Here is a 50,423-nt window from a genome sequence, read left to right on the forward strand (position 1 = left end):
AACAATTGGGCAATACCTTCCAGACTGGCGGCCTACAAAAAATTATAAAAATAGCGTTTCAGCAAGCAAAGTATTAGGAGGCGGTGCCCTTCTCGAGTTGAGTCATGAGATTGATTATTCGCGTTTTCTGTTTGGCGAACTCACAATAAAACATGCAATAATTAGAAATTCAGGGATATTAGATATAGATGTTGAAGATATTGCCGATATTGTTGCGATCTCTTCAGATGAGGCTGTAATCCATATACATCTAGATTTTATTCAACGTCAGGCTTTTCGAGAATGTGAAGTGGTAGGCTCTGAAGGGAGACTTAGTTGGGACCTAATAAATAATAAGATAGTACTGCATAACAGTGAAGGTAGTGAAATTCTTTATAATGATCCTAAGTATGATAAAAATGAAATGTATATGAGTATGCTAAAGGATTTTATTCGATTTACCGAGGGCAAACCGAACACTTGTATAAAACTGGAGGATGGCATAAAAACCCTTCAGTTAGTTGAAAATATCAGAAGGCTTGCTGATTAATATGAAAAATATTGCATTTATTTTTGCCCGTGGGGGTTCAAAGGGACTTCCAGGAAAAAACATCAAACATCTGGACGGAAAGCCTTTATTACAATACTCAATCGAGACAGCAAAAGCTTCTCCTTCAGTGAGTGATGTTTTTGTTTCTACTGACGATGATCAGATCAAAGCATGCGCAATTGCAGCTGGAGCTACGGTTATCGACCGCCCCGTTGAGCTCGCTGGCGATAAAAGTCCGGAATGGTTAGCCTGGCGACATGCTATTGAATGGGTCAAAGAACATTACGGGATATTTGATAATTTCATCAGCTTACCGGCAACTAGCCCACTTCGTTCTGTAGAAGATGTTGAGGCTGCAATAGCGATGCGTAGTGATGTTGAAGCAGATATTTGTATATCAGTGACTCCTGCATCCAGAAGTCCATATTTCAACATGGTTAAACTCTCTACTCAGAACATAACTGAATTGGTTATCAAGCCTGAGGGAGATGTTTTTCGTCGTCAAGATTCACCTGAAGTTTATGATATTACGACGGTTGTTTATGTCGCAGATCCTAATTTTATTCTTAATAAATATGGCATATTTAGTGGTAAGGTCACATCAATAGTTGTGCCAAAAGAACGAGCTGTAGATATTGATGATATTTATGATTTTTATATGGCAGAATCTTTAATTAAATTTAAGAATGAGTCCAAAAATGATTAATAATAAAAAAATTCTTATACTTGGGGCCGGTGGCTTGCTCGGTTCTTGTCTGGTCACTGAATGTTTAAAGCGAGGTGGAAGTGTTATAGCCGTTGACTCAGACATCGAGCGCATGAATCAGCGATTGGCAACTCTTGGCGTGGATCTCAGTAGTGATAAACTTGAAATTGCAGCGCTTAACGTAACAAATGATAGTGATGTGAAAGCGTTCTTTTCTAAGCTTTGCGCCATAGATGGCGTAGTCAATGCCACTTATCCTAGAAACAAAAGTTATGGTGCACATTTTTTTGATGTAACACTTGATGGGTTTAATGACAATTTATCATTGCATCTTGGGAGTACATTTTTGTTGATGCAGCAATGTGCTTTGTATTTTAAACAAAAAGAAAAACCTTTGTCAGTGGTGAACATTTCTTCTGTGTACGGTGTAATTGCCCCTCGTTTTGAAATTTATGAGAACACTAAAATGACTATGCCTGTGGAATACGCAGCGATAAAGTCAGCTTTGTTGCATCTAAATAAGTATGTTGTTGCTTATGTAAAAGATACACGATTCCGCATAAACGCCGTTAGTCCTGGAGGAATTTTTGATAATCAACCGGAAGAGTTTCTGGAGGCTTATAAGGCATATACTAACGGTAAGGGCATGCTGGAGGTAAGTGGGGTTATTGGTGCAGTGTTATATTTCTTATCGGATGAATCGAAATATGTTACCGCACAAAATCTTATAGTCGATGATGGCTTCCATCTATAAATTGTCGGAGATAAGGTTGACATGCTTAATAAAATAATAAATGTATTAAAGTACTTAAAAAAATACAAACCTTCTGCAATTGAAGAAGAGTTTGTATTGTTAAATAAAAAATTTTGGTCAAGAAACAATAAAAAATATTATGATGATGTTTGTTTAGTTGAAGGACATGTGGAATGTCCTGCGAGCGTAATTGATAAAGCCAGAATGGCAAAAGCAGTGGAAGAAGCATGCAATGCCAGGCCCGTTGTATTTGTTAGAGGATTTAATATTAAGGGCAATAATGTAGCTCATATTTACAAATCCTTTGGCATTGAGGATTTTTATCTTTGGTGGAGAGCTTTTTTTAATCCGCTCATTTTAATTCCTTCTATTATTAGTACAGTGAAGATATTTACATCTGTGAAAACAGGGGATGAACTTCTTAAGTTACATTACAAAGACGTTTACATAGGTGATTTATTATATGATACGCTAATTCGCTTTAAGCCAAACAGTTATACAGTTCATAAAATAAACTTTTCCTACATTAGACTTATTCTGAGGGCTTTTATAACCTTCAATATAAACGAACAACTAATAAAGAAATACAAGCCTAAATATTTAATCACAAGTCATAATGTGTACGCTGAATTTGGAATGTTTCCTCGTCAGATTCGAAAGAGAATGAATGGTGTTGTTTTTCTCAAAGACATATACGCCTACAAATGTTATTCTCAAAAAACAAACATACAAGAGCATTTTTTAAAAATGCCAATGGATGCTTTTATAAGCAAGCTAGCCGATAATAATTATTATGAAGAGTCTGTTGAATATTTCAATCAACGAATGTCTGGTAACGTTGACCAGATTGATGTAAAGAACGCATATCAAAATAAATTAGCGTATAGCATTACTGATTTACAACAGCTTTATCCTGGGATTGATTGCAGTAAAAAAAATGTGGTAGTGATGTCGCATGCATTCTCTGATTCTCCACATGTCGGAGAGGGACTGTTATTCAAAGACTATTATGACTTCCTTGAGAAAACGCTAATAAAGCTAAATGAAAATTCATCAATAAACTGTTTTGTCAAAGCTCATCCAAGCTCATATATGTGGGATGAAAAAGGCGGTGTTGAAGGATTAGTCGAAAAAAACAATCTCAGTAATGTTTATATCATGCCCAATGATCTAAATACAAATTCAATTAGTAGTTTGGCTGATTATATTGTTACCGCTAAAGGTACTGCTGGATTAGAATTTAGTTGTTTAGGAATACCTGCAATAACAGCTGGGAAAGGCTTCTATTATAATTTTGGAATAGCTGCAGAACCAGATAGTATAAAAGATTATTATGAGTTATTAGATAATATATCTGATTTAAAACCATTATCAGAGGACATAAAAAAACGCGCTTTGGTTTTACTCTATATGGTTTCGCAAAATAGACATCATTCTCATATATTGCCAAATAAACATATAATGCCTAATGAAGACTATGAGAGTCTGTATCAGGAGAAATATAAAGAAGTTATTGGTAATATAAAAAAAGGGGAAGTCATGAAAGATTATTATTATGAAATGGTTAAGAAAGATGCGGTAAAAACCAAATGATTAAACGTGGTGTGTTATATATAATTTTAAATTATCTAATACAATGCCTGAACATGATTTTAAGCTTGCTTTTAATGCGCTATTTAAGCTCTGGTTTACTTGGCGATCTTTCTTTGGCACGTACCTGGCAACAATTTGTTGATTATTCTCATTTAGGTGCAAGATTTGCACTGGATCGTTATGTTCCTACATCTGAGGAAGATGAAAGACAGAGATTATTATCAACGGTACTTGCTGCAACAATAATCGGTGGTTTATTTGTTATTGTTGCAGCATTATTATTCAATGAATACAATTATATTGTCATTATTTTAACGGTGTCTGGTATTTTTATTGCAATAGGAAATGTATTTAAAACCTATTTGCGAGCGACAAATAATCTAAATGATATGCTTGCGATAGTTTTTTTGAGTCAGTTACTGCCAATTTTAATTCCATTAGGTATTTATTGCTATACGAAAGATTTCTTTTATTTTTTGTTTGCCACACTGATATGTTATGTTTTATCAGTCACATACATCTTAATAAATAAAAGGCAGTTGTTAGATTATAGAAGCTTGAAATCTCTCCTTAGAGTTTATAAAAAAATTTCTTTACCATCTTTTTATCTTTTTATTAACTCACTTTTTATTTTTTTGTATTTAGTCATGGACCGTTTTTTTATCGATTATTCTTCAGGGCGAGCTGCGCTAGGTGACTACAGCGTAATTACATTTGCATTCAGTGCATTAATGATTATTCCTGCAACCGTCGCTGAGCTTTTATATGTGAAGATAATAAAGCAGAGTTCAACAGTAGGACGGGTTCTGTTCATTAAAGAGGCTTTACTAATAGTTGCTATAACAATTATTGGTGTTGTGGTCGCTAATCCTGTAATGAGTTTCTTCATTGTTAAATTCACAAAGTATGGTGATTTGCTAAGAGATATGCATTATGCGACATTAGCTGTTATACCCTTCGCGTTAACTGCGATTTATTATCATGTGTCAAATGGCCTTGATCTCAGAAAACAAATGATAATGGTGAACGCAGCAGTGTGTATTATTCTTTGTGTGTTATATGTCATTCCTATATTCCACAATCTGAAATATTCCCTGCATTATTATGTATTGATCAAGGCTGCTACCGGGTGGTTAGTTTTTATTGGGTATTCTTTTTTTATATGGAAGCATACAAGAAAACTTTCAATAAAAAATTAAATACTATCAATCATTAAGAATGATGAATATGATATCAATCATTTATTTTATTTTGGCACTAATTCTATATGGCTTTGCATATCTAAAAAGTAAAGACTTACTAAATCCTTTAGGTATTGGTATTCTATTATGGTATCTGGCATGTTCCCTGGCTAATTTTGATTTGTTGTTCGACTACAAACTGCAGGAAGAGCTCTCGCTTCAAACTAATGTTTGCATGTTATTATCAGGTCTGTGCTTTGTACTACCGATTTGCTTTTCCTACAGAAAAAACGCGTTATCGCTAATCGGTTATCAAAAAATCCATTACGGTAAGGCGTATAACTTTTTTTTCAATTTGATCGTTATTGCATCTATTATCGCATTCCTGTATCGATTTCAACATCTTATTTTCGCACCTGCACTTTTTTCTGGTGCATCAAATGATCTGAAAAGTACGGTGCCTGATGCATTGCCTGGTGTAAATTATATCGATTTGTTTACACCCTATGCAGCTATTCTTGCACTAATAGAAATTAAATATTCATTAAATCTTTCCAAAAAAAGGTTCGTAATATTATTCTGCTATATATTATTTTCAATAATATCATCTCTTGTATATAAAGTTTCACGAGGTGAGTTTTTGATTTTTGGGTTGGCTTATCTATATATATATTTGGCTACAAAAAGAAATAAAATTAATTTTAAAAAAATGCTATTTATACTTGTATTTGTGCTGCTTTTTTTTGCTGTTGGTGCAATGCGGTTGTCAGATGAGAGTAGAGTCTCAACTCAATTCGGTAGTGGTGTGCTTAACTCAATATTAAGCCAAATATATACATATATAGCAATTAATTTTCAAAATCTAAATGCTCTTATTAATTCTAATTCTGAGTTGACATATGTTTGGGGAGGTTTGAAATTTTTATTAAAACCATTCTTTACATATGAATATGATACAAACCAAGTGGGCCTTTCCGATTACTCAGTCGGATTTTTTAATGCTAAAACATTCATCTATTATTTTTACAATGATTTGTCTTACGTCGGTATAATTATTTATCCATTGATAATAGGTATTGTTGTTCAGCTAATATATAACAGCATGTGCCGGGATGTAAAATATTTGACCTTGACTGCATCTCTCATGAAAGCAGTTGTATTTATGTTTTTTGGGAATTATTTTTTTGGCGAGCTTGTTCTCATATTTCCGTATTTATTGATCTTTTTCTTCCTCACCATGATGAAGACCATAAATATTAGAGTAGATAAATAGCTATAATTTGTCTTTTTGTTCTGGTTTTATCTCGCAGTGTTTTTCAATTTTGGATATTGATAAGTGTATCTTGGAAGGTTTAAATAATGTCTAATAGCACCAAAAAAATTTTATTTATCGCGCCAGTACCTCCTCCTTTGACTGGTCAGGCAATTGCCTGCAAAGCACTCTACGATAGTTTCATTAGACAGGGACATGCCGTTGAGTTAGTTAACTTATCAAAAAAGTCATTCGTATCTGGAGTTGATTCTTATTCTAGAGTCCTCGAGATATTCAAGATACTCAAGCTAGTTTTTAAAAAGAAAAAAGATGTTGATTATGTGTACTTCACACCGGCTGAATCTGTAGCTGGTAATTTGAAGGACTTACTTATTTATTTAATCCTGTTCAACAAACTACCTGTGACATTTATACATTTACACGGTGGGGCAGGAATGAAGGTGATTTTATCTTCTAAACATCCTATTCTTAAAAATATTAATGGTTTTTTTATTAAGAGAATGAAATGTGTCATTGTCTTAGGTGATAGATTAAGTCATATATACAAAGGGCTTATTTCTGAAAGTAAAATAAAAATCGCTAAAAATTTCAGCTTGCCGGACTTTTTTATATCACCTATAGAATTAAAAAACAAGTATCAAAAAATTGATACTATAAAAATTCTATTCCTAAGTAATTTGCTGCCAGGTAAAGGATATAAAGAACTACTCTGTGCGCTTAAGGCACTGCCAGTAGAATCACTAAAGAACCTGCAAGTGGATTTTGCCGGTGGTTTTGAAGATGAGCAGGCTAAAGAAGAATTTATTAAAGATATTTCTTCTTATCCACAATTTCATTATCATGGTGTAGTTGCGGGCGAGCAAAAAAAGAGATTGCTTGAGGATGCTCATTTATTTTGTTTACCTACATACTATCCATATGAAGGGCAGCCTATTAGTATTTTAGAAGCTTATGCATCCGGGTGTGCAGTCATGACGACCGATCATAGTGGTATCTTCGATATTTTCACCCCAGATAGAAATGGAATTCAGGTAAAGCCAGCTGATATTGATTCCATCACCGCCGCACTCAAATCAATTGTCGTAGATAAAGATTTACTGAGAAAATATGCGGTATTGAATGCTTATGAGGCAAGACGTTTCTTTAAGGTTGAAAAGCATTTAGCCGTAATGAATGATATTATAAATATTTCAAAATAATTTTTATGAGAGTTTAAAGTGAAAATCAATTATCAAATATGCACCACCTGCATCATGGATACTACAGATCCGCATATTGTGTTTAATGAAAATGGCGAGTGTGAATATTGCCAAAATTTTAAAGCGACTATCAAACCCAACTGGCATACCGATCAGATTGGTGAAGCTAAACTCATGGATATGGCAAAGACAATCAAGGCCGACAGTAAAGGGCAAGATTTTGACTGTATCATTGGCTTATCCGGTGGACTTGACAGCTCCTATGCTGCTTATATTGCAAAGGAAAAAATGGGCTTGCGACCTTTGCTTTTTCATGTTGATGCAGGATGGAACACAGATCAGGCCGTTGGTAATATTGAGAAGCTTATTGAAGGGTTAGAGTTAGACCTTTACACCGAAGTCGTTAACTGGGAGGAAATGAAAGACCTCCAACTCTCTTTCCTTAAATCAGGTATTCCTGATCAAGATTTAGTGCAGGATGCATCTTTTTTCTCAGGTCTGTATAAATTTGCGCGCCAGCATAAAATCAAACATGTGATTACAGGTTCCAATTTTTCAACAGAATGCTGTCGTGAACCTGAAGCTTGGGGGGGGTATTTGGGGATAGATACTACACTCTTCAATGATATCCATAAACAGTTTGGCACCAGAGATTTAAAGTCATTTCCTTTAACGGATATATTAGTTTATAAGCTGTATTATCAGAAAATTCTGGGGATGAAAATTCATCACCCATTAAATTTGGTTCCTTTTATTAAGGAAAAAGCCGAGCAAGAGTTGAACGAAAAATTTGGTTGGCAACGTTTCCAGCATAAACACCATGAGTCTCGTTTTACACGTTTCTATGAGGACTATTGGTTGCCGCGTCGGTTCGGTTTTGAAAAACGCAGGGCGCATTTTTCGAGCTTGATAATGACAGGACAAATGACCCGTGAGCAGGCTTTAGAGAGAATTGCAAAACCTGAGATGGATGAGCATTTTCTTGAGCAAGAGTTCGAATATGTCGCTCATAAACTTGGTATTACAGTGGCACAGCTACAAGAATTGTTTGATATGCCTAAAAAAACCTATCGCGACTATAAAAATAAACGCTGGCTTATCGGTTTGGGGGCAAATGTACTCCGAGTGCTGGGATTAGAGAAAAGGTACTTTAGATGATTAAAATCATTGATTATGGCATTGGTAATATACAGGCTTTTCTGAATGTGTATAAAAGATTGGGAATCAGTGCCGATGTCGCCCGGTCTAAAGAAGATATCAAGGATTCCACACATTTGATTTTACCCGGCGTTGGTGCTTTTGATAGAGCAATGACTTTATTTAACGAGTCGGGCATGCGTGAAAGTGTAGAATGCAGGGTGCTAGAAGATAATATTCCTGTTATTGGTATCTGTGTTGGCATGCAGATGCTTGCTAATTCCAGTGATGAAGGAACTATGGCTGGATTAGGTTGGATCCCTGGACGAGTCAGGTCTTTCTCTAGCCATAATTCTTCAGCAAATCTTCCTATGCCCCATATGGGTTGGAATGACGTTATTGAGAATAAAAAATCTCCATTATTGGAGGGTTTTGTCAGTAACCCACGTTTTTATTTTCTCCATTCATATTATTATGAATGTGAGGATGATAATGATGTAGTTGCATCAGCCAGTTATGGACACAATTTCAACTGTGTCATTGGCCGAAATAATATCTACGGGATTCAATGCCATCCTGAAAAAAGTCATTCTTCAGGTTACCAACTACTGAAGAATTTTTCTGAGATTTGATACTATGCTTAGGCCAAGAATTATTCCTTGTTTACTTATTCACGATTCTGGTTTGGTTAAAACCGTCAATTTTAAAGACCCTAAATATGTCGGTGACCCAATTAATGCAGTGAAAATTTTTAATGAAAAAGAAGCTGATGAGCTGATGGTTATCGATATTGATGCCACGGTAAAAGGGCATGAGCCAGATTATCAATTAATTAAAAAAATTGCAGCCGAATGCCGAATGCCACTATGTTATGGTGGAGGAATAACAACGGCAGAACAGGCAGCAAAAATTATTTCTCTTGGGGTTGAAAAAATTTCCATAGGGGCCGCTGCAGTTGAAAATCCGGCCTTGGTAACTGAGCTGGCTGAAGCAATCGGTAAGCAAAGTGTTGTTGTTGTATTGGACGTTATCAAGAAAAAAGGATTTTTCGCCAAAGGATATGAATTATCTACAAGAAATAACACTCATAATCATAAGATAGATCCTTTGGTATTTGCTAAAAAGATGGCAGCATTAGGAGCCGGAGAAATTGTTATCAACTTTATTGATAACGATGGGGTTATGAAAGGGTATGATCTTGAATATTCTTCCATTATTCGTGCTAATGTTAACGTCCCTATTACTTTCTTAGGTGGCGCAGGGTCTTATGAGCATTTGTCTGAACTAATTAATACCTGCGGTATTGTCGGAGCTGCAGCGGGCAGCCTTTTCGTATTTAAAGGAAAGTACCGTGCAGTGCTGATTAGTTATCCAACTCCTGAGCAAAAAGAGTTAATCTATTCTAATCTTCAGAATAGTAATCAATAAGGATTTCTGATGTTTAAAGATAAAACACTTCTGATCACTGGTGGTACAGGATCTTTTGGTAATGCTGTATTAAATCGTTTTCTGAAAACCGATATTAAAGAGATTCGTATTTTTAGCCGTGACGAAAAAAAACAAGATGATATGCGGAAAAAATACAACAGTGAAAAGCTTAAGTTTTATATTGGTGATGTAAGAGACTATCAATCAATTCTGAATGCTTCTCGTGGTGTCGACTTTATTTACCATGCTGCGGCATTGAAGCAAGTTCCTTCATGTGAATTTCACCCGATGGAAGCGGTTAAAACTAATGTTCTTGGAACAGAGAACGTGCTCGAAGCCGCAATTGCCAATAGTGTTAAACGTGTGGTTTGCCTAAGTACGGATAAAGCTGTTTATCCGATCAATGCAATGGGTATTTCTAAAGCAATGATGGAAAAAGTCATTGTTGCCAAATCTCGTAATGTTGATCCAAATAATACCGTTATTTGCGCTACTCGCTATGGCAATGTCATGGCTTCCCGTGGTTCCGTTATCCCTTTATTTGTTGATTTGATTCGTGAGGGCAAATCCTTGACGATCACTGATCCAAATATGACACGATTTATGATGACCCTTGAAGATGCGGTTGATCTGGTCCTGTATGCCTTTACGCATGGAAATAATGGCGATATTTTTGTTCAGAAAGCTCCTGCTGCTACCATCGAAACACTTGCAATTGCGCTGAAAGATTTGCTTAACGTTCCGGAACATCAGGTTAATGTCATTGGCACTCGTCATGGCGAAAAACTGTATGAGGCCTTGCTGAGCCGCGAGGAAATGGTGGCTGCTGTCGATATGGGTGATTATTATCGTGTTCCACCAGATCTTCGCGACCTGAACTACGGAAAATATGTTGAGCAGGGCGATAAGCGTATCTCTGAAGTGGAAGACTATAACTCCCATAATACTGAGCGTCTCGATGTTGAGGGCATGAAAATGCTGCTGCTGAAGCTTCCATTCATCAACGCACTGCGCGCCGGAAAAGCATACGAATTGGATGCATAATATGAAGATTTTGGTGACAGGGGCTGGAGGCTTCATTGGTCAAAACTTATGCCTGAAGTTGTCTGAGGCCGGGTACGATAACATTCTAAAAATTGACCGTGCTGCCAGCACAGATGAATTAAAAAATGCTGTAATTACGGCAGATTTTATTTACCATCTTGCTGGTGTAAACAGACCTGTAGATGATAAGGAATTCAGTGCGGGTAATCATGGGTTAACTCAGCAGATTGTTGATATTCTGATCGAGAATAAACTTAACACTCCGGTGATGATTAGCTCTTCTACACAGGCTACACGGGATAATTTGTACGGTGCCAGTAAAGCAGCGGCCGAAGATACGATTCTGAAATATGCTGAGCTAACTAAAGCTGCATATTATATTTATCGTTTTCCAAATGTTTTTGGTAAATGGTGTCGGCCTAATTACAACTCCTTTGTTGCAACCTTTTGCCACAACATTGCTTCCGGTCAGGATATTCAAGTCAATGATCCTAAGGCAGCAGTTACGCTGGTCTATATTGATGATGTCTGCTCTGAACTGATCGCGTTGCTTGATAACCGCGTAAGCGGTTACTGCGAGGTTAAAACGCAGTACCAGACCACCGTTGGTGACGTTGCTGAAACCCTCCATTCCTTTAAAAATAGTCGCCAAAATCTCATTTCTGAAGCCGTTGGCACAGGCCTGACGCGTGCTCTTTATTCAACCTATCTGAGCTATTTAAAGCCTGAGCAGTTTAGCTATTCCGTGCCGTCTTATGGCGATCAGCGCGGCGTTTTTTGTGAAATGCTGAAAACTAAGGACGCAGGGCAGTTTTCCTTCTTCACTGCCCATCCCGGTATTACGCGTGGTGGGCATTACCATCACACTAAAAATGAAAAGTTCCTGGTTATTCAAGGTGATGCCACATTCAAATTTGAGCATGTTATCACCGGTGAAAAATATGAACTTCATGTAAGTTCTGGTGAATATAAAATCGTCGAGACCGTTCCCGGTTGGACTCATGACATCACTAATACCGGAAGCAATGAATTAATCGTAATGCTTTGGGCTAATGAAATTTTTGATAAAAATGCACCGGATACCATAGCGAGACCTTTAGCATGAAAAAATTGAAAGTTATGTCTGTGGTGGGAACTCGCCCGGAAATTATTCGTCTGTCACGCGTTTTGGCCAAACTTGATCAATATTGCGACCATATTATTGTTCACACTGGACAGAACTACGATTTTGAATTGAATGAAGTTTTCTTCAACGACCTTGGCGTGCGTAAGCCAGACTATTTTCTGAGTGCTGCAGGTAAAAATGCAGCCACCACCATTGGCCAGATCATTATTAAGGTGGATGAAGTTCTTGAAGAAGTAAAACCTGATGCCATGTTGGTCCTTGGCGATACCAACTCCTGTATCTCTGCGTTACCGGCGAAACGCCGGAAGATCCCAATTTTTCATATGGAAGCAGGAAATCGCTGCTTTGATCAACGTGTCCCAGAGGAAACTAACCGCCGCATCGTCGATCACACAGCAGATATCAATCTGACTTACAGCACCATCGCACGTGATTACTTACTGAGCGAAGGTCTCCCGCCAGACCGCGTTATTAAAACCGGCAGCCCGATGTTTGAAGTGCTTTCACATTATATGGAACAGATTGATAGTTCTGATGTGTTGAAGCGTCTGGGTCTTCAGAAAAATAAATTTTTTGTCGTCAGTGCTCATCGGGAAGAAAACGTCGATTCGCCGAAACAATTAGAAAAACTGGCCCAGGTACTTAATACCGTAGCGGAAAAATATGATTTTCCGGTTATCATTTCTACGCATCCAAGAACGCGTAACAGAATTGAAGCTGCGGGTATAACGTTCCACAAAAATATTCAGCTTCTGAAGCCACTTGGTTTTCACGATTATAACCATCTGCAGAAAAACGCGATGGCCGTATTGTCCGATAGTGGCACAATTACTGAAGAATCATCCATCATGAACTTCCCCGCAGTAAATATTCGCGAAGCGCATGAAAGACCGGAAGGATTTGAAGAAGCCTCGGTAATGATGGTTGGACTTGAGGTTGAGCGTGTTTTACAGGCGTTAGCTATTCTTGAGACGCAGCCTCGTGATCAAGATCGCTTATTACGGCAGGTTGCTGATTACAGCATGCCAAACGTTTCAGATAAAGTGGTCAGAATCATCCATTCCTATACGGATTACGTTAAGAGAGTGGTCTGGAAAGAGTACTAATGAAACTTGCTCTGATAATCGATGATTACTTGCCTGACAGCACGCGAGTGGGTGCCAAAATGTTCCATGAACTCGCAGTGGAGCTACTTCGGCATGGGCATCAGGTCACTGTTATTACACCTGAAATAAACGGCTGTCAGCGTCTTAGTTACGATAATCTTGACGGCGTAAATATCTGGCGCTTTAAAAGCGGTCCGATCAAAGATGTGCCAAAAGTCCAGCGCGCAATCAACGAAACTTTACTTTCATGTCGGGCCTGGCTTGCGGTACGGTCAAATATTAAGAAAGATACTTTTGATGGTGTTATTTACTACTCTCCCTCAATCTTCTGGGGTAGGTTGGTTCGTAACATTAAAAAAAGATGTGGTTGCCCGGCTTACTTAGTTTTGCGGGATATGTTCCCGCAATGGGTCATTGACGCGGGTATGCTTCGCAGTGGTTCACTGCTCGAAAAGTATTTCCGTTTTTTTGAAAAATATTCCTACGAACAAGCCAATAGTATTGGGTTGATGTCGGACCGAAATTTGGAAATTTTCAGGTTGCATAATCGTCATTTACCCTGTGAGGTTTTGAAAAACTGGGCAAATGTTAGCGCTTATGCTTCTCGGGAAAACGAAAACGGATCTTTTCGGGATAAGCTTGGACTGCATAAGAAGACGATTTTCTTTTATGGCGGTAACATTGGTCATGCGCAGGATATGACCAACCTCATGAGGTTGGCAAAAAACATGCAAAAGCATGAGAACGCGCATTTTTTGTTTGTGGGTCAGGGGGATGAAGTCGAACTGATTAAGCAGCTTGCCAGTGAATGGAATTTGTCAAATTTTTCGTATCTTCCATCGATTAACCAAGTGGAATTCAAGCGGTTATTGAGTGAGATCGATATCGGATTGTTTTCACTAGCAGCTAATCATATTTCGCATAATTTTCCCGGTAAACTTTTAGGTTACATGGTTCAGTCAATACCCATTCTCGGTAGTGTCAATGCGGGTAATGATTTGATGGACATTGTTAATGCAAATTCCGCTGGGTTTATCCATGAAAATGGCCAGGACGAGCAGTTACTTGCTTCAGCCGAGCGGTTATTGCTCGATGAAAATCTACGCTTATCGATTGGCAAAAGTGCTTATAAATTGTTAATCGATCAATTTTCCGTTCAGTCCGCGGCCCAGACCATTGAAAATAGACTGGAGGCGAGCGGTGCGTTTAATTGATAAAGCAACATTAGAAACCCTTTTTGAAGAAGCAAAGCATTCCGTTCGCAAAAGGTCTCACTTGCTTTTGCATTCTGGACACCATGAGAAAGTACAACGGTTAATCATTGCGTTAGTCGAAGGAAGCTATGTTGAACCTCACTACCATGAGTTATCCCATCAGTGGGAAATGTTTATTGTCACTGAAGGAAGCATAAGGATTTCTCTTTTCACTGCCACTGGTGAAGTGCATTCTTCATTTTTGGCCGGACCTCTGGAGAACAGTTCGATCGTTGAGTTTGCTCCTGGGGATATTCACAGTGTGGAATGCGTATCAGAGAGAGCATTAATGGTAGAAGTCAAAGAAGGCCCATTTGACCCTCATTACGCAAAAGCCACGCCTATCTGGTACCACGGCTAGCGAGTTTGGGTTTAAGGCCATCAAATGCTACCCAGACTGCGCTCTCATAAGTTAACATCATAGCCACATTTGAAGCCGCGTGTAGGGCGCGGTGAGCACACCTGACAGGAGTATGTAATGTCCAAGCAGCAGATCGGCGTTGTTGGTATGGCCGTGATGGGGCGCAACCTTGCGCTGAACATCGAAAGCCGTGGTTATACTGTTTCCGTATTCAACCGCTCCCGTGAGAAGACTGAAGAAGTCGTCGCGGAGAACCCGGGTAAGAAACTGGTTCCTTACTACACCGTAAAAGAGTTCGTTGAGTCCCTTGAAACGCCACGTCGCATCCTGCTAATGGTGCAGGCAGGCGCTGGCACCGATGCGGCCATCGACTCCCTGAAGCCTTATCTCGATAAAGGCGATATCATCATCGATGGCGGTAACACCTTCTTCCAGGACACCATTCGCCGTAACCGCGACCTATCGGCTGAAGGCTTCAACTTCATCGGGACCGGTGTTTCCGGCGGTGAAGAGGGCGCCCTGAAAGGCCCATCCATCATGCCTGGCGGCCAGAAAGATGCTTACGAGCTGGTTGCCCCAATCCTGACCAAAATTGCTGCGGTTGCTGAAGACGGCGAACCATGCGTAACGTACATCGGGCCTGACGGTGCCGGTCACTACGTTAAAATGGTTCACAACGGCATCGAATACGGTGACATGCAGCTGATCGCAGAAGCTTATTCCTTGCTGAAGCACGGTCTGGATCTGTCTAACGAAGAGCTGGCAGAAACCTTTACCGAATGGAACAAAGGTGAGCTGAGCAGCTACCTGATCGACATCACCAAAGACATCTTCACCAAGAAAGATGAAGAAGGGAAATACCTGGTTGATGTCATTCTGGATGAAGCCGCCAACAAAGGCACCGGTAAATGGACCAGCCAAAGCTCTCTGGATCTCGGCGAACCGCTGTCCCTGATCACGGAATCCGTATTCGCTCGCTATATCTCTTCTCTGAAAGAGCAGCGTGTTGCGGCGTCTAAGGTTCTGAGTGGCCCGCAGGCTAAGCCATTCTCCGGTGACAAAGCGGAGTTCAGCGAGAAAGTTCGCCGCGCGCTGTACCTGGGTAAAATCGTTTCTTATGCTCAAGGCTTCTCCCAGCTGCGTGCCGCATCTGAAGAGAACAACTGGGACCTGAACTACGGTGAGATCGCGAAGATTTTCCGTGCAGGCTGCATCATTCGTGCGCAGTTCCTGCAGAAAATCACCGATGCTTATGCTGAAACCCCAGCGATCGCGAACCTGCTGTTGGCACCTTACTTCAAGAAGATTGCCGATGATTACCAGCAGGCTCTGCGCGATGTAATTGCTTACGCGGTGCAGAACGGTATCCCAACCCCAACCTTCTCCGCTGCCATTGCCTATTACGATAGCTACCGTGCAGCCGTGCTGCCAGCTAACCTGATTCAGGCTCAGCGTGATTACTTCGGCGCACATACCTATAAACGTACAGACAAAGAAGGCGTGTTCCATACAGAGTGGATGGAAAAGTAATATTCTTTAGTCAGTTATGAGGTTCACACAAACCAGTGAAGAGGATCTTCACTGGTTTTCTTCTTATTTTCAGGACGAAAATTTCTGGTTCGCTTGGTATGCGAGCGAAAAGATATGAGTAGAAATTAGCGTTTGGAGTGCTATGAAAATTATCGTCACAGGTGGTGCTGGATTTATCGGCTCTGCACTAGTCCGTCACATTATCAATGACACCAGCGATGAAGTGATGGTCATTGATAAACTGACCTACGCCGGGAATACTGATTCGTTGTTACCTGTCGCACATAGCAACCGCTATTCATTCCGACAGATTGATATCTGCGACAGGGCTGCAATTGATGTGGCAATACAGGTATTTCAGCCAGATGCGATAATGCATCTGGCTGCTGAAAGCCATGTTGATCGTTCAATAGATGGATCGGCTACTTTTATCGAAACCAATATCATTGGAACCTATACGTTGCTGGAGTCAGCCCGATGCTACTGGAATCAGCTAGAACAAGAGAAAAAGGATGTATTCCGCTTTCACCATATTTCAACGGACGAAGTGTATGGAGACTTGCATGATGCTGACTCGCTATTTACCGAAAAAACGCCTTATGCACCAAGTAGCCCATATTCTGCCTCTAAAGCTTCTAGCGATCATTTGGTGCGCGCATGGATGAGAACATATGGTTTGCCTACGCTTGTAACAAATTGTTCCAATAACTATGGCCCGTACCATTTTCCTGAAAAATTGATTCCTTTAGTCATTCTCAATGCGCTTGAAGGCAATCCTTTACCTGTATATGGTGATGGTTGCCAGATTCGCGATTGGCTTTATGTTGATGATCATGCACGTGCTCTTTATAAAGTTATCACCGCAGGAAAAATTGGTGAAACTTATAATATTGGTGGCCATAACGAACGTAAAAATATTGAAGTTGTACAATCAATATGTCAGCTTTTAGATGAAATGGTAGTTGATAAACCTGACACTATTAATAGGTTTGAGGAATTAATTACTTTTGTCGCCGATCGACCGGGGCACGATCTTCGTTACGCTATTGATGCATCAAAAATTGAACGAGAACTCGGCTGGACACCTGCTGAAACATTTGAAAGCGGTATCAGGAAAACAGTGACATGGTATTTAGAAAATGAATCCTGGTGGAAGCGAGTAAAAAATGGTGCTTATGCCAGAGAACGCTTGGGATTAAATTTTTAATCACGTAAGGATTTTATTATGAAGGGAATTGTTCTTGCCGGTGGCTCAGGAACTCGCTTGTATCCTATAACACGAGGTGTATCAAAGCAGTTACTGCCCATTTATGATAAGCCGATGGTCTATTATCCTATTTCGGTGCTCATGCTTTCGGGGATTCGCGATATTTTATTGATCACGACTCTTGAAGATTTACCCGCCTTCCAGCGACTTCTAGGGGATGGTCATCATTTAGGAATTAATCTCAGTTACGAAATTCAGGCCAGGCCTGAAGGACTGGCTCAGGCATTTATCATTGGTGAAGAATTCATTGGTGGTAATAACTGTGCTTTAGTGTTAGGAGATAATATCTTTTTTGGCCAGGGATTCGGCAGCAAGCTGGAAACCGTTGCCCAACGTCAGTCTGGCGCCTCGGTATTTGGCTATCAAGTAATATCTCCAGAGCGTTTTGGCGTTGTGGAATTTGATGCCCAATATCGAGCTATTTCCATTGAGGAGAAGCCAGAAAAACCTAAGTCAAATTGGGCGGTGACTGGACTCTACTTCTACGACAACAATGTTGTAGATTTTGCAAAGCAGATTAAACCTTCTCCTCGCAATGAGCTTGAGATTACCAGTATTAATCAAATATATCTGGAGAGGGGGGAGTTGAATGTTGAGCTTCTGGGGCGTGGATTTGCCTGGCTTGATACAGGCACTCATGACAGTTTGATCGAGGCTTCGCAATTTGTTCATACAATTGAAAAAAGACAAGGATTAAAAGTAGCCTGCCTGGAAGAAATCGCGTATCGCCGAGGGTGGTTGTCTGCCGAACAGGTTCTTGATAATGCCAGAATGATGGGGAAGACTTCTTATGGTCAATACCTCCAACAGCTGGTATAAACCCTTTGGGCTTTCACTCTGGGTTCCAAAAGATTCCCATTCCATTTTGGGATGGGAATTTATCATTCCAGTTACAATTTTTCTATCTGTACAGATAGTTAATTAAAGCATTTAATTTCTCTTTTCAGTCTAATCCTATCTTTTTTCGATGTTCTTTCTTATATTTTAAACTATCATTACAACCATAATAGTATGATTTGATTTTTTAGGGTGAAAATGAACCATAGCAATGAAGTGGTAAACCACGGCCGCCAGGAAACTTGTGAATCAATTGATGTTGTTAAATTATTTTTACAGTTATGGCGAGGGAAAGTGGTAATTATCAGTATTACCTTAGTCAGTATTTTAATCGCTGTTGCTTATCTCACTGTTGCCAAAGAAAAATGGACTTCTGAAGCGATAGTCACACTGCCTGACCCGGGGCAGGTAGCAAACTACACCAACGCGTTTGCAGTGCTTTACAGTCAGACACCGGCTAACACTCCCTCCAATCAGGCTGTTCAACAGGCTTTCTTTGACCGTTTTAACTCTGCGATGAACGCACTTGCTGGCCAGCTTGAGAATCAGGACAAACCTGAAAAATTGATGATTGAAGCCGCAAACAAAGAGACTCCGTTGCCGCTTAAAATTAGTTATGTTGCTAGTTCTGCTCAACAGGCGCAGCAGACTCTGAATACTTATATTCAACAGAGCAATAAGCGCATCGTTACCGAACTGGATAGTGACCTCAGAATTTCTATTGACGCCAAAATAGGCGATCTTAAAGAAGAGCTGGCAGCAAAAGAAAAAGTAGCTAAAGAGAAGCAACAAAAACGTCTGGATGAGCTCAACCAGGCGCTGGTTGTTGCTGAACAGTCCAATATTACTAAACCAGTGGTTTCTCAGGCCGAAACGCTGTCTCAAGACACCCTGTTTGTGCTGGGCAGCGAGGCGCTTTCTTCGATGATAAAAAATGAGGCTTCTCGTCCGTTACCGTTGGATAACTCGTACTTTAATGTCCGCCAGGCGTTGCTTGCGGTCAGTGACTTGAAATCGACCCCCGAAACAACGTATGCGTTCCGTTATGTCATGAAGCCGGCTTTACCCGTGCATAAAGACGGCCCGAAAAAAGGTCTGACGCTCGTATTGGCTGCCTTGCTGGGGATTATTATTGGTTCAGGTTATGTTCTGGGACGTAACGCGCTGCGGCAGTATAAACCAGCCGCGTAAACCAACTTAATAAACGAAAGGCCGCATTAGCGGCCTTTTTTACATCACTTCCCGGGCTTATTTGTGCCGGGCCCGTAAATTCTCAATCACCGTACTCAAGTCCAGATCCTGATCCTGCAGCAGCACCAGCAGGTGATACATCAAATCAGAGGCTTCGTTGGTCAGCTCGTGACGATCGTTCACGGTTGCCGCCAGCGCGGTTTCCACGCCTTCTTCCCCGACTTTCTGCGCAATACGCTTGGTACCGCTGGCATACAGTTTCGCGGTGTAAGAACTTGCCGGATCGGCCGTTTTGCGCGAGGCCAGCAGTTGCTCCAGCTCAAACAGGAAATGCCAGTCGTGGTGCGCTTCACCGAAGCAGCTTGAGGTACCGAGGTGGCAGGTTGGGCCGATAGGGTTCACCAGCACCAGCAGCGTGTCGTTATCGCAGTCTGGCGCAATACGCACCACGTTCAGGAAATGGCCAGACGTTTCACCTTTAGTCCACAGGCGCTGTTTGGTGCGCGAGAAGAAGGTGACTTTGCCGCTCTCAAGGGTTTTTGCCAGCGCATCCTGGTTCATATAGCCGAGCATCAGGACTTCGCCGGACACCGCGTGCTGAACGATAACCGGCATCAGGCCATCGGTTTTTTCCCAGTCCAGCTGGGCTAACTGTTGTTCTGTTAACACACTCGAATCTCCACGCCTTGCTGAACCAGAAACGCCTTCAGTTCACCAATATTGATAATTTGCTTATGGAACACGGAAGCCGCCAGAGCGCCATCAACGTCCGCATCGCGGAAAGCCTCATGGAAGTGCTCCATGGTGCCCGCTCCGCCGGAAGCGATAAGCGGTACATGGCAGACTTCACGCACTTTCTTCAGCTGCGTCAGGTCGTAGCCGTTGCGCACGCCATCCTGGTTCATCATATTCAGGACGATTTCCCCGGCGCCGCGCTTCTGCACTTCCTGCACCCAATCCAGTGTTTCCCACTTTGTTACGCGGGTACGGCTTTCGTCGCCGGTGTACTGATTCACGTGGTATTTGCCGGTTTCAGCGTCAAACCAGGTGTCAATACCGACCACGATGCACTGCACGCCAAAGCGTTCCGCCAGGCGAGTGATAAGCTCGGGATCGGCCAGAGCAGGGGAGTTAATGGAAATCTTATCCGCCCCGAACGACAGGATCTGTGCGGCATCCTCAACGGATTTAATCCCGCCCGCCACGCAGAAAGGAATATCGATCACTTCCGCCACGCGGGTCACCCAGCTTTTGTCTACCACGCGGCCGTCGCTCGAGGCGGTGATATCGTAAAAGACCAGTTCGTCTGCGCCTTCCTGGGCATAGCGCTGCGCCAGCGGCACGATGTCACCAATGATTTCGTGATTGCGGAACTGCACGCCTTTCACTACCTGGCCGTCACGCACGTCCAGGCAAGGGATTATCCGTTTTGCCAGCATGAAATCGCCTCCTTCACGTTAAATTTACCTTCCAGAAGCGCGCGCCCAACAATCACGCCTTTCACGCCGCTGCCGCGCAGGGCGGCAATATCATCCAGCCCGCCAATACCGCCGGAGGCCTGAAAGGCGACCTGCGGGAAGCGCGCACAAACTTCCTGATAAAGCTCAACGTTTGAGCCTGCCAGCGTGCCGTCGCGCGAGATATCGGTGCAAAGTACATGCTTGAGGCCAAACGGCAGAAACTGCTCAACGAGCTGCTCCAGCGTGGTGCCGGAGGTTTCCTGCCAGCCGCTCACCGCGACCTGTTTGTTACCTTCGGCATCAATACGCACGTCCAGCGCCAGCACCAAAGCATCGGCGCCAAAGCGTTTAAACCAGCCCTGTACCAGCTCAGGGGATTTCACCGCGGTGGAGCCGACGACTACGCGAGCTGCACCCGCTTCCAGCAGGGCTTCAACATCCTGCTCTGTACGCACGCCGCCGCCAACCTGAACCGGCACGTTCACGCCAGCCAGCAGCTTTTGCAGCAGAGGAATTTGTCGGGCTGCCGGATCTTTAGCCCCGGTCAGGTCAACCAGGTGCAGCACTTCTGCGCCCTGGGTCTGGTAATCCTGTAAACGTGGCAGCGGATCGCTGCCGTAGTCACGCTGCTGGCCGTAATCTCCCTGATGGAGACGCACCACTTTGCCGTCAATTAAATCAAGAGCCGGAATGATCATCGCCTACATCTCCAGAAAGTTTTTCAGCAGCTGAGCGCCAGCCGCACCGGAACGTTCGGGGTGGAACTGAACGCCCCAGAAATTATCTTTTTGCACCGCCGCAGTGAAGGCTTCACCGTAGTTTGCCTGGGCGATAGTGTTTTCGCAGACCGGCATCGCGTAGCTGTGAACGAAGTAGAAATACGCCCCGTCTTCAATGCCGCGGAACAGGCGATCGCCTGCCTTCGGGTAAACCCTGTTCCAGCCCATGTGCGGCAGCGGCAGGCCAAAGTCTTTCATCTGCAACACCGGCTGCTCGATAATGCCCAGCATCTCAACGCCGTGGCTTTCGTCGCTGCGGCTGCCGAGGAGCTGCATCCCGAGGCAAATGCCCAGCACGGGCTGAGTACAGGCTTTGATAAGATCCACCAGATCGCGCTCGATGATTTGATTCATGGCCGCCTGAGCGGTGCCTACGCCCGGCAGAAAAAGCTTATCGGCGCGCAGTACCACGTCCGGGTCACGGCTGACCAGCGGCTCATAGCCGTGGCGCTGAATGGCCGACTTCACCGAATGCAGGTTGGCACAGCCCGTATCGAGGATCACCACGTTCATCACAGCACTCCTTTCGAGGAGGGAAGCGTATCGCCCTCGACGCGAATCGCCTGGCGCAGCGTGCGGCCAAAGACTTTGAACAGGCTCTCTACGCGGTGGTGATCGTTCTTGCCTTTGGTCTTCAGGTGCAGCGTCACGCCCATGGTGTAAGAAAGCGAGCGGAAGAAGTGCTCTACCATCTCGGTGCTAAGATCGCCCACGCGCTGGTAGTTGAACTCCGCTTTGTATTCGAGGTGCGGGCGGCCAGAAATATCCAGCGCGCAGCGGGCCAGGCATTCGTCCATTGGCAGCACAAAGCCAAAACGAGTGATGCCGCGTTTATCGCCCAGTGCCAGCTTAAGTGCTTCGCCCAGCGCCAGGCCGGTATCTTCCACGGTGTGGTGATCGTCGATGTACAGATCGCCCTTAACCGCAATCTCCATGCGGAAGCCGCCGTGGGTGCAGATCTGGTCCAGCATGTGGTCAAAGAAACCGACGCCGGTGGCAATTTTGCTGCCGCCTTCGCGATCCAGCCAGACTTTGACGTCAATCTGCGTTTCTTTGGTGTTGCGTTCTACGTGCGCGTAGCGATCGCGCTTTGTGAGTTTCTCGGCGATTTGCTTCCAGTCCAGGCCGTCGCTGTTATAGCGCAGCCCCTGAATGCCCATATTTTCGGCCAGCTCGATGTCCGTGGCGCGGTCGCCAATCACGTAGCTGTTGGCTTTATCCAGTGCGCCTTCCTGCAGGTAGCCGGTGACCAGCGCCAGCTTAGGTTTGCGGCAGTCGCAGTTGTCTGCAGGCAGGTGCGGGCAAATCAGCACCTCATCAAAAATGATGTCCTGCGAGGTCAGCACCTGCATCATCAGGTTGTGCGGACCATCGAAATCGGCCTGCGGGAAGCTGGCGGTACCCAGGCCATCCTGGTTGGTGATCATCACCAGGCGGTAGCCCGCCTTTTGCAACTGCAGCAGAGCCGGGATCACCGCAGGCTCAAAGGCGAGTTTCTCCATGCGGTCGACCTGGTAATCACTCGGCGGTTCGGAAATCAGGGTCCCGTCGCGGTCAATAAAAAGTACTTTCTGGCTCATTTGCTCTCCGTGGCCTGCAGGCCGGGTTGCTGACGCAGCGCATCGATGGCGCGCTGGCACTCTTCGCGCGTGCCGATGCTGATGCGCAGGCAGCCGCTTAACGTCGGTTGTTTATTCTGGTCACGTAAGATAATGCCCTGATCCCACAGCGATTTAAAGACTGCGCTGGAGGCGGTAATTCTGGCGATGATGTAGTTAGTTTCGCTGTCGAAAACCTGCTCAACGCAAGGGACACTTTTTAGCTCATTGATCAGGTACTGGCGATTAAGCAGCACTTCGGCAACGCGCTCGCGCATGGCGTTAATGCCCTGCGGGCTAAGCGCCTGGGCGGCGATGTCGGCCACTGGTGTAGAAAGCGGGTAAGGGGCGATCACTTTTAGCAGCAAATTAATGACTTCTTCATTTGCCAGCGTAAAGCCGCAGCGCAGGCCGGCCAGCGCAAACGCTTTAGAGAGCGTACGCAGCACGACCAGATTTGGGTATTCTTTCAGCCAGCCCGCCAGCGTCGCCTGGGGGCAAAATTCGATATACGCTTCGTCGGCAACCACCAGCGCTTTGCCGCGGGTCATTTCCAGCAGCACGCGCAGATCCTGCGGATTAATCAGCTGGCCGGTCGGGTTATTCGGGCTGCAAACATAAACGACTTTTACGCCGTCGAGGTTTTCTGCAATCGCCGGCAGGTCAAGCTGCCAGTTATCAAGCGTGGCAACGGTGCGGCACTCCACGCCAAAAGTTTCGGCGCTGACGGTGTACATGCCGTACGTCGGAGGGCAATAGAGAATGGCGTCTTTGCCCGGTTCGCAAAACGCGCGAATCAGCAGCTCGATACCTTCATCCGCGCCGCGGCTCACCAAAACCTGCTCAGGCTTCACGCCCGCGTAGCTGGCATAGTTGGCGATCACCTGCTTTGGCTGGCACTCCGGGTAGCGGTTCAGCGTCTGCGCGGTTAACTGGAACTCTACCGGCGTCGGATATTCGTTGGCGTTCAGCCACACGTCGCCGTTCCCACCCAGGCGGCGGGCGGACTGATAAGGGGTCAGGGCGCGGACGTTGGCGCGGGCTAACTCTTCGAGGCTCATGCTTGCTCCTTCAGGGCGGCGACGCGTAGGGTAACGGCGTTTTTGTGGGCGGTCAGCTGCTCGGCGGCAGCCAGAATTTCAATGGTTTTCGCCAGCGAGGCAAAACCTTGCGCAGACAGCTCCTGCACGGTCATGCGCTTCTGGAAGTCCGCTAGCCCGAGGCTTGAGCAGGTGGAGGTGTAACCGTAGGTCGGCAGCACGTGATTTGTCCCGGAGGCATAATCCCCTGCGGATTCCGGCGACCAGTCGCCCAGAAATACCGAGCCTGCGCTGGTAATATCGTCCACCAGTTCTCGGGCGTTGCGGGTCTGAATAATCAGATGCTCAGGGCCATACTGGTTTGAAATCTCAATGCACTGCGCTAAATCGCGGGCAATAATTAAGCGGCTGCTTTCCAGCGCTTTGCGGGCGGTTTCTGCGCGCGGCAGAGCTGCAAGCTGGCGCTCAACGGCATCGGCAACGGCCTGGGCCACGGCGATGTCCGGAGTCAACAGAACCACCTGAGAATCCGGGCCGTGTTCTGCCTGAGAAAGCAGATCTGAGGCCACAAAGTCAGGCGTGGCGCCGCTGTCGGCGATCACCAGCACTTCCGAAGGGCCGGCAGGCATATCAATAGCCGCGCCGTCGAGACGCTGGCTGACCTGGCGCTTCGCTTCGGTGACGAAGGCGTTGCCGGGGCCAAAAATCTTGTCCACTTTCGGAATGCTTTCCGTGCCCAACGCCAGGGCGGCAATAGCCTGCGCGCCGCCGACCTGAAACACCTCCTGCACGCCGCAAAGCTGGGCCGCATAAAGGATCTCGTCGGCAATCGGCGGCGGTGAGCAAAGCACCACTTTTTTGCAGCCCGCGATGCGGGCAGGCGTTGCCAGCATCAGCACGGTAGAGAAGAGCGGGGCAGAGCCGCCGGGAATGTACAGGCCCACGGAGGCCACCGGGCGGGTGACCTGCTGGCAGCGCACGCCGGGCATGGTTTCGACATCCACCGGGGCAAGCTGCTGCGCGAGGTGGAATTTCTCGATGTTAGCGACGGCCACGGCCATCGCCTCTTTAATCTCGCTGCCCAGCCTGGCCACGGCTTCATCAATTTGCTGCTGGGTGACCTGCAGCTGCTTTACTTCCGTTTTATCGAACTTCGCGCTGTATTCACGCAGGGCGGCATCGCCATTGTTTTTAACGTTATTCAGAATCTCCGCCACGGTGCGGGTAATGCTGTCCGAAGCGGAGATAGCCGGGCGCATCAGCAGCGCACGACGAGCGTCTTCGTCGCAGTCGTTCCAGTTAATCAGCGTGTTGAAGTTGCTCATCACATCACTCCATCATCTTCTCAATAGGCAGCACCAGAATGGAGCTGGCACCCAGCGCCTTCAGTTTTTCCATGGTTTCCCAGAACAGCGTTTCGCTACTCACCATATGCATCGCCACGCGCTGCTGGTCGCCGGCCAGCGGCAGAATGGTTGGGCGCTCGGCACCTGGCAGCAGGGCAATCACTTCATCCAGACGCTCGGTTGGCGCGTGCATCATGATGTATTTGGACTCGCGAGCCTGAATCACGCCCTGGATACGGGTCAGCAACTTATCGATCAGCTGTTGCTTGGCCGCTGGCATTTCGCCATCGCGCTGGATCAGGCAGGCTTTGGAGCGGTAGATAACTTCGACTTCACGCAGGCCGTTGGCTTCGAGCGTTGCGCCGGTAGATACCAGGTCACAGATGGCATCGGCCAGACCGGCGCGCGGCGCCACTTCCACCGAACCGTTCAGCAGGCAGGACTTAAACTGCACGCCTTTCTGGTCGAGGTAGCGCTTCAGCAGGTGCGGGTAAGAGGTTGCAATGCGTTTGTTGTTCAGACTGGCCGGGCCATCCCACGGCTCGTCCACGGCGGTGGCCAACGACAGACGGCAGCCGCCGAAGTCCAGACGACGTAGCGTGTAATAGCGAGGATCTTCACCCTGGGCACGGCGCGTCAGCAATTCTTCTTCGAGCACGTTTTCACCGATAATACCGAGGTCAACTACGCCGTCCATCACAAGTCCTGGAATGTCGTCATCACGGACGCGCAGGATGTCGATAGGCATGTTTTCGGCCAGCGCAATCAGGCGTTGGGTGTGCAGGTTGATTTTTATGCCGCAGCGGGCGAGTAATTCGCGTGAATCATCGCTAAGACGGCCAGATTTCTGCATAGCTATGCGTAAACGGTTGTTGTCGGTCATCGGTAGTTACCCCTTATCAATTCCTGTCTGACGCCCAATAAAAAAGCCCCCGGAAGATATCTTCCGGGGGCTTTTTCTCGCGTTCACGCACCACTGGAAGATCTTTTCGTCTCCCAGCACCAATCGCCTGAAAGACTAGTCAGGGTGATGGTGATGATGGTGGTTTTTAAACTGAGCGCGTGTCATAAAATTCTCGTATGAATGACTATTCATTATGTGCCAATTAACGTAAACCAGATGACGCGTTGAGTGCAAGGGGTTTTTTCCCGCTTCATTAATATTCTGTTTGGCTGTGGGAATTGTCAGTTCTGCGCGGGTGGCGTAGCCTTAACGGAGAGCTTAATTCAGTCGTCAGAAGATAATGCTGCAAGGTCAGGAGACAAGGCATGAAAAGGGTCGCAATAGTCGGGTTGGGGTGGTTGGGAATGCCGCTGGCGCTCTCATTGTCAGCGCGCGGTTATCAGGTCACCGGCAGCAAAACAACGCTGGATGGCGTAGAAGCTGCCCGGATGTGCGGGATCGAAAGTTATCAGTTGCATCTGCAGCCGGAGTTGATTTGCGACAGTGAGGACCTGGAGGCGCTGCTAAACGTCGACGCGTTAGTGGTGACGCTTCCCGCCCGGCGCAGCGGAGAAGGCGATGATTTTTATCTGCAGGCGGTGCAGGAAATTGTCGACAGCGCGCTGGCGCATTCCGTGCCGCGTATTATCTTTACCAGCTCGACCTCCGTGTATGGCGAAGGCGAGGGTAACGTAAAAGAGACGTCCCCGCTTAAACCCGTCACGGCCAGCGGCAAAGTACTTAAAGAGCTGGAAGACTGGTTACACAAACTGCCGGGGACGTCCGTGGATATTCTGCGCCTGGCGGGCCTGGTGGGGCCGGAACGCCATCCCGGACGTTTTCTGGCGGGAAAAACGGATGTGGCAAACGGGCAACACGGCGTAAACCTGGTCCATCTGGAAGATGTGGTTTCGGCCATCACGCTGCTGCTTCAGGCGCCAAAAGGCGGGCGAGTCTATAATCTTTGTGCCCCAGCCCACCCAACGCGGGAAGAGTTTTACACGCGTATGGCCCGGCAAATTGGCCTGGAGGCACCGTCGTTTCGTAAAGACGAGGCAGTTGGCCAGGGCAAGCTTATTGACGGCAGCCGCATCTGTAATGAGCTAGGCTTCGAATATCAATATCCTAATCCGCTGCTTATGCCGATGCAGTAAGTTCAGCTGCATCTCCGGGAGTGAGTATGAAACCTTTGCTGGACGTACTGATCATTCTCGATGCGCTGGATAAAGAAGGGAGCTTTGCTGCGGCGGCGGCAAAGCTCTTTAAAACCCCTTCGGCGCTGAGCTACAGCGTGCAAAAGCTGGAAAGCGACCTCAATATTCAAATCCTCGACCGCAGCGGCCATCGGGCGCGTTTTACACGAACCGGCCAGCTTCTGCTGGAAAAAGGCCGAGAAATTCTGCATTCGGTACGCGAGCTGGAAAAACAGGCGATCAAACTCCAGCAGGGCTGGGAGCATGAACTCACCATCGGCGTGGACAACGCCTTTCCTTTTTCTTTGCTGACGCCGTTAATCGAAGCGTTCTATCAAAGCTACAGCGTGACGCGACTAAAGTTTATCAACGATGTCCTTGGCGGCTCGTGGGAGGCGCTAACGGAAGGGCGAGCGGACATTATTGTCGGGGCGATGAGCGAACCGCCTTCGCTGAGCGGTTTTGGCTTTACGCTGCTGGGCAGGCTGGAGATCGTCTTTGTCGTGGCGCCACATCATGCGCTGGCGAAAGCCGAGGAGCCGCTGCCACGCCGGCTGGTTAAGCAGTCCCGGGCGGTGGTTGTGGGTGATACCTCCAGAATCGAGTCTGCCAGAGCGCTGCATTTACTCGAAGAGCAGGAAGCGATCACCGTATTTGATTTCAAAACCAAGCTTGAGCTGCAAATCAGCGGCATTGGCTGCGGGTATATGCCGCGCTATATGGCTCAGCGTTTTATTGAGAGCGGCGCGCTGGTGGAAAAGCAGGTCGCAGGGCAGGTGCCTTATGTGCCGGTTTGGATAGGCTGGAATGAGCAAACGGCCGGGCTTGCCAGCGAATGGTGGCGCGAAAAAATCGTTGCCGATTCGCATATTGCCCAAGTCTATATGCCAGTAGAAAAATAGTGCCTTTTTGACTGGCGGGGTAGGGAGAACCTGGCTATGTTCAATGTCAGCCCGGCAGTAGGTTAGGGCAGTGATACGCGGGAACAGGCCTATCTTCTTCTGCAGCGCTGAATGTGGGAGGTTTTACTTCCGCCAGATGCTGAAAAAGAAATTGTCAAAGATGGCTTTAACATCTTGTCATTGTGGCGCCGTATGGTGCAAAATACGCGCCAGCAAAAATAGAAGACTAACCGACGTTTAAGAGACGTCGGTTATTTTTTTGCAATCAATTAAGTCAGACAAACGGCATTTGCCAAAAAAACCAAGAGGCCGGGCTTCGTACCGGATAGATACTAGCTTTTAAAAAACGACAGTCGTGTCGCCGAGGAAATTAAGATGGGGCAGATTTTTGCTTTTGCGCAGGCTTTCGCCATTGAGGGAAATGACCATGTCGCTTAACGTCACCGCAGGTGCAAACACCCGCCCAGGTCTGCGTAAGACCCTGACGCTGGTTCCGGTAGTTATGATGGGCCTTGCCTACATGCAGCCGATGACCTTGTTTGATACTTTCGGTATTGTTTCCGGGATGACCGATGGCCATGTGCCGACGGCTTATGCCTTTGCTCTGGTGGCGATTCTGTTCACCGCGCTGAGCTATGGCAAGCTGGTGCGTCGTTTCCCGTCTGCGGGTTCCGCTTATACCTACGCCCAAAAATCCATTAACCCGCTGGTCGGTTTTATGGTGGGCTGGTCGTCGCTGCTGGACTACTTGTTCGCGCCGATGATTAACATCCTGCTGGCAAAAATCTATTTTGAAGCTCTGGTGCCCGGCGTCCCTTCGTGGATCTTCGTGGTGGTGCTGGTTGGCTTTATGACTGTGTCTAACCTGCGCAGCGTAAAAACTGTTGCCAACTTCAACAGCGTCATCGTGCTGCTGCAAATCGTGCTGATTGCGGTCATTATGGGCATGGTGGTTTACGGCGTTTCCGGTGGTGAAGGTGCGGGCACGCTCGCAAGCAGCAAACCTTTCTGGTCTGAAAATGCACATATTGCACCGATGATTACCGGGGCGACTATCCTGTGCTTCTCGTTCACCGGATTTGACGGCATCAGCAACCTGTCTGAAGAGACCAAAGACGCCGAGCGTGTTATTCCGCGGGCTATCTTCCTGACCGCGCTGATTGGCGGCATGATCTTCATCGTCTCGACCTATTTCCTGCAGCTGTACTTCCCGGATATCTCTCGCTTTAAAGATCCGGACGCGTCTCAGCCTGAAATCATGCTGTTCGTTGCGGGTAAAGCTTTCCAGGTTGGCGCGCTTATCTTCTCCACCATTACCGTGCTGGCTTCCGGTATGGCGGCGCACACCGGCGTTTCTCGCCTGATGTACGTGATGGGTCGTGACGGCGTGTTCCCGAACCGCTTCTTTGGCTACATTCATCCGAAATGGCGTACCCCGGCGTTTAACGTGCTGCTGGTAGGTGCCGTAGCGCTGATGGCTATCGACTTTGACCTGGTAACCGCAACTGCCCTGATTAACTTCGGTGCGCTGGTGGCCTTTACCTTCGTTAACCTGTCGGTTATTTCGCAGTTCTGGATCCGCGAAAAACGTAATAAGTCACTGAAAGACCATTTCAACTACCTGGTGTTACCGACCATCGGCGCTCTGACCGTAGGCGCGCTGTGGATTAACCTGGAGCAAAGCTCGATGATCCTCGGCCTGATTTGGGGTGCCATCGGTCTGATTTACGTTGCCTGCGTAACCCGCAGCTTCCGTAACCCGGTCCCGCAGTACAACGAAGACATTGCTTAATCGCCTTCGGTGAAATAAGAATGGCTCCCGGTAGGAGCCATTTTTTTGTCTGTAAAAAGCGTTAACCGACCAGATATTGCGCGTATTCAAACAGCGCTTTAAGCAGCGCCAGTTTCTCTTTATCGCCTTCATGCTGGTTATACAGCGCTTCAAGCTCAAGGGCGTAAGCCTGCAGGGCTTCCTGGGAAAGCACGTCGCGACGATGCTGCAGCCAGCGGTTTTGCTCTTCTTCACTTAATGTGCCCGGCCAGTTGCGCGCGCGATAGTTGAAGAGCAGCTTCTCAATGCGCTTATCGGCAAAGGTGATATCCAGCGCCGGCAGATTCTGTGGGTCAGTTTCCAGCACGATGCGCATTGCCGCGCGGTCTGCATCGCTGAAGAAACCGTTGTACAGCTGAGCATCCACGTTTTCAGAAGGCACAAACGGCTCGGCTTCAGCAAACAGCGTCACCACTTTTTCACGCACCTCCGGATGCTCACGCAGCACTTTCAGATTATCTAGACATTGCTGGCGGTTAATACCAAGGCGTTCGGCATCTTCCGGGCGCAGCGTGTTGGCGACGGCAAGTACCGGGCACTTATTCAGATGCACCAGCTTAATCGGCACCGCGGCGTTATCCCCCAGCTCGGCTTTGGGCGTGTACAGGCGCTCACGCAGGGTGCTGGCGTCCAGCTCCAGCAGCGGAGAAATATCTCCGGCCAGGTCCACCATAATCACCGCATTACGGTTATCAGGGTGCCACGCCAGCGGCGCTATCCAACTGGTATTGCCGCGCTGGGCGCCAAACATACCGGACACGTGAACCAGCGGCTTCATCTGCGGGATATCAATCAGCGTCTGTAGTTTCTGCTTCGAGCGGTGGCTGTAGAGATAGTCAAACAGGCGCGGCTGACGAGTTTTCACCAGCTGAGCCATGGCGATGGTGGCGTAAACGTCTGACATCGCATCGTGCGCGTTGGCGTGCTCAATGCCGTTAGCTTTGGTCAGATGCTCAAGGCGGAAGCTTGGCAGCCCGTCCTCATTTTCCGGCCAGACAATGCCTTCGGGGCGCAGGGCGTAGCAGGCCCGCATCACGTCGAGCAAATCCCAACGGGAGTTGTCGTTCTGCCAGCTCCAGGCGTAGGGATCGTAGAAGTTGCGGTAGAAGATATTACGCGTCACTTCATCGTCGAAGCGCACGTTGTTGTAGCCCACCACGCAGGTCTTTGGCACGGTAAAAATACCGTGAATACGCTTTGCAAAATCCGCTTCGTTTTCGCCACGCGCCAGCGCCTGCTGAGGCGTTATACCAGTAATCATCACGGCTTCAGGCTGGGGCAGGTAGTCATCCGCAGGCTTGCAATAAAACACTTCCGGATCGCCAATAACGTTAAATTCGCTGTCGGTGCGAATGGCGGCAAACTGGGCCGGTCGGTCCAGCGAAGGGCTTTTGCCGAAGGTTTCGTAATCGTGAAACAGAAATGTAGCAAGGGGAGCAGAATCAGACACAGAGGTTACCATTGAGCTAGTTGAATTCTGGATCAATGGTAAACCATCTGCTGGCTCATCAGAAGGAAAAGCGCGTTTAAGATACTGACCTTTCGGTTTTCATTTTCTCCCTGCTCAGCAAGCGTTTACCCAGCGCGATACCGCGTTTTTCTACCTTATGGTAGAGCGCGAAGGCAATCATCCAGACGACCGGCAGCACGATAGCCGTGACTATCAGGAAGCGAATCACGGAGGGCTGATGGGCAAAAGCGGTGTAGCGGACGAGCAGACCGATCGTAGGGAGGACGATCATCAGGTGCAGCAGGTACACCGAATAAGACACGTCCCCCAGGAACAGGCTAAACCGGCAGGTGAGCAGCCTGCGCGGTGCCTCTGTTATCCGGTGCAGGCTGTTTTTCTTTTCAGACTGCCAGAGCAGCAGCGTCATTCCCGCGATCATTATGCACTCTGCCATCAGCCGCAGGTGGGTTTCAGCAATATGCATCTGCCAGGCAATGACGGGGGCGAGCAGCGCCAGCGCACAATAGCGCAGGTTTCTTTGCATCACGGCATGGGATATCAGCATACCGGCGATAAACAGCGGCAGCTTTATCAGGATCATCGACGGCATGGGAAATGCGTTGAAGTAGTCCGGAAAGAGCCAGCGCGCCGCCAGGCAAACGACCATCAGCAGCGTGGCGCTAACCGCAAAACCGTAGCGCATCACCAGCAGCATAATGAAAGGGAACAGCAGGTAAAACTGCATCTCCAGCCCGATACTCCAGTCCGGTAATACGGTGCGGAAAGAGTAAGCCGGTAACAGGCCGAAAATAAACGTCAAATGGCTGAAAATATTCAGTGCGGAATGGTCAGCATAGCGACTGCTTGCGGTGGCGGCTGTCGGCCAGGCGCTGGCGATAATATCGCGCATTTCGCCAAACCAGCCGCCAAAAATCAGCGCAACGGCCAACAACAGATAATAGAGCGGGGCGATGCGAAAGAAGCGGCGTAGCCAGAATTTACGAAAAGTCTCCGGACTATTCCACGGTTCTTTTTCCCGGCGTTCCTGGTAATTTTTGGCCATCAAATACCCTGACAGCAAAATAAATAAATCGACCCCCATGCCAGGGTCGTAAAGAAGGGGAATGCGGCACTGCACCAGCAGGCAAATGTGGCCGAGCAGAACCCAAAGCGAGGCCAGCCCTCGCAGCCCTTCCAGCTCAGGAGACCAGCGTTTACTTTCCACCATACGATGACCTTTATTCGTGTTTTCTTCGGCCAGAGTAAAAATGAATCAGCGCTGCCACAATCAGAATGTCGCACAATCCTGGAATATCGGAATAAACGCACCAAACGTATGTCGGGAATATATTTCGTACAAATATCATTCATATTTATTACTAAGTATGAAATGTCATATTTTCTTGCAATTTAAAGAAGCAAATTAACAAGAACTCCCGTAAAACGAGCCGCTGTAAATTAAGTCTTTGAGGAAATGCCGTTGAAAACCCGCCTGCTTGTTGCCCTGAGCTTTTTGTCTCTTTCCGTCAATACCGCCTTTGCTGATGATATTTTCCCCCATCAGCCGCAGCCGCCTCAGGTAGAGGCTGGTGCATGGGTGCTGATGGATTACACCACCGGGCAGGTGCTGACCGCAGGTAATGAGCACGTCCAGCGTAATCCGGCCAGCCTGACAAAGCTAATGACCGGCTATGTGGTTGACCGCGCGATCGACAGCAAGCGCATTACGCCGGACGATGTAGTCACGGTGGGGAAAGACGCCTGGGCAAAAGGTAACCCAGTCTTTGATGGCTCATCGTTGATGTTTATTAAACCTGGCGATCGGGTGACTGTGCGCGATCTCAGCCGTGGGTTGATCATCGATTCCGGCAACGACGCCTGCGTTGCGCTGGCAGATTATGTCGCCGGCGGGCAAAAGCAGTTTGTCGCCATGATGAACCACTATGTCGAGCAGCTTGGCCTGCATGACACCCATTTTGAAACCGTTCACGGCCTGGACGCACCGGGGCAGCACAGCTCAGCTTATGATCTGGCCGTTCTGTCCCGCGCTATCATCCACGGCGAGCCACAGTTCTACCATATGTACAGCGAGCGCAGCCTCACCTGGAACGGCATTACCCAGCAAAACCGTAATGGTCTGCTGTGGGATAAATCTCTGAATGTGGATGGACTGAAAACGGGGCACACCGAGACGGCAGGATTCAACATTATTGCCTCCAGCGTTCTCGGCCAGCGCCGTCTGATCGCGGTGATCATGGGGGGGCTCAGCTCAAAAGGGCGTGAAGAGCAGGCCCGCAAGCTGCTGCACTGGGGGCAGGATAACTTTGACACCGTACAGGTCTTACAAAAAGGCAAACCTATCGGCAGCGAGCATATCTGGTACGGCGACAAGGCCAATATCAATGTCGGCCCGGACCAGGACGTTTTCCTCGCGCTACCTAAATCAGAAGTGCCGAATATCAAGGCAAAGTATGTGCTGAGCAAACAGGACATGGAGGCACCGCTGGCGGCCAATACCCAGGTCGGCGAGATTCAGCTGTTTGATGGCGACAAGCTTATCTCCCACTGGCCGCTGGTGAACCTCACACCGGTAGAGAAAGGCGGGCTGTTTTCGCGTCTCGGTGACTTCATCAGCCGCAAGCTTTAACCCTTTGTATTGTTAGTGAACCACGCGACTAGCGTGGTTTTTTTTGCCTTTATTTCCTGCGAAGTAGCTCCCAAATCTGGCAGCTTGTGCCCCGCCCTTAAAAAATATAGTGTATAAATGTACAGTGTATTTATTCATCAGCGTGGAGGCAGTATGACATTCAAAGTTCAGCATGTTCCGGCGCGTAAACTGGCCGGCTTTCATCTGGTCGGGCCGTGGGAAATCACGGTTCCTCAAGGTTTTGGGCAACTGGCAATGTGGGCGAAAACCCACAGCGTGAACGGAGACTGGCTGGCCGTTTACTATGATGATCCCGATGTTGTTCCGGCCGAAAAGCTTCGCGTGGATACGGTGCTGGGTGTGCCAGATGATTTCACGCTACCGACGAACAGTGAAGGCGTTATCATCACGGCTATTGAGGCAGATACTTACGCCATCGGGCATGCAACCGTAAAAAATGAAGCGTTCCAGGAAGCCTGGGAAACCTTCTTTGACCAGGTAGAGGCTGACGGTGGCTATCGGTTAACCGGTAAATCCTGCTACGAAATCTATCTCAATGACGGCTCCGCGTCCGGCGTATGGGAAATTGATATGTACATCCCGGTCGCGAAAGTCTGACAGGAGCTCACCATGAAGGAAGCTATCGCAGGATTAAACGTGTTATTCATCGCCGGATATGGTCCTGTTACGCGAGACGTGGCAGCAAGTACCGGGTTCTATAAGCAGGTGCTGGGCCTGCCGCTGAAAGCGATGGAGGGCAATGAGGACTATCTGGCAACTGAACACGGCGCGCTGGATGGCGTGAAGCATTTTGCGCTCTGGCCGCTCGCTCAGGCGGCGCAGTCCTGTTTCGGCGTTGACGGCTGGCCTGAGCACATTGCCGCACCACAAAGCTGGGTGGAGTTCGAAGTTGAAGATGTCGGGCAAGCGACAGACGTGTTAAAGCAGGCTGGTTACCAGATGCTGGTGGATAACCGTATAGAGCCCTGGGGGCAAACAGTGTCACGCTTGCTCAGTCCTGAAGGGCTGCTGGTTGGCGTGACCGTTACGCCCTGGCTGCGTTAGCTTTATTAAATGCGGGCGGCAGTCTGCCGCCCATTTCTGATATTCAGCAAAGAAATGTGAAATATTCCGCGTAAAAGCCCCGCAGCACCCGGCGATATGATTCCTTTGCGAGAAAAACGGGTACAATTTCTTTTTTCTTTCCGGAGAGCCGGGTGTGCGCCCCGACAAATCACTGACCCCGTTTGAAATCCGTATTTACCGCAACTATCGCGTTGCTCACGGTATACGCATCGCCCTGGCTTTTGTGCTGACCTTTGTTCTGGTTCGCCTGCTGAATATCCCCGAAGGCACCTGGCCGTTGATCACGCTGGTGGTGGTGATGGGGCCAATCTCTTTCTGGGGAAATGTGGTTCCGCGCGCCTTTCAGCGCATCGGTGGCACTATTTTTGGTGCGGCGATCGGGCTGATAGCCCTCAAGCTGGAGCTTATTTCCTTACCGCTGATGATCGTCTGGTGCGGGCTGGCGATGTTCCTGTGCGGCTATCTGGCGCTGGGCAAACGTCCCTATCAGGCGTTGCTTATCGGCATCACGCTCTCCGTGGTTGTCGGGGCGCCGCCGGGAGACATGGAGATTGCGCTGTGGCGCAGCGGTGACGTTATCTTTGGCTCTCTTCTGGCCATGTTATTCACCAGCGTTTATCCGCAGCGGGCGTTTATTCACTGGCGTATCCAGATGGCAACCTTCGTGCAGGCGTTCAGCAAAATTTATACTGCGGGGTTCTCGCCAAACCTTGTTGAACGCCCGCGGCTGGAGAAGCCACTGCAGAAAATCCTTAATGATGTGGTTAAGATGCGTGCCCTGATTGGCCCCGCGGGCAAGGAAACCCGTATTCAGAAGTCAGTCTTCGAGGCGATTCAGACCATCAACCGCAATATGGTTTGCACACTTGAGCTGCAGATCAACGCTTACTGGGCGACGCGGGAAAGCCATTTCGTGATGATCAACGCCCATACGCTGCGCGACACGCAGCAAATGACGCAGCGGACGCTGGCGGCCATTTCAAAGGCGCTGTATGAAGGAAATCCTTCACCTATTTCAGCCAACACCGAGAAACTGAACGAAATCGTTTTTGAACTGCGCCAACTCATGGAAGAGGGCAAAGGCAGACAGCTGCAGGAGACGCCTATTCACGGCTATGTCTGGCTCAGCCTTGAACTGGCCCGCCAGCTTGAGCTGCTGTCGCATCTGATTTGCCGCGCGCTGCGCAAATAGCGCGCGTAAAGCACAGAAATGACAATGCTTGTTTCGATTCAGCAGAAATTGAGGTTAAGATAGGACAAGCCCGTTAGTAAGACTGACAAAAAATTGTAATCGTCAACCGCTACTACTAAGGTTATGGCGGTTGTTTTAACGAATCCGAGTACCAATTTAGCAGGGGTGTAAAAATGGAAAATATCAAACCTACCTTCCAGGACGTTCTGGAGTTTGTTCGTCTGTTCCGTCGTAAAAACAAACTGCAGCGTGAAATTCAGGACGTAGAGAAAAAGATCCGTGACAACCAGAAGCGTGTGCTGCTGCTTGATAACCTGAGCGACTACATCAAGCCAGGTATGAGCATTGAAGCAGTGCAGGGCATCATTGCCAGCATGAAAACCGACTACGAAGACCGCGTGGATGACTACATCATCAAAAACGCCGAGCTGTCTAAAGAGCGTCGTGAGATCTCTAAGAAGCTGAAAGTGATGGGCGAGCAGAAAGTTGCCGATACCAAAGCTGAATAACTTCAGCGAAGAAAAAACCGCCTTCATGGGCGGTTTTTTTATGCCTCGTTCACCATAACCCGCAATAAGGTTTCCAGCAGTCCGGGGAACCGCGCATCCAGATCTTCACGCCTCAACGAAATCAGATTCTCACGTCCCTGAGGGCGTTGCCAGATTACGCCGCTATCGCGCAGAACGCGCCAGTGGTGGGTCATGGTCGACTTCGCCACATCCTGACGCAAAGCCCCGCAGGTCAACTCAACGCCTCCGGCAAGCTGTCTGACGATCTCCAGCCGCAGAGGGTTCCCCAGCGCAAAAAGCACATTTTCAAGGCGGATTTGTTCTCGTTCAGGGTGGTTGGCAATCATACTCTTCCTGTAGGCGGTAGCGGCGCTGCGGCCGGCTACTATAACAAACTTGATGCCCTTCGAATGTATCGATATTAACGATAGCTCAAATTGTTCGAATATACTCGTACAATTGTACTATTCTGATGGCGAACAAATCTGGCGGCCATAGTGGCCGTTGCTAAACAGTCAACAAGACTAAGGACATATCATGCCCCGACCCATCCCTCTCGAACGCTATCGCAACATTGGTATTTCTGCTCATATTGATGCCGGTAAAACAACGACGACTGAACGTATTTTGTTTTATACCGGCATGAGTCACAAACTGGGTGAAGTTCACGATGGCGCAGCAACGACAGACTGGATGGCCCAGGAGCAAGAGCGCGGCATTACCATTACGTCCGCCGCGGTGAGCTGCTTCTGGCCGGGTATGGATCGCGGTTTTGAACCGCACCGTATCAACATCATCGACACGCCGGGACACGTGGACTTCACCATTGAGGTGGAGCGCTCCATGCGCGTACTGGACGGCGCCGTAATGGTTTACGACTCCGTGGGCGGCGTGCAGCCGCAGTCCGAAACCGTGTGGCGACAGGCGAATAAATACCGCGTTCCGCGGCTGGCCTTCGTCAACAAAATGGACCGTCCGGGAGCCGATTTCTTCCGCGTGGTGCAGATGATGATTGACCGCCTGAAGGCTAACCCGGTGCCGATTGTGATCCCCGTTGGTGCGGAGGAGCACTTCACCGGCGTGGTGGATCTCATCAAAATGCGCGCCATTTTGTGGGACGATGCGACCCAGGGGATGACGTTCAGCTATGCGCCGGTGCCTGAAGAGCTGCTGCAAACCGCGCAACAATGGCGGGAAAAAATGGTGTCCGCTGCGGCTGAGGCTAACGATGAGCTAATGGATAAATACCTGGAAACAGGCGAGCTGAGCGAGACGGAGATCGTTACCGGTCTGCGTGCCCGTACCATCTCCGGCGAAATCCAGCCGATGCTATGCGGCAGTGCGTTTAAAAACAAAGGCGTGCAGCGCATGCTGGATGCGGTCGTTGAGCTGATGCCTTCTCCGCTCGACATTCCTTCTATTCAGGGCGTGGACGAAAAAGGCCAGACGATTGAGCGCCATGCCAACGACGACGAACCATTCTCGGCGCTGGCTTTCAAGTTGATGACCGATCCGTACGTTGGCCAGCTGACCTTTATCCGTGTTTATTCCGGCGTGCTGCGTAAAGGCGATTCGGTTTATAACCCGGTAAAAGGCAAAAAAGAGCGTATTGGCCGCATCGTGCAAATGCACGCGAACGACAGACATGAGGTAGACGAACTTCGCGCCGGTGATATCGCGGCCTGCGTAGGTCTGAAAGACGTTACTACGGGCGATACGCTAACCGACCCGAATGCGGTGATCACCCTTGAGCGGATGGAGTTTCCCGAACCGGTAATTTCACTCGCTATCGAGCCGAAGACCAAGGCCGATCAGGAAAAAATGGGTATCGCACTGCAGCGGCTGGCGGCAGAAGATCCCTCTTTCCGACTGCATACGGACGAGGAATCCGGCCAGACGATTATCTCCGGCATGGGCGAGCTTCATCTGGAAATTATCGTTGACCGCATGAAACGTGAGTTTGGCGTGGAAGCGAACATTGGCCGGCCACAGGTGACCTACCGCGAAACGATCCGCAAGCAGGTGAAAGACGTGGAAGGGAAATTTGTGCGGCAGTCCGGCGGCAAAGGCCAGTATGGACATGTGGTGCTGACGCTTGAGCCGCAGGAGCCGGGTAAAGGCTTTGTGTTTGAAGATGCGACCAAAGGGGGCGTGGTTCCGCGCGAGTACATTCCTTCGGTGGAGAAAGGCCTGCGCGAAGCCATGAACACCGGCGTGCTGGCCGGCTACCCGGTGGTGGACATCAAAGCCACGCTGACCTTCGGCTCTTACCACGACGTCGACTCTTCGGAAATGGCGTTCAGAATGGCGGCGATCTTTGGCTTTAAGGACGCCGTGCGCAAGGCGAATCCGGTTATTCTGGAGCCGATCATGCACGTCGAAGTGGAAACACCGGAAGAGTACGCCGGTAGTATCATGGGCGATCTCTCTTCCCGCCGCGGCATGGTGCAGGGCATGGAAGAGCGTTTTGGCAGCCAGATAATCCGGGCCGACGTCCCGCTGGCAGAAATGTTTGGTTATTCCACCACGCTGCGGTCTATGTCTCAGGGCAGGGCGACCTACAGCATGGAGTTCCATCACTATGCTGAAGCGCCGCGCAACGTGGCCGACGACATTATCGCCAGCCGCGTAAAAGCATAAGCTGTACTCAAAATGGGCGAGGTTATCTCGCCCATTTTTTTTATCTGCGAGTTAGTTCCCATCCGCTTTGCAACATCCCGTATATGTCAAAAAACACCTGAAGACCGCTCGACCATTCTGAATCAGAGCCATGTTCCGCTTCATTTTTACACAGATAATCCACGATATAGCCTTGTGCCTATATAGTATTTAACCTATATTGAAAAGGATGTCGTATGTGGTCGATAAAAATGACGGATACGTTTGATGCGTGGATCATGGCATCAGATGACATCACTAAAGCCTGTGTTATGGCGGCGGTAGTATTACTGAAAGAGAGAGGTCCTTTGCTCGGTAGACCTTATGCTGACACGGTGAAAGGGTCACAATACGCAAATATGAAAGAACTGCGTATCCAGCGCAAAGGTGATCCACTCAGGATCTTTTTTGCTTTTGATATCAGGCGCTGCGCCATCCTGCTCTGTGCGGGGAATAAAGTGGGCAATGAGAAGCGATTTTATGACGTTATGGTGCCCTTAGCGGACAACGAATTTCGAGCACACTTAAAGCAATTATCGGAAAAGGAGCAAATAGAATGGGTCGAACGCTAGAACAATGGATGGCTCAGGAGAAACCCGAAGTGGTGGCCGCAGCGCAGGCCATGGCCGATGAGATGCTGCTGAATATCCACCTCGCTGAATTGCGCGATCGGGTAAGGAAAACGCAGAACGAGATGGCGCAAAAGCTGGGTGTGAAGCAGCCGACCGTTGCCGAAATGGAAAAAAAAGGCCGTGATATCAAGCTATCTTCGCTCAAACGCTATGTTGAAGCGGCGGGCGGCAAGGTTCAGCTGGATGTTGAACTGCCGGACGGCTCCCATTTTAAAATTGCGCTCTAAAGAGTATTCGGGCAGGAAGACGGCCTATGCCGTCTCCGCCGGATAATCTATGCCTGCCCGGTTTCCTGCAAATGCCGCCACAACACTTTCTCGCCCTCGCGGCGGAAAACCACGGTAGACCAGCGCTCGGTGGTTGAGTCGTTCAGGGTCTGCGTTTCGCGGTAAAGCACGGCGGCACCGTGCTGCCATTCGTCTAGCAGAGTAAGGTTATCAACCTCAATGGCCAGTCCTTCACGGCTGCCGCCGCTGGTACTGAAAAAACCGCAAAGTGCAGGATAATCCAGCCGTGCACCGCTCAGCGCAATCATCGAATAATCGTCAGAAAAGCGTGTCAAAAGCGCCTCCAGTTCTCCCTGGCCCGCGCCAAGCCATTGCTCGATAGCAACGTGGGCCTCAATCACTTCCTTAAACCAGATATTCATTGCTCAGTATTCCTTTTGGATCAGTTGATTTTTAATCTGCTGATTATTCAGCCACAAAGAGTAAACCAGCGGGGCCAGCGTCCCGGCGGCGGCAAAGCTAAAAGTAAAAAGATAAGCTTGAGGCGCGGGCATCACATCCTGTAATACGGTCAGCAGCAGGCTCAGCAGCGCCACGCCAAAGCAAAAGCTCAGTTGGCGATTAATGTTCCACAGCGCGCTGGCTTCCGGCATCGCCTCCGAGGGAATAGAGATAAAAGCGGTGCTCTGCGCCGTGCTGCTGGAAAGGCTCCCGCCCAGGCCCATCAGGGCGTAAGCGGCTACCAGCCACGAGGCTTGCTCGCCGGAGTTGATTTGTGTCAGTAGCAAAATTCCCGCGGCCTGAAACAAGCCTCCGGCAGTAATCAGCGGGCGAGGGCCTAGGCGGTTAAACATCTTGCCGGTAAACGAAATCGCTACAAAAGAAGCCATCGCCCACGGCAGCATCAACATCCCCGTTTGGGTGGCAGACAGGCCCAGCTGCGTTTGCAGATAAACAATGCTGACCAGGCTGGTGCCCATAAAAACGCCAGGAATGCACTGGTAAACAAACATCGCATAGCGCAGCAGAGGGTCCGCCAGCAGCGGCAGGCTGAACAGCGGGGCCGGCTGTCTGCCGTTGCGGCGAATGAACTGCCACAAAATGAATGTACCGCCGACGAGCCACATAAATGCTGATGCATGCGCCGCCGGGTTTCCGGCCTGGGTGACGCCCAGCAAAATAGCGAACAGCCCCGCAGATCCCAGCATCAGTCCTTTAACGTCCAGCGGCTGACGGGCAGCCTGTTTCTCTGCGGATTTTAGCCAAAGTCCCGCGAGAGCCAGCGTCAGCAGCGCCAGCGGCAGACTCGAGAGAAATATCCAGCGCCAGCCGAAAGACTCCACAAGCAATCCGCCCAGCGTTGGCGAAAACGCCGGAGCCAGCAGCGCGACAAGCATAATGGCTGATGAAAGTTTTGCCCGTTCATGCACCGCGAATAGCTGCCAGGTCAGCGCCTGGCCGACGGGGATAAGCAGCCCGCCGCCCACGCCCTGCAAAATACGAGCGGCGACCAGCGCGTTCAGGCCAGGGGCGAGGCCGGATGCCAGCGTACCCAACGTAAAGAGCGCAAGTGAAAGCATAAACAGGCGTTTGGCACCCAGCCACTGGGTCAGCCATGCGCTGCACGGGATAACCAGCGTCAGGCCGCAAAGATAGCCGTGGCTTATCCACGCCAGTTCGCTGACCGGCGCATGCAGCTCTCTCCCCATTTCTGGCCAGGCGACGTTGGAGATAAACATATTGATTAAGTCGAGAAAAAAGCCGAGCAGATAAACGGCGGCGACCCTGTAGCGGTAAGGCATGGCGGCTCTCGTAAAAAAGAAAAGGCGATTTCAGCAGCTTTGGCGGGGCGGATAAATCCCGCTCCGGCTGATACACTGTCAAAAATAATTTGATAATCAGGCGAATTAGCATGCTTAACTTGCAGCGGGTGGCACAGTTTGTGGCCGTGGTGGAGGCCGGGGGATTTACCGCAGCGGCGCAATCAGCGCAGCAAACTAAAGCGGTGATTAGCTTTAACGTTCGCCAGCTTGAGGCGGAGCTTGGCGTTTCGCTCCTCGTACGCTCCACGCGCCGCGTGGCGTTAACCCAGGCGGGCGAGGTGTTTTACCAACGTGCTTTACAACTCTTAAGAGAAAGCGAAGCGCTGGTGGAAGACGTTCAGGGCCATCACGGCGGGTTTTCTGGCGAGCTGAGCATTTCGACAACGCCGGAATACGGCCAGGCAAAAGTTATCCCGGCGCTGAGCGCGTTTGGGCGGCTGCATCCGGGGTTGACTATCCGGCACGAGTCTTCATCTGCGCCGGTTAACCTTATTTCCGGGCAGTTTGACGTTGCCATTCGCCTCGGCAAGCTGATGGATTCGTCTTATCGCGCGGCGCTGATAGAGCGTTTTGATATTGTGGCGGTTGCCGCGCCGCAGTGGCTTGAGCGTAACCCGATCGGCAGCCTCGAGGCGCTGGCCGAAGCGGAATGGGTTATTCATCGTCGGCTGTCAACGCCGCGAGAATGGCAGGTTATTGGGCGAGATCGGGAAACGCGAGACCTAACGATAACCGGGCCAGCTCGCTTCATGACCGACACAGCAGCGGCGCTGATGGCTTTTGTAGTTCAGGGTTGCGGCGTAGGTTTACTGCCAGAATGGCTGGTGCGAAAAGCGATAGAACGCGGCGAGCTTCAATCCGTGCTGCCGGAATACCGTTTCCCGTCGCAGGGAATTTATGCGGTTTACCCGAACACGCGGCATGTTCCGGCGAAAGTGCGTGCGCTGATAGACTTTTTGCAGGAGTGGGAAAGTAACAGACCCGCTTAGCGGGTCCATTTTTAGGCTTACAAAGCTTTTTGAGCCTTGCCCTGCAAGGTTACAGCCGCTGGCGCAGAAGAAATCCCCGGCAGCTCAATCTTCAGGCCGAAGGTCAGCAGCGAATACAATACGCCCCCGGTCAGCATCGAGACGATAACGCCCAGGTTCGCCGTCGCGAAGACGCTGTGGCGGGTTTCTTCCGTCAGCAGGAAGCCAACCACGTGCGCGATGTAAGGATCGCCGGAAGTAATGGTGCCCAGCCCCACAATCGTTGCAATCCCCAGCGACAGCAGCGCCGTCCAGCGGCCGTCACGGCCACCAAATCCAGCTTTATTCGCCATCAATACATCCCAGCCCAGGCGCTTCTGTCGCAGGAAGTCGATCAGCTGAATCGCCCCGGCGGAGCCAATCACTACCGAAATCGAGGCCAGGAACGACTGGAAGGTCGCGAGGAATGAATCGGAAATAAACATCAGGTAAAACGCGCCGAAGCCGATGATGGCCGCGTTTAGCGTGGTGGTTGTGGCGCGGCTGGCCGGAATGCCCAGTGCCAGCAATGCGAGGCCGGAGCTGTAAACGCCGGTGATTGCCGCAGCCAACAGAGAAACGATAATCACGATGGAGAACGGCACGTAGAACCAGAACGGCAACAGGTTAGTCAGCGAGGCGATAGGTGACTGTGCCGCCGCGGTGCTCAGGTCCGGGTTGCTGTCGGCCAGAAACGCACCCAGCACCAGCAGAATGCTTACCGGTAGGGAAATGCCCGTCGTTGTCCAGAAAATAACTTTTGAGGCCTGCGTTTTCTTCGGCAAATACCGCGCGAAGTCGCCGCCGTAGTTCAGGAAGCCCAGGCCCACCATGGTCATCGCCATCACTACGCCGCCGATGTAAGTCAGCAGGTCGCCGTGGGCCGCGCTTTGTCCCAGCTTTTCCCAGTGAATATGCGGCAGCATCAGGAAGATAAAGATGATGCTCATAAACCCGGTCAGCCAGGCGATGTATTTCTCCACCTTCATGATCAACTGGTGGCCATAAATGGCGACCGACATGGTCAGTACCAGGCTGACGATGAACCAGCCGAGAATGCAAACCAGCGTAGGTTTGCCGTCCGCCAGCGCAAATGCCGCGGGCCAAAGTTTGGCAAACAGCGCCGCGCCGGTGGACGATGCGAGGGTAATAATGGTGATTTTCCAGCCCATATTGGAAATATAGGCAAACAGCGTCGGGAATTTATTGCCGTGATAGCCAAAGCAGAAACGGGTTTGGGTCAGCGTCGGCAGGCCGGTTCTTGGCCCGCCGACGGCCAGCACGCCCACCAGGCAGCAGGAAAGCAGGTAGCCGATGATCCCGGCGGTGATCGACTGCCAGACGCTTAGGCCCAATGAGTAAACGTAAATGCCGTAGGTCATCCCCAGAATGGAGACGTTCCAGGAGAACCAAATCGGGAACAGCCCCGATGGTTTGCCGTAACGTTCAGCTTCGGGCACGGCATTGACGCCGTTTGCTTCAACTTTTATGCCGCCAGAGGCCGGCTGGTGTGTAGAGTTTGTCATCGGAGAACCCTTATGGGAGAAATCAATCGCAGAGAATTGCGGTTTCTAAAGCGAGCTCAATCATTTTGTCTAACGTGTTTTGTAGTTCTTCTGCCGTTGGCTCTTCACCCGTAACGCTGCTTACGCAGGCTGTCAGCAGGCTCAGGGCTTTGGCGCGGTACTGCGCGGCGATGGTGAACAGCGCCGAGGTTTCCATTTCCACCGCAAGGATGTTCATCTTTTTGAGGGCAGGGAGCATGCCTTCGGGTTTGTCGTACAGCAGGTCGTTGGTGAAGGTGTTGCCGAACTGGGTCGGAATATTGTGTTTCTCAGCTGCCATCCAGCAGCGGCGCAGCAGGTCAAAGTCCGGTACGGCCGCGTAGTCGTAACCGCCAAAGCGGTCTCGGTTGACCGAAGAAGAGGTGCCCGCGCCGGTGGCGACAATCACGTTGCGCATATCGACGCTTTCATCCACCGCGCCACAGGTGCCGATGCGAATAAGCTGCTTAACCCCAAACGCGTTAATCAGCTCATGGACGTAAATCGATACGGACGGAATGCCCATCCCGTGCGCCATCACGGAAAGGCGCTTGCCTTTGTAATAGCCGGTAAAGCCGAACATATTGCGGGTATCGCACACGCGCTTTGCATCGGTTAAATACGTCTGCGCGATGTACTGCGCGCGCAGCGGGTCGCCGGGCATGATCACGGTTTCGGCAAAGTCGCCGGGGTTGGCGTTAATATGTGGCGTCATCTGACGATCTCCTGGCTGGTTTCATGCAGCTAAGATAGAAACCCCGTCGCTTGCAGAAAAAGGCAAATGTCCGACCGGGCCGACGGCGATCACAAAATTGATTTTTGCTCCGGAAAGAAAAGAGAAACGCCAGGGCTGGCAAGGGATGAGTAAAACGCGGAGTATTGACAATACCGAGGGACGATAGTTAATCTCAGCCGCCTTTTTCGCCGCAGAGTCTGGCGAAACAGGCAATACTTGACGAGTTAGTGACCTTATTGAGCTGCGTGGCAGCCCTGCCGGAGAGCGACAACACCATGAATATTATTCAGCAATTCGCTCAGCGCGGGCACCAGATCCTGCGCGATGCCGTGTACGCCGCGCCGCTTAAAAGCAAAGAGATCGGCCCCGACGAATTTATTCTGCGCCAGGGTGAGGAGATCAAAGCGCTCTACTGGATAACGCTCGGCGAGTACACCATGCACTATAACGCCGAAAACGGGAAAGCGTTCAGCCTGGGACAGCGCTTTGTCAGTGATACCATCATCGGCGAAATTGAATATCTTACCCACACGCCGAGCCAGTTCTCCGTCGTGGCCCACGATAGCATGACGGTAAAAGTCATCCCGCTGGCGATGATGGACACCATCCTGACCAGCCACGCGGAAGTCGGCGTCTGGCTCAGCCAGTTGCTTTCTACCAGCTACCAGCGCGGAATGGCGAGAACCATGGAACGTTTCCTGCAGCCGTTGGTGTTTAACATTGTGGCCGACCTGTATGAGCGCCATCAGCAGAACAAACCGCTGGTGGACTTCTCGCAGGTGTCCCGCGAGGCCGAACGCTTTGGCTGCTCCGAAAGAACCTACCGCCGGGTGATAAACCAGCTGATAGAAGAGCACTACATTCAGAAAGTGGCGCATGAGTTCGTGATTTGCGACATAGAGAAATTCCGTCAGGTGCTGACCCATCCAGGGCGCATTGCCTAGCAAAATTTATGTAGCAAACGGCTAAAAAGCCGGGAAAAAACGATGATAGACTCCGGCAATACGTTATCCACCGTGGAGCAGAGCAGTGAGTGAGTTAGTCGAAAACCAGAACGCGTTTAAGCATGCTTTTAATCATGCACTTTTGCAGGAAATCGCCAACTTAATCGCGCAGCGCTATCCCGCCTTTAACGTCGATGTCTTTCTAAAAAAAGCAGAGAAGCTGGATAAGCTGGAAATGAAGGCCAGGGTCCAGTCAATCCGCGATGCGCTGGCGGCGGAACTGCCGCAGGACTACCCGGCTGCATTGGGCGTAGTGGTCTCCGTGCTAAAAGAGCATAAGCTGCGCGGCTTTGCCGTCTGGCCGTTTGCAGAGTTTATTCAGGTTTATGGCCTGAACCACCCGGAAATCTCCCTCGAAGCCCTGAAAGTGGTCACCGTTTGTTTTACCGCCGAATGGGCCGTAAGGCCTTTTATCAAGCTGGATCCCGATGCGACCATGCGCTTTCTGCTCAAATGTGCGCAGGACGAAAGTGTGGACCTCCGCCGCTGGGCTTCGGAAGGCACACGCCCGCGCGTGCCGTGGGGCGAAAAGCTGCATCTGTTTATCAAAGACCCGGCGGGAACAAGAGCGATTCTGGACGCCCTGAAGTTCGACCCAGAGCTGTACGTCCGAAAGAGCGTGGCCAACCACCTGAACGACATCACCAAAGATCACCCGGACTACGTAATTCAGCTCCTGCAAAGCTGGCAGCAGCAGGCGAAACAGTCCGGCAGTGAAGACGTAAAAAAAGTCGCGTGGATAACCCGCCACTCGCTGCGTACCTTAATTAAGAATGGTCATCCGGATGCGCTGGCGCTAATCGGCGTGCAGCACGGCGCGGACGTCGTGCTGGATGCCTTCCTCATCAAGCAAAAATCGATCGCCCTCGGCGAAAATCTGGAATTTAAAGTCAGCCTGCGCTCAACCAGCGATGCCCCGCAAAATATCGTGGTGGATTACGTGCTGCACTTTATGAAAGCCAACGGCAGCACCGCCCCGAAGGTCTTCAAGCTCCGCGCGTTCGAACTCCCGGCCGGAGGCATAGTCACCATAGAGAAAAAGCACGCGGTGAAGAAAATCACCACCCGCCAGTATTACTCCGGCGTGCAGCGGATCGAGATCCAGGTCAACGGCAAGGTGCTTGGGGGAGAGGAGTGGGAGCTGAATTTATAACGTTATAGCTTATTCAGATAATGCAGCCTTGTGGCTCGGGGCTGCATTACCCCGGCAGGTATCCGTTGAAAACTCGCGTGGCAAACACCTGAATTACCTCTCTCTTATTCTTAATTCAGCAAATTTAACCGCCAATAGCTGAAGTCCTTCCCCCAAAAAATAAAGCAATATAGAAATAAAGAGGCGTGGAAAATTATTGTGGGCCAACCCTGCGGATTTTGCGTTGTTAAATTTATTAACAGGATTAATAAAAACTTAATTCATACGCTTAAGCTTTTCATTGCAGGGGATCTGGCTATTCTTTGCCTCGTCTCAGATTCTAATCTTTCTGCTGTAGTTCTGGATACTGGATAATTGGATAGGATAATTGGATAAAGGATATACGCATGAAAAATAAACTTATCGCATTAGGCGTACTGTCAGGTATGTTTTTAGCCTCAGGCGCCCTGGCTGCGCCAGAGTGGATTGGTGGTAGCACTCAGGCTACAGCCTCGTTTACGGTAAATAAGTTTTCAGAGTTAAAATTTAGCTCAAGCACCGCGAATAAATTTGACGGACTTATCAAGGCTGGTGAGCCGTTATTTGATCTTACGGTGAATGCGCCGCAAGGTATGCAAGTAGCTATAGCTGGTGTGTACTCGGGATTAGGGAGTGCCGGAACTATCGTCAATGATGATGGAGTAACTTCTCAAACTGAAGTAATAGGCATTATTAAAGATAAAAGTATGATAACCCTAAAAGGGATCGATTATGTTCCGAGTGGTGTCACCACAACAAATGCAAATGCTGCTGTTGTCGACGGGACTGGCGCTGATATTAATATTCCATTCGTCGCTTTTAGGGATAATCTATCACCTATGCCGGGTAAATACAATTATACCTTTATTGCACAGGCATTTACCGAGTAACCGCTGGAAAATCTTCCGTTTGTCCGTCTGGCAATGCCAGACGGAGTTTTTAATTAATCTTAAGCACCAGACGTCTAAAAGGTCTGATAGTGAACAGTGGGCCTTAATCATCTTAATTCACATCTTAAAGTTATAGGGTTGCGGCGCATTTTGCTAATCTCCGCCATTTCAGAGAGGTTAGGTATGGAAAATAAACGCTTTACGCTAAGTATGTTCTCAGCCTTGTTTTTAGCATCAGGCGCGTTGGCCACCCAGCCCGAAGGGGGTTCCGGGACAATAGTGACCGCCACAACCGATCTCACGGTCAATCAGTATTCAGCCCTTGAATTCTATGCGGATGACCCGAAAGTATTTTCGGGGCATATAAATAGCGGGGATGTGGTCGCGACGCTGAATGTTAAACTGCCGGGCGCACCGGAAGGTATCAAGGTCGCTATAGCGGGAGAAAGAACCCCTATATCCAGAAATGGTTCTACTGTTACCGTCGAAACCGAGACGGGAGGCATCGTGGCCTCGCTTGATAATACCACCGCAAGCTATGTAATAAAGGAAGCAGAGTACCTTCCATCACGCGCCAATAGAGCGGCGGGCTCAAGTGCTATTATTGTTGATGGTGATACCACCCTTATCTTTAAAGCAATCAGTGATTATACTCCCCCGCCAGGAACATATTCCTATAGTTTTGTAGCGCAAGCATTTTTTGAGTAACCACTAAATATCTTCTTTTATCCGAATGGCAATATTATACATTGCTATTCGGTGTCTTTATTTCATTCACGCAAAGCATAACCCTATTCAGACGTAAAAATCTAACTCAATGGACTGATTTCTCTCGTGCAAAATTTCCGAATAATTTTTTCACGTATGAAATGATACATGTCTGGCAGCATCAGCGAGGGATCTGGGGGCGCACTCGCGGGGCTTTCTCCTCGGCCGTACACTTATGATCTGCAGAAATCGACGCTGCTAGATCTGCTTTACTGTTGATAAATCCGATGTGTTAAGCCGTTATTCGATTTCATCTTTTCAGGATGGTTACGATAAAGATCTTGCCACCGTTGAGTTCAAACACCTCACTTATCCAGATACCTGTATAAAGGTTCCGCTTACCCACGGCTACATCTATCAAACGTCGTATACGCTGAATCGCAAAGTCTATCGATATGGTTTTTTCATCGACAATAACGGATTAATCACCGAACCTGGCGGTGGGAAGTAACGCTTTTGCCTGAACCACCAT

General features: G+C 48.9%; 52 protein-coding genes, 1 pseudogene and 1 other annotated feature (1 of these 54 only partly in view). Of the genes and pseudogenes, 37 read left to right on the forward strand and 16 right to left on the reverse strand.

The window, feature by feature from the left end:
* The 19 genes from CNE01S_RS13095 to wzzB all read left to right on the forward strand — a co-directional run.
* On the forward strand, positions 1-529 hold the 3' portion of the coding sequence (locus tag CNE01S_RS13095) for a Gfo/Idh/MocA family protein (RefSeq protein WP_061276624.1). 434 nt of this gene lie to the left of the window's left edge; the window shows 529 of its 963 coding nt (coding positions 435-963); its start codon lies beyond the left edge, outside the window; its stop codon occupies positions 527-529.
* 1 nt (position 530) lies between these two features.
* Positions 531-1,235, forward strand: a complete 705-nt coding sequence (locus CNE01S_RS13100; RefSeq protein WP_061276626.1) for an acylneuraminate cytidylyltransferase family protein — start codon at positions 531-533, stop codon at positions 1,233-1,235.
* Positions 1,228-1,989 (forward strand): oxidoreductase, encoded by a 762-nt coding sequence (locus CNE01S_RS13105; RefSeq protein WP_082763216.1) that lies wholly within the window; start codon positions 1,228-1,230, stop codon positions 1,987-1,989. Before CNE01S_RS13100 ends, CNE01S_RS13105 begins: the two co-directional genes overlap by 8 nt.
* A 21-nt stretch (positions 1,990-2,010) precedes the next feature.
* Positions 2,011-3,582, forward strand: coding sequence for a hypothetical protein (locus tag CNE01S_RS13110; RefSeq protein WP_061276629.1), 1,572 nt, complete (start codon positions 2,011-2,013; stop codon positions 3,580-3,582).
* The gene (locus CNE01S_RS13115; RefSeq protein WP_061276632.1) at positions 3,579-4,781 is read left to right on the forward strand and encodes an oligosaccharide flippase family protein; all 1,203 of its coding nucleotides are present in this window, start codon (positions 3,579-3,581) and stop codon (positions 4,779-4,781) included. The genes CNE01S_RS13110 and CNE01S_RS13115 overlap by 4 nt, the downstream gene beginning before the upstream one ends.
* A gap of 28 nt (positions 4,782-4,809) precedes the next feature.
* Positions 4,810-6,036, forward strand: coding sequence for an O-antigen polymerase (locus tag CNE01S_RS13120; RefSeq protein WP_061276634.1), 1,227 nt, complete (start codon positions 4,810-4,812; stop codon positions 6,034-6,036).
* An 86-nt stretch (positions 6,037-6,122) separates the two neighbouring features.
* Positions 6,123-7,235: a glycosyltransferase family 4 protein gene (locus CNE01S_RS13125; protein WP_061276636.1), complete on the forward strand. Its 1,113-nt coding sequence runs from the start codon at positions 6,123-6,125 to the stop codon at positions 7,233-7,235.
* A gap of 18 nt (positions 7,236-7,253) precedes the next feature.
* Complete coding sequence (locus CNE01S_RS13130; RefSeq protein WP_245874401.1) at positions 7,254-8,393, forward strand: N-acetyl sugar amidotransferase; 1,140 nt, start codon at positions 7,254-7,256, stop codon at positions 8,391-8,393.
* The gene (gene hisH, locus CNE01S_RS13135) at positions 8,390-9,004 is read left to right on the forward strand and encodes an imidazole glycerol phosphate synthase subunit HisH (protein ID WP_061276641.1); all 615 of its coding nucleotides are present in this window, start codon (positions 8,390-8,392) and stop codon (positions 9,002-9,004) included. The genes CNE01S_RS13130 and hisH (CNE01S_RS13135) overlap by 4 nt, the downstream gene beginning before the upstream one ends.
* Before the next feature lie 4 nt (positions 9,005-9,008).
* Entirely contained in the window at positions 9,009-9,800 is a 792-nt protein-coding gene (locus CNE01S_RS13140; RefSeq protein WP_061276642.1) for an AglZ/HisF2 family acetamidino modification protein, read from the forward strand.
* Between the two features lie 9 nt (positions 9,801-9,809).
* Positions 9,810-10,844, forward strand: a complete 1,035-nt coding sequence (gene fnlA, locus CNE01S_RS13145; protein WP_061276644.1) for a UDP-N-acetylglucosamine 4,6-dehydratase/5-epimerase — start codon at positions 9,810-9,812, stop codon at positions 10,842-10,844.
* Position 10,845: 1 nt separating this feature from the next.
* Complete coding sequence (wbjC, locus tag CNE01S_RS13150) at positions 10,846-11,949, forward strand: UDP-2-acetamido-2,6-beta-L-arabino-hexul-4-ose reductase (RefSeq protein ID WP_061276646.1); 1,104 nt, start codon at positions 10,846-10,848, stop codon at positions 11,947-11,949.
* Positions 11,946-13,076, forward strand: a complete 1,131-nt coding sequence (wecB, locus tag CNE01S_RS13155; protein ID WP_061276648.1) for a non-hydrolyzing UDP-N-acetylglucosamine 2-epimerase — start codon at positions 11,946-11,948, stop codon at positions 13,074-13,076. The genes wbjC and wecB overlap by 4 nt, the downstream gene beginning before the upstream one ends.
* Complete coding sequence (locus tag CNE01S_RS13160) at positions 13,076-14,290, forward strand: glycosyltransferase family 4 protein (protein WP_061276649.1); 1,215 nt, start codon at positions 13,076-13,078, stop codon at positions 14,288-14,290. Before wecB ends, CNE01S_RS13160 begins: the two co-directional genes overlap by 1 nt.
* Entirely contained in the window at positions 14,277-14,690 is a 414-nt protein-coding gene (locus CNE01S_RS13165; RefSeq protein WP_061276650.1) for a WbuC family cupin fold metalloprotein, read from the forward strand. The genes CNE01S_RS13160 and CNE01S_RS13165 overlap by 14 nt, the downstream gene beginning before the upstream one ends.
* Positions 14,691-14,807: 117 nt before the next feature.
* Positions 14,808-16,220, forward strand: coding sequence for an NADP-dependent phosphogluconate dehydrogenase (gene gnd / locus CNE01S_RS13170; RefSeq protein WP_061276653.1), 1,413 nt, complete (start codon positions 14,808-14,810; stop codon positions 16,218-16,220).
* Between the two features lie 142 nt (positions 16,221-16,362).
* Positions 16,363-17,427, forward strand: coding sequence for a dTDP-glucose 4,6-dehydratase (gene rfbB, locus CNE01S_RS13175; protein ID WP_061276654.1), 1,065 nt, complete (start codon positions 16,363-16,365; stop codon positions 17,425-17,427).
* An 18-nt stretch (positions 17,428-17,445) separates the two neighbouring features.
* A complete protein-coding gene (gene rfbA / locus CNE01S_RS13180; RefSeq protein WP_061276656.1) occupies positions 17,446-18,306 on the forward strand; it encodes a glucose-1-phosphate thymidylyltransferase RfbA in 861 nt (286 codons plus the stop codon).
* 216 nt (positions 18,307-18,522) lie between these two features.
* Positions 18,523-19,515 carry an LPS O-antigen chain length determinant protein WzzB gene (gene wzzB, locus CNE01S_RS13185; protein ID WP_061276659.1) on the forward strand — a complete coding sequence of 331 codons (993 nt, stop codon included), beginning with the start codon at positions 18,523-18,525 and terminating at the stop codon, positions 19,513-19,515.
* Between the two features lie 57 nt (positions 19,516-19,572).
* On the opposite strand, the gene hisIE is transcribed toward wzzB, so the two are convergent.
* The 9 genes from hisIE to hisL all read right to left on the reverse strand — a co-directional run bounded on the left by hisIE (position 19,573) and on the right by hisL (position 26,807).
* On the reverse strand, positions 19,573-20,184 hold the full coding sequence (hisIE, locus tag CNE01S_RS13190; protein WP_039295112.1) for a bifunctional phosphoribosyl-AMP cyclohydrolase/phosphoribosyl-ATP diphosphatase HisIE: 612 nt from the start codon (positions 20,182-20,184) through the stop codon (positions 19,573-19,575).
* Complete coding sequence (gene hisF, locus CNE01S_RS13195; RefSeq protein ID WP_061276660.1) at positions 20,178-20,954, reverse strand: imidazole glycerol phosphate synthase subunit HisF; 777 nt, start codon at positions 20,952-20,954, stop codon at positions 20,178-20,180. The genes hisIE and hisF overlap by 7 nt, the downstream gene beginning before the upstream one ends.
* The gene (gene hisA, locus CNE01S_RS13200; protein WP_061276663.1) at positions 20,936-21,673 is read right to left on the reverse strand and encodes a 1-(5-phosphoribosyl)-5-[(5-phosphoribosylamino)methylideneamino]imidazole-4-carboxamide isomerase; all 738 of its coding nucleotides are present in this window, start codon (positions 21,671-21,673) and stop codon (positions 20,936-20,938) included. Before hisA ends, hisF begins: the two co-directional genes overlap by 19 nt.
* 3 nt (positions 21,674-21,676) lie before the next feature.
* Entirely contained in the window at positions 21,677-22,267 is a 591-nt protein-coding gene (hisH, locus tag CNE01S_RS13205) for an imidazole glycerol phosphate synthase subunit HisH (protein WP_061276664.1), read from the reverse strand.
* Positions 22,267-23,334, reverse strand: coding sequence for a bifunctional histidinol-phosphatase/imidazoleglycerol-phosphate dehydratase HisB (gene hisB / locus CNE01S_RS13210; RefSeq protein WP_061276666.1), 1,068 nt, complete (start codon positions 23,332-23,334; stop codon positions 22,267-22,269). Before hisB ends, hisH (CNE01S_RS13205) begins: the two co-directional genes overlap by 1 nt.
* On the reverse strand, positions 23,331-24,413 hold the full coding sequence (hisC, locus tag CNE01S_RS13215; RefSeq protein ID WP_061276668.1) for a histidinol-phosphate transaminase: 1,083 nt from the start codon (positions 24,411-24,413) through the stop codon (positions 23,331-23,333). The genes hisB and hisC overlap by 4 nt, the downstream gene beginning before the upstream one ends.
* Entirely contained in the window at positions 24,410-25,717 is a 1,308-nt protein-coding gene (hisD, locus tag CNE01S_RS13220) for a histidinol dehydrogenase (protein ID WP_061276669.1), read from the reverse strand. Before hisD ends, hisC begins: the two co-directional genes overlap by 4 nt.
* 4 nt (positions 25,718-25,721) lie before the next feature.
* Entirely contained in the window at positions 25,722-26,621 is a 900-nt protein-coding gene (hisG, locus tag CNE01S_RS13225) for an ATP phosphoribosyltransferase (protein WP_008455029.1), read from the reverse strand.
* A gap of 37 nt (positions 26,622-26,658) precedes the next feature.
* Positions 26,659-26,781 (reverse strand) — a sequence feature (His leader region).
* A complete protein-coding gene (hisL, locus tag CNE01S_RS25255; RefSeq protein ID WP_126358378.1) occupies positions 26,757-26,807 on the reverse strand; it encodes a his operon leader peptide in 51 nt (16 codons plus the stop codon). It overlaps the preceding feature by 25 nt.
* A gap of 200 nt (positions 26,808-27,007) precedes the next feature.
* Between hisL and CNE01S_RS13230 the strand changes: the two genes are divergently transcribed.
* From CNE01S_RS13230 to CNE01S_RS13240, 4 genes are all read left to right on the forward strand, one after another.
* Positions 27,008-27,835 (forward strand): SDR family oxidoreductase, encoded by an 828-nt coding sequence (locus CNE01S_RS13230; protein ID WP_061276672.1) that lies wholly within the window; start codon positions 27,008-27,010, stop codon positions 27,833-27,835.
* 26 nt (positions 27,836-27,861) lie between these two features.
* Positions 27,862-28,776: a LysR substrate-binding domain-containing protein gene (locus CNE01S_RS13235; RefSeq protein ID WP_061276674.1), complete on the forward strand. Its 915-nt coding sequence runs from the start codon at positions 27,862-27,864 to the stop codon at positions 28,774-28,776.
* Between the two features lie 375 nt (positions 28,777-29,151).
* Positions 29,152-29,214: a membrane protein YoeI gene (gene yoeI, locus CNE01S_RS25975; RefSeq protein ID WP_138089301.1), complete on the forward strand. Its 63-nt coding sequence runs from the start codon at positions 29,152-29,154 to the stop codon at positions 29,212-29,214.
* Positions 29,204-30,568, forward strand: a complete 1,365-nt coding sequence (locus CNE01S_RS13240) for an APC family permease (RefSeq protein ID WP_061276675.1) — start codon at positions 29,204-29,206, stop codon at positions 30,566-30,568. Before yoeI ends, CNE01S_RS13240 begins: the two co-directional genes overlap by 11 nt.
* A gap of 61 nt (positions 30,569-30,629) precedes the next feature.
* On the opposite strand, the gene sbcB is transcribed toward CNE01S_RS13240, so the two are convergent.
* Together sbcB and CNE01S_RS13250 are read right to left on the reverse strand one after the other, a co-directional pair.
* Positions 30,630-32,057, reverse strand: coding sequence for an exodeoxyribonuclease I (gene sbcB / locus CNE01S_RS13245; RefSeq protein ID WP_061276705.1), 1,428 nt, complete (start codon positions 32,055-32,057; stop codon positions 30,630-30,632).
* Positions 32,058-32,133: 76 nt separating this feature from the next.
* Positions 32,134-33,285: an acyltransferase family protein gene (locus CNE01S_RS13250; RefSeq protein WP_061276677.1), complete on the reverse strand. Its 1,152-nt coding sequence runs from the start codon at positions 33,283-33,285 to the stop codon at positions 32,134-32,136.
* Positions 33,286-33,537: 252 nt separating this feature from the next.
* Between CNE01S_RS13250 and dacD the strand changes: the two genes are divergently transcribed.
* From dacD to CNE01S_RS13275, 5 genes are all read left to right on the forward strand, one after another.
* Positions 33,538-34,704 carry a serine-type D-Ala-D-Ala carboxypeptidase DacD gene (gene dacD / locus CNE01S_RS13255; RefSeq protein WP_061276707.1) on the forward strand — a complete coding sequence of 389 codons (1,167 nt, stop codon included), beginning with the start codon at positions 33,538-33,540 and terminating at the stop codon, positions 34,702-34,704.
* Between the two features lie 153 nt (positions 34,705-34,857).
* Positions 34,858-35,322 (forward strand): DNA gyrase inhibitor SbmC, encoded by a 465-nt coding sequence (sbmC, locus tag CNE01S_RS13260; protein WP_061276679.1) that lies wholly within the window; start codon positions 34,858-34,860, stop codon positions 35,320-35,322.
* Positions 35,323-35,334: 12 nt separating this feature from the next.
* Positions 35,335-35,769, forward strand: a complete 435-nt coding sequence (locus CNE01S_RS13265) for a VOC family protein (protein WP_061276680.1) — start codon at positions 35,335-35,337, stop codon at positions 35,767-35,769.
* A gap of 154 nt (positions 35,770-35,923) precedes the next feature.
* Entirely contained in the window at positions 35,924-36,982 is a 1,059-nt protein-coding gene (locus CNE01S_RS13270) for an FUSC family protein (protein ID WP_061276681.1), read from the forward strand.
* Positions 36,983-37,155: 173 nt separating this feature from the next.
* A complete protein-coding gene (locus tag CNE01S_RS13275) occupies positions 37,156-37,491 on the forward strand; it encodes a DUF496 family protein (protein WP_038481379.1) in 336 nt (111 codons plus the stop codon).
* 38 nt (positions 37,492-37,529) lie between these two features.
* On the opposite strand, the gene CNE01S_RS13280 is transcribed toward CNE01S_RS13275, so the two are convergent.
* Positions 37,530-37,838 carry an ArsR/SmtB family transcription factor gene (locus CNE01S_RS13280; protein ID WP_061276683.1) on the reverse strand — a complete coding sequence of 103 codons (309 nt, stop codon included), beginning with the start codon at positions 37,836-37,838 and terminating at the stop codon, positions 37,530-37,532.
* 190 nt (positions 37,839-38,028) lie between these two features.
* Between CNE01S_RS13280 and fusA the strand changes: the two genes are divergently transcribed.
* From fusA to proR, 3 genes are all read left to right on the forward strand, one after another.
* Complete coding sequence (gene fusA, locus CNE01S_RS13285; protein ID WP_061276684.1) at positions 38,029-40,131, forward strand: elongation factor G; 2,103 nt, start codon at positions 38,029-38,031, stop codon at positions 40,129-40,131.
* Positions 40,132-40,346: 215 nt separating this feature from the next.
* Positions 40,347-40,721, forward strand: coding sequence for a type II toxin-antitoxin system RelE/ParE family toxin (locus CNE01S_RS13290; RefSeq protein WP_061276686.1), 375 nt, complete (start codon positions 40,347-40,349; stop codon positions 40,719-40,721).
* Entirely contained in the window at positions 40,706-41,008 is a 303-nt protein-coding gene (proR, locus tag CNE01S_RS13295) for a transcriptional regulator ProR (RefSeq protein ID WP_061276688.1), read from the forward strand. The genes CNE01S_RS13290 and proR overlap by 16 nt, the downstream gene beginning before the upstream one ends.
* Positions 41,009-41,055: 47 nt before the next feature.
* On the opposite strand, the gene CNE01S_RS13300 is transcribed toward proR, so the two are convergent.
* Both CNE01S_RS13300 and CNE01S_RS13305 read right to left on the reverse strand, forming a co-directional pair.
* Positions 41,056-41,430, reverse strand: a complete 375-nt coding sequence (locus CNE01S_RS13300) for a hypothetical protein (RefSeq protein ID WP_061276689.1) — start codon at positions 41,428-41,430, stop codon at positions 41,056-41,058.
* A gap of 3 nt (positions 41,431-41,433) precedes the next feature.
* Positions 41,434-42,810, reverse strand: coding sequence for an MFS transporter (locus tag CNE01S_RS13305; RefSeq protein WP_061276690.1), 1,377 nt, complete (start codon positions 42,808-42,810; stop codon positions 41,434-41,436).
* A 110-nt stretch (positions 42,811-42,920) separates the two neighbouring features.
* On the opposite strand from CNE01S_RS13305, the gene CNE01S_RS13310 reads away from it, so the two are divergent.
* Positions 42,921-43,820, forward strand: coding sequence for a LysR family transcriptional regulator (locus CNE01S_RS13310; RefSeq protein WP_061276692.1), 900 nt, complete (start codon positions 42,921-42,923; stop codon positions 43,818-43,820).
* 17 nt (positions 43,821-43,837) lie between these two features.
* Here the strand turns inward: CNE01S_RS13310 and CNE01S_RS13315 are convergent, their stop codons facing one another.
* Complete coding sequence (locus tag CNE01S_RS13315) at positions 43,838-45,364, reverse strand: purine-cytosine permease family protein (protein WP_061276694.1); 1,527 nt, start codon at positions 45,362-45,364, stop codon at positions 43,838-43,840.
* 22 nt (positions 45,365-45,386) lie between these two features.
* On the reverse strand, positions 45,387-46,097 hold the full coding sequence (deoD, locus tag CNE01S_RS13320) for a purine-nucleoside phosphorylase (protein WP_061276695.1): 711 nt from the start codon (positions 46,095-46,097) through the stop codon (positions 45,387-45,389).
* 248 nt (positions 46,098-46,345) lie between these two features.
* Here deoD and CNE01S_RS13325 point away from each other — a divergent pair, with 248 nt between their 5' ends.
* The 5 genes and pseudogenes from CNE01S_RS13325 to CNE01S_RS25980 all read left to right on the forward strand — a co-directional run.
* Positions 46,346-47,062, forward strand: coding sequence for a Crp/Fnr family transcriptional regulator (locus CNE01S_RS13325; RefSeq protein WP_245874405.1), 717 nt, complete (start codon positions 46,346-46,348; stop codon positions 47,060-47,062).
* Between the two features lie 85 nt (positions 47,063-47,147).
* Positions 47,148-48,275 (forward strand): DNA alkylation repair protein, encoded by a 1,128-nt coding sequence (locus CNE01S_RS13330; RefSeq protein WP_061276697.1) that lies wholly within the window; start codon positions 47,148-47,150, stop codon positions 48,273-48,275.
* A gap of 386 nt (positions 48,276-48,661) precedes the next feature.
* Positions 48,662-49,183 carry a hypothetical protein gene (locus CNE01S_RS13335; RefSeq protein WP_061276699.1) on the forward strand — a complete coding sequence of 174 codons (522 nt, stop codon included), beginning with the start codon at positions 48,662-48,664 and terminating at the stop codon, positions 49,181-49,183.
* Positions 49,184-49,366: 183 nt separating this feature from the next.
* The gene (locus tag CNE01S_RS13340) at positions 49,367-49,891 is read left to right on the forward strand and encodes a hypothetical protein (RefSeq protein WP_061276701.1); all 525 of its coding nucleotides are present in this window, start codon (positions 49,367-49,369) and stop codon (positions 49,889-49,891) included.
* A 262-nt stretch (positions 49,892-50,153) separates the two neighbouring features.
* A pseudogene (locus CNE01S_RS25980) lies at positions 50,154-50,402 on the forward strand (lipoprotein); the annotation flags it as partial.
* Positions 50,403-50,423 lie beyond the last annotated feature (21 nt).

The organism is Cedecea neteri NBRC 105707 = ATCC 33855 (assembly GCF_001571265.1).
Classification (GTDB): domain Bacteria; phylum Pseudomonadota; class Gammaproteobacteria; order Enterobacterales; family Enterobacteriaceae; genus Cedecea; species Cedecea neteri.

Coding starts and splice junctions, on each gene's coding strand:
- CNE01S_RS13100 (WP_061276626.1), top strand. CDS start 531: ATGAAAAATATTGCATTTATTTTTGCCCGTGGGGGTTCAAAGGGACTT.
- CNE01S_RS13105 (WP_082763216.1), top strand. CDS start 1,228: ATGATTAATAATAAAAAAATTCTTATACTTGGGGCCGGTGGCTTGCTC.
- CNE01S_RS13110 (WP_061276629.1), top strand. CDS start 2,011: ATGCTTAATAAAATAATAAATGTATTAAAGTACTTAAAAAAATACAAA.
- CNE01S_RS13115 (WP_061276632.1), top strand. CDS start 3,579: ATGATTAAACGTGGTGTGTTATATATAATTTTAAATTATCTAATACAA.
- CNE01S_RS13120 (WP_061276634.1), top strand. CDS start 4,810: ATGATATCAATCATTTATTTTATTTTGGCACTAATTCTATATGGCTTT.
- CNE01S_RS13125 (WP_061276636.1), top strand. CDS start 6,123: ATGTCTAATAGCACCAAAAAAATTTTATTTATCGCGCCAGTACCTCCT.
- hisH (WP_061276641.1), top strand. CDS start 8,390: ATGATTAAAATCATTGATTATGGCATTGGTAATATACAGGCTTTTCTG.
- CNE01S_RS13140 (WP_061276642.1), top strand. CDS start 9,009: ATGCTTAGGCCAAGAATTATTCCTTGTTTACTTATTCACGATTCTGGT.
- fnlA (WP_061276644.1), top strand. CDS start 9,810: ATGTTTAAAGATAAAACACTTCTGATCACTGGTGGTACAGGATCTTTT.
- wbjC (WP_061276646.1), top strand. CDS start 10,846: ATGAAGATTTTGGTGACAGGGGCTGGAGGCTTCATTGGTCAAAACTTA.
- wecB (WP_061276648.1), top strand. CDS start 11,946: ATGAAAAAATTGAAAGTTATGTCTGTGGTGGGAACTCGCCCGGAAATT.
- CNE01S_RS13160 (WP_061276649.1), top strand. CDS start 13,076: ATGAAACTTGCTCTGATAATCGATGATTACTTGCCTGACAGCACGCGA.
- gnd (WP_061276653.1), top strand. CDS start 14,808: ATGTCCAAGCAGCAGATCGGCGTTGTTGGTATGGCCGTGATGGGGCGC.
- rfbB (WP_061276654.1), top strand. CDS start 16,363: ATGAAAATTATCGTCACAGGTGGTGCTGGATTTATCGGCTCTGCACTA.
- rfbA (WP_061276656.1), top strand. CDS start 17,446: ATGAAGGGAATTGTTCTTGCCGGTGGCTCAGGAACTCGCTTGTATCCT.
- wzzB (WP_061276659.1), top strand. CDS start 18,523: ATGAACCATAGCAATGAAGTGGTAAACCACGGCCGCCAGGAAACTTGT.
- hisF (WP_061276660.1), bottom strand. CDS start 20,954: ATGCTGGCAAAACGGATAATCCCTTGCCTGGACGTGCGTGACGGCCAG.
- hisA (WP_061276663.1), bottom strand. CDS start 21,673: ATGATCATTCCGGCTCTTGATTTAATTGACGGCAAAGTGGTGCGTCTC.
- hisH (WP_061276664.1), bottom strand. CDS start 22,267: ATGAACGTGGTGATCCTCGATACGGGCTGTGCCAACCTGCATTCGGTG.
- hisB (WP_061276666.1), bottom strand. CDS start 23,334: ATGAGCCAGAAAGTACTTTTTATTGACCGCGACGGGACCCTGATTTCC.
- hisC (WP_061276668.1), bottom strand. CDS start 24,413: ATGAGCCTCGAAGAGTTAGCCCGCGCCAACGTCCGCGCCCTGACCCCT.
- hisD (WP_061276669.1), bottom strand. CDS start 25,717: ATGAGCAACTTCAACACGCTGATTAACTGGAACGACTGCGACGAAGAC.
- hisG (WP_008455029.1), bottom strand. CDS start 26,621: ATGACCGACAACAACCGTTTACGCATAGCTATGCAGAAATCTGGCCGT.
- CNE01S_RS13230 (WP_061276672.1), top strand. CDS start 27,008: ATGAAAAGGGTCGCAATAGTCGGGTTGGGGTGGTTGGGAATGCCGCTG.
- CNE01S_RS13235 (WP_061276674.1), top strand. CDS start 27,862: ATGAAACCTTTGCTGGACGTACTGATCATTCTCGATGCGCTGGATAAA.
- CNE01S_RS13240 (WP_061276675.1), top strand. CDS start 29,204: ATGTCGCTTAACGTCACCGCAGGTGCAAACACCCGCCCAGGTCTGCGT.
- CNE01S_RS13250 (WP_061276677.1), bottom strand. CDS start 33,285: ATGGTGGAAAGTAAACGCTGGTCTCCTGAGCTGGAAGGGCTGCGAGGG.
- sbmC (WP_061276679.1), top strand. CDS start 34,858: ATGACATTCAAAGTTCAGCATGTTCCGGCGCGTAAACTGGCCGGCTTT.
- CNE01S_RS13265 (WP_061276680.1), top strand. CDS start 35,335: ATGAAGGAAGCTATCGCAGGATTAAACGTGTTATTCATCGCCGGATAT.
- CNE01S_RS13275 (WP_038481379.1), top strand. CDS start 37,156: ATGGAAAATATCAAACCTACCTTCCAGGACGTTCTGGAGTTTGTTCGT.
- CNE01S_RS13280 (WP_061276683.1), bottom strand. CDS start 37,838: ATGATTGCCAACCACCCTGAACGAGAACAAATCCGCCTTGAAAATGTG.
- fusA (WP_061276684.1), top strand. CDS start 38,029: ATGCCCCGACCCATCCCTCTCGAACGCTATCGCAACATTGGTATTTCT.
- CNE01S_RS13290 (WP_061276686.1), top strand. CDS start 40,347: ATGTGGTCGATAAAAATGACGGATACGTTTGATGCGTGGATCATGGCA.
- proR (WP_061276688.1), top strand. CDS start 40,706: ATGGGTCGAACGCTAGAACAATGGATGGCTCAGGAGAAACCCGAAGTG.
- CNE01S_RS13300 (WP_061276689.1), bottom strand. CDS start 41,430: ATGAATATCTGGTTTAAGGAAGTGATTGAGGCCCACGTTGCTATCGAG.
- CNE01S_RS13305 (WP_061276690.1), bottom strand. CDS start 42,810: ATGCCTTACCGCTACAGGGTCGCCGCCGTTTATCTGCTCGGCTTTTTT.
- CNE01S_RS13310 (WP_061276692.1), top strand. CDS start 42,921: ATGCTTAACTTGCAGCGGGTGGCACAGTTTGTGGCCGTGGTGGAGGCC.
- CNE01S_RS13315 (WP_061276694.1), bottom strand. CDS start 45,364: ATGACAAACTCTACACACCAGCCGGCCTCTGGCGGCATAAAAGTTGAA.
- deoD (WP_061276695.1), bottom strand. CDS start 46,097: ATGACGCCACATATTAACGCCAACCCCGGCGACTTTGCCGAAACCGTG.
- CNE01S_RS13335 (WP_061276699.1), top strand. CDS start 48,662: ATGAAAAATAAACTTATCGCATTAGGCGTACTGTCAGGTATGTTTTTA.
- CNE01S_RS13340 (WP_061276701.1), top strand. CDS start 49,367: ATGGAAAATAAACGCTTTACGCTAAGTATGTTCTCAGCCTTGTTTTTA.